The sequence below is a fragment of the Mycobacterium sp. NGS40 genome (assembly GCF_059812735.1).
This window is the reverse complement of record NZ_JCALDG010000002.1, coordinates 344004-401674: the sequence shown is the minus strand read 5'-3', so window position 1 is coordinate 401674 and position 57671 is coordinate 344004. Positions and strand designations below refer to the sequence as shown.

Below are 57671 nucleotides of genomic sequence, written 5' to 3'. Positions count from 1 at the left end.
TCGAAACCGCCGAGTACGGCATCACCTGCAACGCAATCTGTCCCGGATGGGTCATGACCCCTCTGATCGAGCAGCAGATCGAAGCGTTCGCCACGTCAGCGGGAAAGTCCTTTGACGAGGCCAAGCAAGAGTTCGTCGCCGACAAGCAGCCGATGGCCCGCTTCACCCGACCGGAAGACGTTGGGGCACTTGCGGTTTTCCTGGCCGGCGAGGCGGCGGCCACCATCACCGGTGCCAGCTACTCGATCGACGGCGGCTGGACCGCCCAATGACGCCCTAGGTGGTTTGTGCCTGCGGCAGCGGGCGACTACGCACCAGCGTCGGCCACCAGAACCATGGTCCGAGAATGCGCATAATGCACGGCACCACGAACGACCGCACGATCAGCGTGTCGAGCAGCAATCCGATACACACGGTGGAACCCACCTGGCCGATGGTTCGCAGATCGCTGGTCAGCATTGCCAACATCGTGAACGCGAACACCAAGCCCGCGGACGTCACCACACCGCCGGTACTGCCGAGCGCGCGGATCAGGCCGGTGTGGATTCCGGCGTGCAGCTCCTCTTTGACGCGAAGGATCAACAGCAGGTTGTAGTCCGAACCGACCGCCACCAGGATGATGAACGTGAGCGGCAATATCAGCCAGTGCAGCGGCAGACCGATGAGATGCTGCCAAACGAGGATGGAAAGCCCGAACGCGCCGGCGTAGGAGAAGGCCACCGTCAGGGGAATTACCAAGGCCGCCATCAGACTTCGCGTCAGGAACAACATGATCAAGAAGATCAGCACGAAGGCGGCGATCGCCACGATCAGCAGATCGGACGCGGCGTATTGCTTGATGTCTTTATTGGTTGCTCCGGAACCGCCGATATAAACTTTGGAGCCGGCCAGCGAGGTCTCCTTGAGCGCCACGGTTATTGCGTTGGGGAACTGTTCGACGTGCTGCACACCCTCCGGGCCGTTGGCGTCCCCCTCGTGGGTCACGATGATCCTGGCGGCCTTGCCATCCGGCGACATCAGCAGCTGCATACCGGTTTTGACGTCGTCGTTGTCGAAACCCTCGTGGGGGATGTAGAAGAAGTCATCGCTGCGGGACTGGTCGAAGTCGAGCCCGACATTGATCTGGTCGTCGAAAGTCTGGTCGGTCTGCGTGGTCTGCAGAGACGACTGGCCGTAGGTGTTGACCAATAGATTGGCCAGCGCCTCCGAGTCGTCGGCCGTGAGTTTCAGCTGGGTGATGATTTGCGGCAAGGTCTTGTCGATGACCTCGAGCGAGGCTACGGCGTCCTTGATGTCGTCGGCCATCTTGTCGAGGCCGTCAATCGATTCGAACAGCGACCTGAATGCGTAACAAACGGGAATGTCGAAACAGTGTTTCTCCCAATAGAAATAGCTGCGCATCGGCCGGAAGAAGTCTTCGAGGTTGGCCAGGTTCGACCTCAACTCGTCGGTGACCTTTTGCATGTCCTCCATCGTGAGGACCGTCTTGTGCATCTCATCCGACATCGTCTGAAAGAAGCCGATCTCTTTGCGCAAGACCGCGACGGTGTGCTGCGTGATCTCGGCCTGCTCGCTGGTATTGGCGTTTTGCCGCTGGCTGAACGGGAGCTGTTGGCCCAGACCGCTGCCCTGAGTGGTGAACAGGTAGGGGATATGGGCATGTTCCAAAGCTCGACCCATGGGCCTGGTGATGCTCTGCACCATCGCGACGCCGGGAAGGCGTTCGAGAGCCTTGGCGGCGCGGTCCAACGAGATGAAGTCGGCCGAATTTCGCAGGTCGTGATCCGACTCGATCATCAACATCTCGGAAAAGAGCTTGCTCTTCGGGAAGTGCCGATCCGCCGCCTGGAAACCAAGATTGGCGGGGGAATTGTGCGGCTGGTACTGACGATCGTCGTAGTTCTGCCGGTACGTCGGCACGAAGATCGCCCCGAGCATGACGGCAGCGGTACTGGCCGCCAGGATTGGCACCGGCCATCGGACGACGCTCGTCCCGATCCGTCGGTAAAGATGCGCCTTGGCCTTGCTTTTCGGGTCGAAGAGCCCAAATAGGCTGCCCACCGTCAAGAAGGCCGGACCGAGCGTCAGCGCTGCCGCGATGGTGAACAGCATGCTGATCGCAACCGCCGGCCCCATGGTGTGGAAGTAGTTGAGTCGCGCGAAAGTCAAGCAATAGCAGGCCCCGGCGATCGTCAAACCGGACCCGAGGATGACCGGCGTGACGCTCTTATACGCGGTGTAGAAAGCCTGCTCCCTGCCCTCGCCGTCATGTCGCGCCTCGTGGTAGCGGCCCATCAGGAAGATGCCGTAGTCCGTGCCCGCTCCCAGGGTCAGCGCGACGACGATATTCACGGCGAATGACGAGAGTTCGATGTACCCGAGATGACCGAGGGTAGCGATAACCCCCTTCGCGACCAACATCTCGAACAGAACTCCGGCCAACGGGACAAACAGGGTGACGACGGAGCGGTACACCAGCAGCAGCATCCCGATGATCAGAAAGATCGTCACGATCGTGATGTCGTTCAGGCTCGAATTCGCAATAGCTACGGTGTCCGAGGCCAGCGGTGCGGCGCCGCTGACGTAAACCTTGAGCCCGGGTGGCGGCGTGTCCTTGGCGACGATATCCCGAACGGCCGCAACGGATTCGTTCGCCTGCATTTGGCCGATGTCGCCGGCGAGACGAAGGAGCACGTATGCGCACTTGCCGTCGAGGCTCTGCGCCCCCGCGGCGGTGATCGGCTTGCCCCACAGATCCATGGCGTACTGCACATGCTTGGGGTCTTGCTTGAACCGTCGCATCAGATCGTCGTAGTACTGATGATCCGCGTCGCCCAGCGGCCGGTTGGCTTCCAGCACAATCATGGCCAAGCTGGTCGAATTGGACTCGTGGAACTCCGCGCCGATGGACAACAACGCCCGCTGCGACGGCGCGTAGTGCGGGACCACCGGCCCCGCGAGTTCTTCTGCGACCCTCTCCACTTGCGGCATGAAGGTGTTCGTCGACACGGCCAGAAGCGCCCAGAAGGCGATGATCGGTATCGCGAAGATGCGGACCATTCTGGGGACGAATGGTCGCTTCGCCACGGGCTCCGACCGATGCTCGCTCATGCGGATTTCACCAGGCAAAAGACGTGTGCGTCCTGATGGGCATCGGACTGTTCGGCGCGGACAACGCCGTTCACCCGCAACCGGCAGCCGACTTGGCCGCCCTGAACCTGGGCCGAGATGCTGCCGGACACCACGGTCAGTGTGGTCGACTCGGTGTGCGACCACGGCAGCGTCGTGAGATCAACCCGATGCGGATGTCCGTTGACGTCCACCCAGACGAGCATCCCGCCTTGCCCGACGTTGCCGAACAACTCGTAGGTGAGCCGTTTGATACTGAACTCCGGCGGTGCCGCGGGCTCGTTGACGGTGATGACGGGCGGGGGATCGGAGAACTCGTGCACCTTCCACATGGCCACCCCTCCGACGGTGAGCGCAACGACGGCAACCAAAGGCATCCAGACTCGTGCCAGGACGGTCCTGCCGACTGAACGAGGGCTCACTCGATCACCTTTTCGGACGACGGTTCAGGCCTTGCGCTCGCATGTCATCCCCGCCTACGCGCCGCCCGAATAGTAGACGGTCATGTGCCCAATGCGGTGGACTGATGGTCAAGAGTAGCGGCTTTGCGCCAATACGAGAACATGACGACTACGGACGTTGCCACCCACCGGGGCTCACGGCAACGGGGATGCGCCCAGTCGCGCTGATTGCAGCGCGAACCGATGCGACCACGCCGGTTTGCTTAGGGCGCCGCCGGCGTGTGAAACGGCTTGTCAGAAAGGGTGCGAGCGGAACCCATCGTGTTGCTCACGACAATTTCCGCAAACGTCTTTTCAACCTCGCGCTGCGCAGGATCTGAGTCGTGAAGTTCAAGGAGGCGAGCATGGGGAACACCCCGAGGAAGGTCCGCTCCGACGGGGTCGCCCCGTGCAGGTGGTACAGGCTCCCGAACACGTAAAAGCAACCCACCGAGAACAAGGCGCCGGGGATGCTGAGCGTCAGCAAGGAGCTGCGGTCGGCCACGATCCGCTTTGCGTAGTCGAGCTCTTCTTGCGACATCGGTTCGCGTTTGCGCACCTTGGTGGTGACCGCTCTGGCGATGCCGATTTCGTCGGCTATCGGAGGGGACGGTCGTTCCCCCAGGCGTTTGACGTACCCGGCAGCAATGGTGGCGAACACCAGGGCCATTGCCAGGGCAACGACGGTGAGCAGCCCGTATAAACCTTGCTCCATTGCGCGCTCCTTGCCTGACGGTAGCCGTTGTGGACGCGACCGAGCACTAGCTTAGGCCCGAGCGTGCGGCGCGGGGAATCACTGCCAGCCTTTGGTCAGGCGGCGGTAACGGTTCGAGCTCGTTTCGGTCATGGCGCCGCACGTCGGGCGCTGCCGCGTATCCCGCGGTCTAACAATGCGGGCATGACGCAATCGCGGGAGTCCGACGGTGGCGCGTGAGATCTCGCGGCAGACGTTTCTGCGCGGTGCCGCCGGCGCGATAGCGGCCGGCGCGGTATTCGGCACGGGCCGATTCGGTTCCGCCCCGGCGACCGCCGCGCCGAACGCCACTGGCTGGGACGGTCTTTCGTCCGCGCTTGGTGGCAAGGTGCTGTTGCCGGACAGCCCGCAATTCGGCTCGGCCAAGCAGGTTTTCAACACCAACTACAACGGACTGACGCCGGCGGCGATAGTCACTCCGACGTCGGCGGCCGACGTGCAGAAGGCGATGGCCTTCGCCGCCGCCAATCACCTCAAGGTCGCTCCGCGCAGTGGCGGACACTCGTATATCGGCGCGTCGACGGCCAACGGCGCCATGGTTTTTGACCTGCGTCAGCTGCCCGGGGGAGTCAACTACGACGCGGCCACCGGGCAGGTCACGGTGACGCCGGCGACGAGTTTGTATTCAATGCACGAGACGCTGGCCGGTGCCGGCCGGGGTTTGCCGACGGGTACCTGCCCATCGGTGGGTGCCGCGGGACACGCGTTGGGCGGCGGAATGGGTGCCGACTCGCGGCATGCCGGTCTGCTCTGTGACCAACTGACCTCGGCCCAGGTGGTGCTTCCCGGCGGCCAGGCGGTCACCGCGTCGGCCAACAGCAACCCGGATCTGTTCTGGGCGTTGCGCGGGGGCGGGGGCGGCAACTTCGGGGTGACCACCTCGCTGACCTTCAACACCTTCCCCACCCACGACGTCGATGCCGTCAACCTGAACTTTCCGCCGCAGTCATTCGCCCAGGTGCTCGTCGGTTGGGCCAACTGGCTGCGCACCGCCGACCGCAACAGCTGGGCGCTGGCGGACAGCACCACCGACGGGATGGGCACGGCGTGCCGCATTCTCGCGACCTGCCCGGCCGGATCGGGACCCGGCGTGGCCAACGCCATCGTCTCAGCCGTCGGCCTGCAACCGACCGGCACCGAGAGCCACACCTTCAACCGGATGGACCTGGTCCGGTATCTGGCCGTCAACAATCTGAACCCGCAGCCGCTGGGTTACGTCGGCGGGTCGGATGTCTTCCAGAGCCTCACCCCGGCCGCCGCTCAGGGAATCGCGGCCGCGGTCAACGCTTTTCCGCGCGGCGCCGGCCGCATGCTCGCCATCATGCACGCTTTGGACGGCGCCCTGGCCACCGTCGCCCCGGGTGCCACCGCCTACCCGTGGCGCCGGCAGGCCGCCCTGGTGCAGTGGTACGTCGAAACCGGTGACCCGGCGGCCGCGACCAACTGGCTCAGCACGGCACACCAAGCGGTGCAACAGTATTCGGTCGGCGGCTATGTGAACTACATCGAAGCCAACCAGCCGCCGGCGCGTTATTTCGGGCAGAACCTGCCCCGGTTGTCGGCCGTGCGGCAGAAGTTCGATCCGGGCCGGGTCATGTTCTCCGGGTTGAACTACTAGCAGCTTCGTCGAGTGTGCGGTCGCGGCGTTGAGTCTGCGCCCGCGGTGCCCACCGTGCGCTCGGGGCGCCGACACGCCGGGACGGCCCGCCGTCAGCGCACCCTCGACGCCGCACGAGCCGAGACAGCGCCTCCGCAAACGGATGCCGGCCGGCGGCCAAACGCCGGATGCGCGGCGCTCGATGACACCCAAGCTTCCGCGGACCCTGCTGTGTCCGGGATCACCCGGGTGCCTTGGCGGGGGCTTAGTAGCAACAGCGCAGGGAGAGAGGATAGGGTAACCAAAAAAATTAGGGCAGCCTGTGCTAATTCAGGGAGGTTTGGTGGTGCGTGCCCCCGCGGGCTCGGAGAATATCCGTGCGGAGGTAGCCGAGTGGGTCGGCGTTGCTGTTGACGCTGTTCAGCAGGCCGGCAACCTGCGGTGTCGGGCCTTGGGCTCGCTGCGCGTGACGTCGCCGGCCGGCCGGTCGCGGCGAGTGGCGGCAGGGTCCCGGGCCGCTGCTACCCACTCGGCCGGCGCTCTGAGCCACAGCGCCCAGGCATCCGGTGAGCACCATGACATTCCGTGACCTGATCAGCATGCCATCCACCTTTCCGTCCTGGATCAAGCTGGTTCCCGGGCGCACGTCGGCTGACGGCGCCACCGTGGTGTTTCCACACGCCGGCGCGGCCGCCGCGAGCTACCGGCTGCTGGCCGCCGCACTGGCTGCCGGCGGCGACATCTACATCGTCCAGTACCCACAGCGCGCCGACCGGCTCGCCGAACCTGCCCACGAGACCGTGCACGACCTCGCCCTCGGGCTCTTCGAGGCCGGGCCTTGGCGCCGCGTCGCACCGTTGCGGTTGTTCGGGCACAGCATGGGCGCCGTGGTGGCGTTCGAGTTCGCCCGGGTGGCCGAAGAGCGCGATGTCGCCGTGCGGAAGCTCTGGGCTTCCGCGGGCCCGCCGCCGTGTGTCGTCGCCGACATGCCCGAACTGCCGACCAGCGACGACGGCGTGCTCGCCGAGCTCGCCGACCTCGGCGGTACCGATCCCGAACTGCTGGCCGACGAGGAATTCTCCGAACTGCTCACCACCGCGATGCGCGCCGACTATCAAGCCTTCAATCGCTACGACCCCAGTCCCGATATCCGCATCGGCACCGACATCCACGTCCTGGGCGGCCGCGACGATCACCGCATCGCGATCGACGTGCTGCGCCAGTGGGAACGGCATACCGCCGGGTCCTTCGAGCTGTCGTTGTATGACGGCGGCCATTTCTACGTCTACGACCATGTCGATGCGATCGCCGCACAGGTGAACGCCGATGTCTGACCACGGAGTCCAAGCCACCGAGATCGATCCGGTGGTGATCGTCGGGATGGCCGTCGAAGCACCCGGCGGTATCGACACCGCCGACAGCTACTGGGACCTATTGGCGCACGGCCGTGAGGCCTTGGGCCGGTTTCCGACCGACCGCGGCTGGTCGGTCGCCGAACTGCTCGCCGGGTCGCGCCGCAGCGGATTCAAACAGATCCACGACCGCGGTGGATTCCTCGGCGGGGCAGCAACATTCGATCCAGAGTTCTTCGGGATCTCGCCCCGCGAAGCGATCGCGATGGACCCACAGCAGCGGGTGACGCTGCGGGTGTCCTGGCGCGCGCTGGAGAACAGCGGCATCAATCCCGACGACCTGGCCGGCCACGATGTGGGCTGCTTTGTCGGCGCGTCCATGACCGGGTATGGGCCCGAAATGGCCGAGTTCTCCCGGCACAGTGGCCATCTGCTCGCCGGAACCGCGCTGAGCGTCATCTCGGGGCGGGTGGCGTACACGCTCGGGCTGACCGGCCCGGCGCTCACCCTCGACTCCTCGTGCGCGTCGGCGCTGGTGGCCTTCCACGTCGCGGTGCGCGCTCTGCGCGACGGCGATTGCGACTTGGCGCTGGCCGGTGGCGTCAACGTATTGGGCTCGCCCGGTTTCTTCGTCGAATTCTCCAAGCAACACGCCCTCTCCGACGACGGCTACTGCCGCCCGTACAGCGCGCAGGCCAGCGGAACGGTCTGGGCCGAGGGAGCGGCAATGTTTGTGTTGCAACGCAAATCGGCGGCGCTGAGGGCCGGCCGGCAGATCATCGCCGAAGTCCGCGCCACCGCGGTCAACCAGGACGGTCGCAGTGCCGGTCTGTCCGCCCCCAGCGAGGAGGCTCAGGTCCGGCTGTTCCGCCGCGCGATCACCCAAGCCGAAATCCAGCCCGGCGAAGTGGGCATGATCGAGGGGCATGGCACCGGTACCCGGCTCGGCGATCGCACCGAACTGCGTTCGCTGGCAAAGACTTACGGGAACACCGAACCCGGCGCCGGGGCACTGCTGGGTTCGGTCAAGTCCAACCTGGGTCACTCGTTGGCCGCTGCCGGTGCGCTCGGGTTGGCTAAGGTTCTGGTTTCGGCCGAGCACGGCGCGGTACCGGCCACTCTGCACGCCGACCAGGCAAGTCCTGAAATCGATTGGGATGCACAAGGGTTACGCCTGGCGCAGACCCTGACTCCGTGGCCGGCGGTTGCCGGACAACGCACGGCCGTGGCGTCGGCCTTCGGGATCGCGGGTACCAACGCGCATCTGATCGTTTCGATGCCAGAGGTGGCATAGTGCTCGATCACATGTTGCCCGACGGCCGTGTCCCGGTGCTGCTCACCTCGCACGACAAAGAGCTGATTCGCCGGGATGCCGCTGCGATCCTGGACTACCTGGACCGCAGCGGCAACGCCGCAGCGGATTTGGCGGCGTCGGTCGCGTCGACCCTGTTGCGGCTGCGGCGGCTGCGACGTCACCGCGCGGTGGTGCGGGCAGCCGACCGGGCCGAGCTCGTCGACGGCTTGTCGGCGCTGGCCCTCGACGACGAGCACCCCCTGACCAGCTGGTCGTCGAAGAGCTCGGCGCCGCGCATCGCTTTCGTGTTTCCGGGGCAGGGCAACCAATGGCAGGCGATGGGAGCCGACGCCTACCGGGTGCTGCCGGCCTATCGGGAGACCGCGGACGAGTGCGGGCGGGCGTTCGTCGCGGCCGGGTTGCCCTCGCCGCTGCCTTACCTGTTCGGGGAGCAGGAGCAGCACTGGTCGCGCACGCAGATCCAGGGCGCGCAGTTCGCGCACGCGGTCAGCCTGGCCGCGGTATGGCGAAACCACGGGGTGGTTGCGGAGGTCACCATCGGGCACAGTCTCGGTGAGGTGGCGGCGGCGTATGTGGCAGCGACGATCACCTTGCCGGACGCGGTCCGATTGGTCGGCGCGCGCGCGAGCGTCGTCGACCGGCTGACCGGCCGGTACGCGATGGCGGTGCTGGGCGTCGGCCTCGAAGAGGCGGAGTCCGTGCTGGCCGATGCGCCCGGCTGGCTGGAAGTGTCCGCGGTCAACGGCCCGTCATCGACCGTGGTCTCCGGTGAGCACGACGCGGTGGCCGCGGCGGTGCGACTGGCGGGGCGTCGCGGCATCTTCAATCATCAACTGTCCGTGGACTATCCGGGTCACACCAGCGCACTGCGGCCGTTGCGGACTCCGTTGATCGAGTCGATGCCCGATTCGGGCTTCCGGCGCGGCGAGGCGCGGTTCGTCGGCTCCACGTTCGGCAGCGAGGTGGACGACGACATCGACTTCTCCGAGTATTGGTACGAGAACCTCTGTGGCACAGTGCGATTCGACCGGGCCGTGCGACATGCGCAGAAGCTGGGCGTCGACACATTCGTGGAACTGTCCGCACACCCGTCGCTGCTCTATCCGCTCGCCGATATCGTCGACGAGGAGTCGGCGGTGGTCGTCGGGTCGGGGCATCGCGACAAACCCATCGTCGAGGCCCTTTCGGCGAACATCGCCGCCGTCGCGACCGCCGACCCCGGCAGCCCGTGGGCCAAAACCATCCCGGGCGGTATCCGGCCGCCGCTGCCGAGGTTCCCGAACGCGCCGATGCGGGCGGTGCACCTGTGGGCGACGCCGGAGCCGCTGACCGACCCGGTCGCGGTGCCCGCGCTGACCGCTGCCGTCGAGGATTGGCAGCAGGTGACGTCGACGACGGGTACAACCGGTTGCAGCATCGGGTTTTTCGGCGAGGCCGCTGCGGGCGCGTTGACGCGGCAACTGATCGACGCCGTCGCCACGCACGACGGCTGCCGGGCGGTGCCGCTCGGTGAGGCCGAAATCGTCGTGGTGATCGCCCCGGAACTCGACCGGCTGGATGCGCTCGCCGCGATCGAGCAGATCGCCGGACGATCCGACGCGGGCCTACCCGACTACGCCGCGATCACCGGCCCACGTTGCCGGGCCGTGTGGTTGCTGACCGTCGGTGCCGAGCAGGTCGAGCGAGAGGATCCGAATGTCTCGCCCGCACAGGCCGCCCTGGCGGCGATGCACCGCAGCGTCGGGTTCGAATTCCCGGACCAGATCTTCGGGCACCTGGACCTGCCCAGCCGCGATGTCGACGCCGCAACCGCGCTCGCGGTCGTCGAGGCGCTGATCGGCGAAGGGGCCGAGATCGCGGTGCGGGGGACCGAACCGCCCCGACGCTATGCTCGGACGTTCCGGGAGTGCCGAGACTCGGCAATCAGCCGGCCATTGGACGGCGCCGCCCTGGACAACGTGGTGATCACCGGTGGCAGCGGAGCGATCGGCCTGCGGTACGCGCGGTACTGCATCGAACACGGGGCGCGCACGGTTACCTTGTTGAGCCGCAACGGCGTTGACCCCGACACGTTGGCACGGCTCGCCGACAACCATGACGCGGTGGTGCAGGCCCCGCGCTGTGACATCACCGACCGTGTCGCGCTGTCCGCCGCCGCGCTCGAATACGCCGGCGCTGGTGCGTCGTTGCTGATACACACCGCCGGCATCGCCAAAGCGGTGGTGCGCGAGGATCTCACCGGCACGGATGTGGCCGAGGTATGTGAGGCGAAGGTTCGCGGATTGGCGCTGCTGGCCGAGGTTTGGCCGAGCAGGCCCGGCTGCCGGATTCTGGCCTGCTCGTCGGTGTTTGGCGTGTGGGGCGGCTACCACCATGCGGCGTATGCGGCGTCCAACCGGATGCTCGACGTGCTGGCCGCCCAGTTGCGGGCCGGGGGCCGGGACTGCACGGCGATTCGATGGGGACTATGGCAGGCCGCCGGTGTGGTGGCGGCCAACGAGATCACCCGCACCGAACGCTCGGGATTGATCGCCATGGACCCCGAATTGGCGATCGAAGCCAGCCTGTACCGTTACGACGGCGATCCACTGATTTTCGACGCGGACTTCGACCGGCTCGCGGTCTTCTTCGAAAGCCAGGGAATGCCAATGCCGTTCAGCGGCTCGCTCGGCGAGAGCTCTGAGCATGACAACGGCTCGGCTGTCAAACCGGTCGCCGACGTGGTGCGCGCCGAGCTGGCCGCGACATTGCACTTGGGTGATTCGTCGTCGATTGACTCGAGTGCCTCGCTGATCGACCTGGGTGTGGATTCGCTGCTCGCGCTGGATCTGCGCAAGCGGCTGCGCCGGACGGTGGGGAACTCGGTTCCGGTGGCCCGGATGCTCGGCGGCATCACCGTCCACGAATTGATCGATGCGTTGGGCGCCGGCTCGACCGGCGGGCCCAAAGCTGCGCCGACGTTGGGTGGCGGCGCCGCTGCGATCGGGGCGCACCATTCGACGCTCGCGATGCTAGAAAGGTTGGACACCTAGCGTGACTGAAATTAATGCCAGCGCCCGGCTCGACGAAAAGCGCTTGGAGTTGTTGCGCCGCAAGCTCGCTGAGCGCGGCCTGACCCGGCCCGATGCCGAGGCGCCGGTGGCGACCGTCGACGAGCCGCGCATGTCCGGTGGCCAGCACCGGATGTGGTTCGTACAGTCGGTCGACCCCGACAGCGCGCTGCTCAACGTCTGTGTCTCGTACCGGGTCAGTGGCACGGTCGACGTAGCGCGGCTGGGGGACGCCATCAATGCCGTGGCCGCGCGGCATCAAGTGCTGCACACGACCTACGAGACCGACGCCGACGGCTTTCCATATCCGGTGGTCCGCGAAGACCTTCGGCCGGATTGGGCCGAGCACGATCTGTCGGATCTGCCCGATCAGTCGCGGCGGTTGCGGCTGGACGTGCTGGCACAGCGGGACTTCTGCCGTCCCTTCGACCTGGCCAAGGATTCGCCGCTGCGGGTCACCGTGGCGCGCTTGTCGGCCGACGAGCTGATGCTGCTGTTCACCGCCCACCACATCGCGTGGGACGACGGGTCATGGGCGCCGTTCTTCGCCGATCTGACGCACGCCTACACCGACCCGGACGGATTCGCCGCCGCGCCGGCGGTGCCGACGCCCGCGGTCGAGGCGGCCTTCGCCGACGCCGCGAGAAATGACCAGGACGCGGACTACTGGCGTCCCCTGATCACGAACCTGCCGGAGCCACTTGAGCTTCCGGGGCCCAACGGTTCGGTGGTGCCCAGCACCTGGCGTGCGCAGCGCGCGACGACGCGGTTGCCGGCCGACCTGGTCGATCGGGTTGCGGAATTGGCCCGACAAACCGGCGCCACCCCGTACATGGTGTTGATGTCGGCCTTCGCGGCACTGGTCCAGCGCTACACGCAGTCGAGCGATTTTCTGGTCGCCGTCCCGGTGCTCAATCGCGGCGTCGGGACCGAGGATGCCATTGGCTACTACGGCAACACCGTGGTGATTCGGCTCCAACCGCACTCCCGTCAGACATTCCGCGAACTGCTTGCCCAGACGCGCGACAGCGCGGTGGGCGCCTTCGCACATTCACGCGCCGACCTCGATTGGCTGGTGCGCGAATCCAATCCCGATCGCCGCCACGGCGCCGACCGGATGACCCGGGTGAGCTTCGGACAGCGAGACGCCGACGGCGCCGGCTTCTGCCCGCCGGGGGTGCGGTGCGCGCGCGCCGAGTTGCGCGGTCACTTCAACCAGCTGCCACTGAGTTTCATGGTGGAGCTGCAGCGATCGGGCAACGGCGGCGGGCTCATCGAGGCCGAATACCTCGTGGAGGTGCTCGATCGCCCGTTGGTCGAACAGCTGTTGCGGCACTACGTCGTCCTGCTGGACAGCGCGCTGAGCAACCCCGACGCGACGCTGTCGGCATGCGCGCTGATGAGCGGCGAAGACGCCGAATGGCTGCGCCGAGTGTCGACGGGCGAAGAGTTCACCACTGCGGCGGCCACGTTGCCGGAGTTGGTCAGTCGGCGCGCGAGTTCGGCGCCCGACGCCATCGCGGTCGGCTACGAGGGCCGCGACTACAGCTACCGGGAGATCGACGAAGAGTCCAACCGGGTGGCGCACTGGCTCATCGACCAAGGGATCGGCACCGAGGACCGGGTCGCGCTGCTGCTGGACAAGTCGCCCGAACTCGTCATCACCGCGCTGGGCATCCTCAAAGCGGGTGGGGTCTACCTGCCGGTGGATCCCACCTACCCGCAGGATCGCATCACGTTCATCCTTGGTGATGCGGACGCCAAACTGGTGCTGCGCGAACCGGTTACCGGTCTGTCGAACTACCCGGTGAGCGCGCCCGAGCTGATTCGGCCACTGAGCCCGCACAACACGGCCTACCTGATCTACACCTCCGGCTCGACCGGGCTGCCCAAGGGTGTTCCGGTTCCACACGCGCCGATCGCCGAGTACTTCGTCTGGTTCGGCGACGAATACCAGGTCGACGCAACGGAATCGCTGTTGCAGGTCGCCTCGCCCAGCTTCGACGTGTCGATGGGCGAGATCTTCGGCACGCTGATCATGGGCGCACGGCTGGTCATTCCGAGGCCCGACGGGTTGCGCGACATCGGCTACCTGACCGAACTGCTGCGCCGCGAAGGCATCACCTCGATGCACTTCGTGCCTTCACTGCTCGGGCTGTTTCTCTCGCTGCCCGGCGTCAACCGATGGCGCACCCTGCGGCGGGTGCCGATCGGCGGCGAGGCCCTGCCGGGCGAGATCGCCGACAAGTTCCATGCCACCTTCGATGCGCTGCTGTACAACTTCTACGGACCGACCGAGACGGTCGTCAACTGCACCAGCTACCCCGTGCAGGGCACCCAAGGCACCCGCATCGTGCCGATCGGACGGCCGAAGATCAACACGCAGGTGTATCTGCTCGATGATGCGCTGCAGCCGGTCCCGGTCGGCGTGATCGGCGAAATCTACATCGCCGGAACACATGTCGCTCACGGATATCACCGTAGGCCGGCACTGACGGCCGAACGCTTCGTCGCCGACCCGAACACTGCGGGCGGGCGGATGTACCGCTCCGGTGACCTGGCCCGCCGCAACGCCGACGGAGACATCGAATTCGTCGGCCGCGCGGACGAGCAGGTGAAGATCCGCGGCTTCCGCATCGAGCTCGGTGAAATCGCCGCCGCCATCTCGGTGGACCCCAGCGTCGGGCAAGCGGTGGTGCTCGCCGTGGATCTGCCCCGATTGGGCAAGAGCCTGGTCGGCTATGTGACCCCGGCGCCGGACTGTGGCACCGAATCCGTTGACGTCGAACGTATCCGGGCCCGGGTGGCCGCCGCTCTGCCGGACTATATGACGCCGGCCGGCTACCTGGTGCTCGACGAGATCCCGATCACCGCACACGGCAAGATCGACCGCGTCGCGCTGCCGCAACCGGAGATCGCCGCCGCCGCCGAATATCGCGACCCGACGACGCCCACCGAACGCCGCATCGCCGCGCTGTTCGCCACGCTGCTCGGCCACGACCGAGTGGGTGTCGACGACTCGTTCTTCGATTTGGGCGGCCACTCGCTGGTGGCCACCAGACTGGTCACCGCGATCCGCTCGGATTGCGGTGTGGAGCTCGGTATCCGCGATGTCTTCGAGCTGGGGACGGTGGGCCGGCTGGCCGAGCGGGTCGACCAACTCGGGTCCGGCGAGCTCGTCGAGACCCGACCCAAGCTGATCGCGACCGCGCACGACGAACCGTTGCCGCTGTCGGCGTCGCAGCTGCGCAGCTGGTTCGCCTACCGTATCGACGGGCCCAGCTGGGTCAACAACATTCCGTTCGCCGCGAAACTGAGCGGTCCGTGGGATATCGAGGCGCTGATCGCCGCTATCGGCGACGTCGTCGCCCGTCACGAAATCCTGCGCACCAGCTACGTCGAAATCGACGGCGTGCCTTACCAAGTGGTCAATCCGGCCGGTGATGTGGCGATCCGCCGCGCGTCCTTCGATGGTGCCGAGCAGGACAGCGAGGCCTGGCTGCAAAAACAGCTGGACCAAGAGCGCCAGCACTGCTTCGAGCTCGACGCCGAACGGCCGATTCGGATTGCGTTGCTGCGCAACGGCATCCAGGACGAATATGTGATGTCGTTCGTGGTCCACCACATCGCCTCCGACCACTGGTCGGCGGGCGTGCTGTTCACCGATGTGCTCACCGCGTACCGGGCCCGCCGGACCGGGGAGGCTCCGTCCTGGGCACCGCTTCCGGTGCAGTATGCCGACTACGCGGCATGGCAGAGCACGTTCCTGGGTGACTCCGGCGGCCAGGAGTCCGCCATCGCCGCCGAGCAGCGCGAGTACTGGACCCGCCAGTTGGCCGGGATGCCCGAGGACACCGGGTTGCGGCCGGACTTCGCTCGCCAGCCGGTGCCCAGCGGGGCGGGTGAATCCGTCGCCTTCCGCATCGACTCGGCCACCCGCGCCAAGCTCGCCGAGGTGTGCCGCGAGTTGGGCATCACCGAATTCATGCTGCTGCAAACGGCCGTCGCCGTGGTGCTGCACAAGGCCGGTGGCGGCGTGGACATTCCGTTGGGCACCCCGGTCGCCGGGCGTACCGAGGCCGAATTAGACCAGCTGATCGGTTTTTTCGTCAACATCCTGGTGCTGCGCAACGACCTGGACGGCAACCCGACGCTGCGTGCGGCGCTGACCCGGGCGCGCGAGACGGCGCTGGCCGCCTACGCCCACCAGGATCTGCCCTTCGACCGGGTGGTCGACAGCGTGAGCCCGGTGCGCTCGCTGTCGCGCAACCCGCTGTTCCAGGTCGTCGTGCACGTGCGCGATCACCTGCCGGCCACCCGGGTCATCGAGTCGGGACCCGCCACCGGTGACGGCGGGGACACGGTGTGCACCTCGCTGGACCCGATCTTCGACATGGCGCACGCCGACCTCAGCGTCAACTTCCTGGGCACCGACGGTGGTGACGGCGCCGGATACGACTGCGACGTCATCTACCGCACCGAGCTGTACAGCCGGTCGACGATCGAGCGACTGGCCGGCTGGCTGGCCCGGATCATCACCGAGTTCGCCGAGAACGTCGACCAAACCCTGCGCGACGTTGCGGTGATCGACGACGACGAGCAGCACCGCATCCTCGACGAGTGGAGCCGCGGTGCCCCGCCGCCACCCGACCGGCCCCGTACCATTCCGGAGCTGCTCGCTCCCAGCCGCAATTGGGGGTCCGACCGGATCGCGGTGCGCTGTGGCAGCGAGCAGCTCGATTATCCCGCGCTGCACCGCCGTTCGGACAACCTGGCGGCGCTGCTCGCCGAACATGGCGTGGCACCGGGCTCGCTGGTCGGGCTCTCGACACGGCGGGGCATCGACATGGTGGTGGCGCTGGTGGCCATCATGAAGGCCGGTGCCGGATACTTCCCGATCGATCCCGGCTATCCGTTGGCACGCAAGCAATTCATGCTCGACGACGTGGTGCCGCCGGTGGTACTGGCGACGGCCGAGGCTGTGGCCAGCACGCCAGAAGTGCCTGGGGTAGAGGTCATTTCGCTGGACGATCCGCAGGTGCGCACGGTGGTGGAGAACGGCACGGCTCGTCTGGACCTACCGGTGCCGCATCCTGACGACCCGATGTATTTGGTGTTCACGTCCGGCTCGACCGGCAAGCCGAAGGGTGCGGTGGGCACGCATCGATCGATGTCGGCGCGGCTGGATTGGCAGTTGCGGCATTACCCGCCCTGCGCCAACGACATTCGGTTGGCTCAGGCCTCGATCACCTTCCTCGAGGGCGGCATGGAGATGCTGGCCGGCCTGGCGGCCGGGGCGACGATGATTCTCGCCGACGACGCCGAGCACCGGGACGCCGAAGCACTGGCGGCGCTGATGGATCGGCACTCGGTGGCGCAGGTGACCGCGGTGCCCAGCCTGGTCCGGGCGCTGGTGGACATCCGGCCCGATGTGGTGCGGTCCCTGTCGAGGCTGGTGTGCGGTGGCGAGCCGGTGAGCACGTCGCTGCTGCAGCGCCTGGTGGCCGCGTGTGCGGGCAATACGGGCATCCAGCTGTTGAACAACATCGGCTCCACCGAGACCTCCGGTGCGGTGTCGCGCGGGCCGCTCAATTCGCCGAATCCGCTGGTGGGCAAGCCGGTCCCGGGTAGTGATGCCTACCTCCTCGACAACGGCCTGCGCCCGGTGCCGGTCGGTGTGGTCGGCGAACTGTATTACGCCGGTGACCAGCTGGCCCGTGGCTATTGGAAGCGGCCCGGGCTGACCGCGACGCGGTTCATTGCCAATCCCTATGCGGCCGAACCCGGTTCGCGGCTGTACCGAAGCGGCGACCTGGCCCGGTGGACCGAGGACGGCCAGCTGGAGTTCGCCGGCCGGGCCGACCATCAGGTTCACGTGCGCGGTTTCCGGGTCGAGCTGGCCGAGGTCGAATCCGCATTGGCGGCCGCCGAAGGCGTCGCCGCGGCGGCGGCCCGTACCTGGGAGGTGCACGGAGGTCTCTCGCTGGCCGGATACGTGGTGCCGCAACGGCCGATCGTCGACGATGCCGGGAAGGCCGGCTTCGCGGCCGCGGTGCGCGCCGCGATCGCGATGACGCTGCCCGGCTACATGATGCCCTCGTCGCTGACCGTGCTGGACGCGATGCCGAAGACCGACTCGGGCAAGCTGAACCGGCCCGGGCTGCCGAAGCCGGCGGTCAGCACCGGCGGCCGGATCGAACCGTCGCGCACCGACACCGAACGGGCGCTGGCCAAGGTATTCGCCGAACTGCTCGCCACGCCGGAGGTCGGCCGCTCCGACGACTTCTTCGCCCTCGGCGGCGACAGCATCCTGTCGGTTCAGCTGTCCTCGCGGGCCCGCGCGGCCGGCCTGGCGGTCAGCCCGCGCATGGTTTTCGAGCATCCGACCGTGGCGCAGTTGGCCGCCGCCCTGGACGCTGTGGGCGAAGGCGAGGCCGGCACCGGCCAGGCCGATGCGCCGGCCGATGCCCGCTTCGAGCCGATGGCCGCGTCCGGACTGTCGGCCGACGACCTGGCCGCCGTGTCGCAGCTGTGGGCGTCGTCGCGCGACGGGACGTCATGACCGCGACCAAAACCGATGTCGCACCCGACATCGAGGACGTGATGGCGTTGAGTCCCCTGCAAGAGGGCCTGTATTCGCTGAGCGCGCTCACCGAGTTCGTCGAAGGCGACGCGGCCGACGACCCCTACATGATCGGCATGGCCGCGGACATCACCGGCGTACTCGACGTGGAGCTGTTACGCGACTGTGCGACAAAGATGTTGGCCCGGCACCCGAACCTGCGGGCCAGTTTTTTCAGTCGGGGCATTGCGCGCCCGGTGCAGATCGTGCCGTCCCGAGTCGAGTTGCCGTGGCGACGTGTCACGGCCACACCCGGCGAACTACCGGCGCTGGAGGTCGGCGAACGTCGGCGCCCGTTCGATTTGGAACGCGGGCCGGCCATCCGTTTCCTATTGATCGAATTGCCTGGGCCACAATGGCGGTTGGTGATCACCGCCCACCACATCGTGATCGACGGATGGTCGTTGCCGGTGTTCGTCAACGAGATGATGATCCTGTACGCGGCCGGGGGAGATCCCGCGGCGCTGCCCGTCGCGCCGCGGCCGTACCGGGACTACATCGGGTGGCTTGCGAGCCGCGATCCGCAGGCCAGCCAACAAGTTTGGCGCCAACACCTGGCCGGGCTTTCCGGCCCCACCCTGCTGGCCGCCGCGCTCGGCTCCGCCGAGGCGGCCGAGGGCCAGTCGGCGGGCCTGCCGCGCACCACCGAACTGCGGCTGGCGCCCGACGTCGCCGAGCGGCTCGTCGAGGGCGCCCGGTCGCGCGGCATCACCGTCAACACCCTGATGCAAATGGCGTGGGCCCTGGTTTTGTCGCGGCTGACCGACACCCACGACGTGGTCTTCGGCGTCACGGTCTCCGGCCGGCCGGCCGAGCTTGCCGGCGTCGAGACGATGATCGGCCTGTTCATCAACACCGTGCCAATGCGGGTACAAGTCGACCCGGCCGCCGGCGTGGGCGACCAATGCCGCGCCGTGCAACGCGATGCCGCACTGCTGCGCGAACACGGCTATCTCGGGCACGCACAGCTGCGCGCGCTGGGCGGGGTGGGCGAGATGTTCGACACCCTGCTGGTTTACGAGAATTTCCCGATGGACGGGCTGGTCGCCGGCGGTGAATTGACCGCGGGCAGTGCGACATTCCGGCCATCCGCGCTGGAGAGCTTGTCACACTTCCCGATCGCGATCGCCGCCCACATGGCGGGCCGCGAATTGGTGGTGCTGGTCGAGGTGTTGGACGGCGCGCTGGGTGTCACCTCCGCCGAGCGGCTCGGCCGACGGGTGATGGCCACCGCCGAGCGACTGCTGCAGGGCTGGGATCGGCCGTTGCGTGAGGTCAGCGTGCTCTTCGACGACGAGGCCGTCGCGGCCGCCGGCGCAGCGGCTCCGCCCGCGGCCGGCATCCACACCCGGTTCGCCGCGATCGCGGCGACACTGCCCGATCACGTCGCGGTCAGCTGGGCGGGCGGCACGCTGAGCTATCGCGAGCTCGACGGTCGCGCCAACGGGCTGGCCGCCCGGCTCGCCGAGCGCGGGGTGAGGTCCGAAACACCAGTGGCCATAAGGCTTTTCCGCGGCCCGGAGTACATCATCGCGATGCTCGCGGTACTCAAGGCCGGCGGGATGTGCGTGCCGATGGAGCCGGGGCTGCCGCCCGAGCGGGTGGAGTCGATTTTGCGCCAAACCGGGGCGTCGATCGTCGTCGACGAAGACCTGATGCGGACCGGCGAGGCCCGCGACTTCCGGGCCGTCGAGGTAACCCCCGGGCAGGCCGCGTACGTCGTCTTCACCTCGGGGACGACGGGAGAACCCAAGGGCGTCATCGGAACTCACGCGGCCGTCGGCGCGTACGCCGACGATCATCTGGACAGCGTGTTGCGGCCCGCGGCCGCCCGGCTGGGCCGCCCGTTGCGGATCGCACACGCGTGGTCGTTCGCGTTCGATGCGGCGTGGCAGCCCCTGGTCGCGCTGCTCGACGGCCACGGCGTGCACGTCGTCGACGAGCGGACCCAGACCGACGCCGAGGCTCTGGTCGCCGCGATCGCCGAGCACGGCGTCGACATGATCGACACCACGCCGTCGATGTTCGCCCAACTCACCGCTTGCGGATTGCTGACGACGGTTCCGCTGGCGGTACTGGCGCTGGGCGGGGAAGCGCTGGGTAAGTCCGCGTGGACCCTGATCCGCAGCGAGTGTGCACGAACCCGGTTGCGCGCGTACAACTGTTACGGCCCGACCGAGACCACGGTCGAGGCGGTGGTGGCCGCGATCGCCGAGTATGACGAGCCGTCGATCGGACGGCCGACGCACCACACCCGCGGGTACGTGCTCGACTCCGGGCTGCGCCCGGTGCCCGTCGGGGCGACCGGCGAGCTCTACCTGGCCGGCGCGCAGTTGGCCCGCGGCTATCTGGGCCGCCCGGGAGAGACCAGCCACCGCTTCATTGCCGATCCATTCGTCGCCGGCGAGCGGATGTACCGCACCGGCGACGTGGTGCGCCGGGGCATCGACGGCTCGCTGCAGTACGTGGGGCGCGCCGACGCGCAGGTGAAGATCCGCGGCTATCGGGTCGAGCCGGGTGAGATCGCCGCCGCACTCGAGTCGCACCCCGCGGTCCGGCACGCCGGTGTTCTGGTGCGGCGCCTGCAGACCGGAGCGCGGCTGACCGCCTACGTGGTGAGCTCGGACGGGCACACACCGCCGACCGCGCAGTTGCGCGCCATGCTCGCTACCCGGTTGCCGCGCTACATGATTCCGCAACGCATCATCGGGGTCGACGAAATCCCGTTGACCGCAAACGGCAAACTCGACGAAACCGCGCTGAGCGCATTCGATGCGGCCGACGCCGCGAGCACCGCCTGGGCCGAACCCGAAACGCCGACGGAAACCGCACTGGCAGAAGTGCTTTCGGAGCTGCTGCAGCTACCTCGGGTCGACGTCACCGCGGACTTCTTGCAGCTGGGCCTGGACAGCATCATGGCGTTGTCGGTGGTGCAGGCGGCGCGGGCGCGCGGTCTGGCGTTGCGAGCCAGGCTGATCCTCGACTGCGTCAACATCCGGGAATTATCGGAGGCCATCGATTCCGAGAGTTACGCTGCCGCAAGCGATATCGACGAATCGGCCGGGCCGATGCCGGTGCTGGCCAACGGCCGCTGGCTCTACGAATACGGCGAACCCCGCCGGCTGGCGCAGACCGAAGCCATCCGGCTGCCCGCCGACGTCAGCCCCGAACACCTGGCTGCCGCGCTGGCCCGCATCTTCGCCGGGCACGAAGTGCTGCGCACGCGACTGGACCGCGACACGATGACTCTGGTTCCGACCGGGGCAACCGCGACCCTTGTCGACGAGGTGGCCGTGTCCGGCGATCTGCCGGCCGCCGTCCCCGGGCACGTCGCGGCGGCCGTCGAACGTCTCGATCCCGAGCGCGGAGTGCTGCTGGCCGGGGTCTGGCTTCGCCCCCCGACCGGACCGAGCGTTCTGCTGCTGGCCGCCCACGTGTTGGCAATGGATCCGGCGTCGTGGCGGGTCGTTCTCGGCGAATTGGACACCGCGCTGCGGGCTTTGGCCACCGGGCACTCGCCCGCGCCGATCCGGGAGCACACCAGTTACCGGCGCTGGGCCGAGGCGCTAACCCAGCGCGCCGAGAAGTTGGACACCACGCGATTCTGGGCGGCGCAGCTCGAAGGGGACGATCCCCATCTCGGTGCCCGACGGGTGGATCCGAATCGCGACCGGGCCGGCGATCTGATCGTCCGGATGGTCGCCGCCGATGCGGACACCACCCACCGGCTGCTGGATTCCGGGCTGCCGCTGCCGCATCTATTGGTGGCCGCCACCGCGGCGATGGTGACACGCTGGCGCCAGCAGCGAAACCAGGCCACGCCGCCGCCGCTGCTGGCACTGGAAACCCACGGCCGCGCAGACAGTTTGGTGGACGACACCACCGACACCGGCGACACGATCGGACTGCTCAGTTCGATCTATCCGGTGCGGGTGTCCTCGGCCGACCCGCGGCAGGTCGGGAAGCAGTTGGCGGCCATCCCGGGCGACGGACTCGATTACGGCCTGCTGCGCTACCTGCGCAAAGACACCGCTGCACAGCTGGCCCCGCTGCCCGGCCCGCAGGTGCTGCTGAACTACCTGGGCGCGGCCCACACCGGCGGCGGCACCGTGGTCAAGCTGGAGCGCGAACTGCTGGCCGGGGTGTCGCCGCAGCCGGAGCCGGATGTGGCGGTGCGCCACGAACTCACGATTATGGCCACCGTGCTGCCGTTCGATTCCCAGCGTGTTCTGGCCGCGCAGTGGCGCGCGCTGCCCGGCATTCTCGATGACGCGGATATCTCTGCGTTGCAACAACTTTGGATTGAATCACTGCGGGAGGTGGTGAAATGAGCACCCTGGCGATCCTCGGCGCCGGCGCCAAGGCGGTGGCGGTGGCCGCCAAGGCCAAGGCATTGCGCGACATGGGCCCCGATATCCAAGACGTTCCCGACGTGATCGCCGTCGAACGCACCGGAGTCGGAGCGAACTGGCAGGCGAGCGGCGGCTGGACCGACGGGGCACACCGGCTCGGAACCAGCCCGGAAAAAGATGTCGGCTTTCCGTATCGGTCGGCGTTGGTGCCGCGCCGCAACGGCGAGCTCGACGAGCTGATGACCCGGTACAGCTGGCAGTCCTATCTGATCGCGACCGCGTCGTTCGCCGAGTGGATCGACCGCGGCAGACCCGCTCCGCCGCATCGCAAATGGAGCCAATACCTGGGCTGGGTCGCCGACCAGGTCGGCATGCACGTGGTGCACGGCGAGGTCGACGGGCTCGGCATCGCGGGCGACCGCTGGGCGCTGCACACCCGCGAGACCACCGTGCACGCGGACGCGTTGATGATCACCGGCCCGGGTCAGGCCGAGAAGTCGCTGCTGCCCGGCAACCCGCGCATGATGTCGATCGCGCAGTTCTGGGATCGCGCCGCCGGACACGACCGCATCAACGCCGAGCGGGTCGCGGTGATCGGCGGTGGTGAGACGGCCGCCTCGATGCTCAACGAGCTTTTCCGGCACCGGGTTTCGACGATCACGGTCATCTCGCCGCAGGTGACGTTGTTCACCCGGGGCGAAAGCTTCTTTGAGAACTCGTTGTTCTCCGACCCCACCGACTGGACCGCCCTGACGCTGGATGAGCGCCGCGACGCGCTGGCCCGCACCGACCGCGGTGTCTTCTCGGCGAATGTGCAGGAAGCGCTGCTGGCCGACGACCGCATCCACCACCTGCGCGGCCGGGTCGCCCACGCGGTGGGCCGCGACGGGCAGATCCGGCTGACGCTGTCCACCAACCGGTTCAGCGAGAACCTGGAGACGGTGCACGGATTCGATCTCGTCATCGACGGCTCGGGCGCGGACGCGCTCTGGTTCACCTCACTGTTCAGCCAGGACGCGCTCGATCTGCTCGAGCTGGGTCTGGGTGGACCGCTGGCGTCCGATCGCCTGCAGGAGGGGATCGGCTACGACCTGTCGGTCAGCGACGTCGCCCCGAAGCTGTTTCTGCCTAACCTTTCCGGCCTCACCCAGGGGCCCGGTTTCCCGAACCTGAGCTGTCTGGGCCTGTTGTCGGACCGGGTTTTGGGGTCCTGGGTCGGTCCGGCGGCTGGTCTGTCCCGATTCCCGACGATGGTGGAGAAGCGATGAGTACTAACCCGTTCGACGACGACAACGGCACCTTCTTCGTGCTGGTCAACGATGAACAACAGCACAGCCTGTGGCCGGTGTTCAGCGACGTCCCAACGGGCTGGCGGGTGGTCTTCGGCGAAGCGACCCGCGCCGAATGCCTGGACTATGTCGAACAAAACTGGCCCGACATCCGTCCGAAGAGCCTGCGTGACTCCCTCTCCGCGAGCCGTTCGGCGGGTTAGCCGGCGAACCCAAATTCTGGGCTGCTACACAGGTTGCGCACAGATTAGTCCGTGCGATCCCGCGTAGCATCTGTCACAAGGTGCACAACCACACCATCTACACCAGGTGGGGGGTGTGGGTGACATTCCGTCACGTCGCTGCACGTCGAAGGGGGAATCATGAAATCTCTGAAAGCTATCGTCACGGGTGTGGCAGCCCTGGGCGCCGTCGGCGCCGCCGCCATCGGCGTCACCTCGGTCGCATCCATTCCAGCGGTTAGCGCGGTCCAGCTGGCCGCCTTCGGCGCCCCGTTGCCGCAGGACCCACCGCCGTTGCCGGCTCCCGCCGTCGACGTTCCGACCGCCGACCAGCTGACCGGACTGCTCAACACCCTCGCCGACCCCAGCGTGTCGTTCACGAACAAGGGCAACCTGGTCGAAGGCGGCGTCAGCGGGACCGTGGCGCACATCGCGGACAAGAAGCTGCAGAAGGCGGCCAAGAACGGCGACTTGCCGTTGTCGTTCACCATCACCAACATTGCGCCGGCCGCCGCGGGATCGGTTACGGCGGACGTCGCGGTTTCCGGCCCCAAGCTGACGAACCCGGTGATGCAGAACGTCACGTTCGTCAACCAGGGCAGCTGGATGTTGTCGCGCTCGTCGGCGATGGAGCTGCTGCAAGCCGCCGGGCAGTGAGTAGCATCCGTCAGGTTGGCCTGGACCGGGCCTCTAAAGGGGGAAATGTGAAATCCATAGCTATGAGCGCGGCTGCGCTGGCCGTCATCGGCGGCGCGGCCGTCGGCATCGCTGCTGTGGCAGCGCCCATGACTGAGGTGCAGTTGGCCGCGGTGGGTGCGCCGTTGGCGCCACTGCCCCAGGAACCCCCGCCTCCTCCCGCGCCTGCGCCGGTGGTGCCGGGCCAGCAGCTGCCGACGGCCGAGCAGTTGACCAACCTGTGCATCCAGGCCACCGATCCTGGCGTGGGCTACTCCGTGAAGGTCGGTCTGGTCGAAAACGGCATCGCGCCCGACGAGGGCCACGTTGCCGACCACGACCTGCGTAAGGCCTACCGGAACGGCAACTTCCCGGAGACCTTCACCGTGACGAACATCGTCCCGGCCGGACCGAACATGGCCGCCGCCCAGGTGGCCATCGCGGGTCCGAAGTTCGCCGGGCCGGTCAACAAGCAACTGGTGTTCGTCCAGCAGGGTGGCAACTGGGTGCTACAACACGACGCCGCACTGGCGTTGTTGCAGGCTGCGACCGCCGTCAACTAGTCGGGCACGGCTTTCGCGACGCGCTCCGGGTCGGCCAGCACGTCGATGGCGGCGACCAGGCCGTCGCGGACCACGAAAGCCATGATCGCGGTGGGCCGGCCGGTCACGAACACGACCGCGCCGGCCGCACCGTTGACGGTGGCCGCACGGACCTCGCGCTCGGGGGATGCGTAGCCGCGGGCCAGCCGGGCCACCGATGACGCTCCCTCGGCGCGGAAAAGCCCTGCGCCGGAACCGAAGTCACCCCGCAGCACGACGTCGGGATGCAGCACCGACACCAGCCGGGCGAAGTCACCGGAGCGCCCGGCCGCGAAGAAGGCGTCGACGGCCTCGCGCTGCGCGGTGATGCCGACGTCGGGAAGCGGGTCCGCGTCCCGGATTCGACGGCGTGCGCGGCTCGCCAGCTTGCGGGTCGCCTCCGGGGTGCGCTCGACGATGGGTGCGATCTGCTCGAACGGGACGGTGAAGACGTCGTGCAGGACGAACGCCAACCGCTCCGCCGGCGCCAGGGTGTCCAGCACGACGAACAACGCCAGCCCTACCGCGTCGGCCAGCATCGCGCGATGTTCGGGGTCGAACTCGCCTTGGGGGTCCACGATCGGATCGGGCAGCCGGGCGAGGAGTTCCTCGCGATGCCGACCGTGGCGGTCGCGCAAGGTGTTCAAGCAGATGCGGGCCACCACGGTGGTCAGCCACGCGTCCAGATTGGCGATGTCCTCGGCGGAGCTGCGGTTCAGCCGTAACCAGGCTTCCTGCACGGCGTCCTGCGCATCGTCGATCGAACCCAGCATCCGGTAGGCGATGGCGCCAAGCTGTGGCCGGGCCGCCTCGAAACGTGCCGCCAGTGCAGCCGTCACGCGCGGCCGGATTCGGGCAGGGCGCACACCCGGTTGCCGGAGAAGCCGGACGAGCCGATGCCGAGCGCGACATTGAACCGGGCACGCAGATTGCCCAGATTGATGACGTGGGTCAGGGCGACCAGCTGCGGGGTGTCGAAGTGGGCGCGCAACGCGTCGAACAGCTCGTCGGTCACCTCGACCGGGGTCCGGCTCATCGCGGTGGCGTACTCCAGGATCAGCTTGTCGACGTCGTCGAAGCACGCGGCGTCGCGGTAATCGGCCATGCCCACCAGTTCGTCGTCGGTGATGCCCCACCGGCGGGCGATCTGCGAACCGAGGTCGATGCAGTACTCGCAGCGCACCGTCGTCGCCGCCTTCAGCTCGGCCAGTGCGCGGTGGCGCGGGCACAGGATGTCCAGCTTCGATTCGGCCATTTCCAGCTTGCCGATGGCGCTGAGCAACGCGGGGATGTGGGCATACATCCGCAGCGGCTCGAGCATGCCGGCCGTTTCCAGGCCGGCCATCCGCCCGAGCTTGCGCCTGGTGAAGAAGAAGGCGATCTTGGCGCCCAGGCTGGCGTCGTGGTCCGAGACTCCCTGAAGCCGGGACATGGCGAACCTCCCGAATAGTCCTAGTGCGGACCCGTTTTGGGCCTCATTAGGTCGACACCCGGCGACGCACGAACGTGACCGGGCTAGTGCCCGAACGTGGAACCCGATCCCTGGGTCTGCTGGCTCAGCGGCACATCCATGTCGTATACCCGGGCATGGAACACGGTGCGATTCCGCAGCGCGGCTTGGACCGCGCGATGCAGGCCGTCCTCGAGGTAGATGATGCCTTTCCACCGCACCGCGTGCGGGAACAGATCGCCGTAAAAGGTGGAGTCTTCGGAGAGCAGCCGGTCCAGCGCCAGGACCGTCGTCGTGGTCACCAATTCGTCGAGCCGGATCTGCTGCGGGGGTATCTGGGACCAGTCCCGGTAGGAGAGCCCGTGTTCCGGGTAGGGCTTGCCTTCTCGTACGCCCTTGAAAATCATTGGTAGATCTTCTCCGATGCGTCGTCGAGGCCCTAGAAAAACCTGCGGATACCTGCTGAACAGGCTAGCCGCAAAGTTGCCGGACGTGCGCGGCAGATGCTCGCGCAGCGAGGTCAGCGCGTCGTATGAGACCGTAAAATGGACGCGATCAAGGAGGTAGCAACCGATGGGCAGTGCTGACGAGCGTCGCTTCGAGGTACTGCGCGCCATCGTCGCCGACTTCGTCGCGACCAAGGAGCCCATCGGATCGAAGTCGCTCGTCGAGCGCCACAATCTCGGCGTGTCCAGCGCCACCATCCGCAACGATATGGCGGTGCTGGAGGCCGAGGGCTACATCACCCAGCCGCACACCAGTTCCGGGCGGGTGCCCACCGAGAAGGGCTATCGCGAGTTCGTCGACCGGATCGATGACGTCAAGCCGTTGTCGTCGGCGGAGCGAAAGGCGATCCAGAGCTTCCTGGAATCCGGCGTCGACCTGGACGACGTATTGCGCCGGGCGGTGCGGCTGTTGGCTCAGCTGACCCGTCAGGTGGCCGTGGTGCAGTACCCGACGCTGTCGACGTCGACGGTTCGGCATCTGGAAGTGATCGCGTTGACCCCGGCCCGGCTGTTGATGGTGGTCATCACCGAATCCGGCCGGGTGGATCAGCGCATCGTCGAGCTCGGCGACGTCATCGACGACCATCAGCTCTCGCAGCTGCGCGAGATCCTGGGCCAGGCGCTGGAAGGCAAGAAGCTCTCCGCGGCCTCGGTCGCGGTGGCAGACCTGGCACAGCAGCTGGGTGGCGCCGGCGGCCTGGGCGACGCGATCGGCCGGTCGGCGACGGTGTTGCTGGAGTCGCTGGTGGAGCACACCGAAGAGCGCCTGCTGATGGGCGGCACCGCGAACCTGACCCGCAACTCGGCGGATTTCGGCGGTTCGTTGCGCTCCATCCTGGAGGCACTCGAGGAGCAGGTGGTGGTGCTGCGGTTGCTGGCGGCTCAGCAGGAGGCGGGCAAGGTGACGGTGCGCATCGGCCACGAGACCGCGGTCGAGCAGATGGCGGGCACTTCGATGGTGTCGACCGCGTACGGCACCATGGACACCGTGTACGGCGGGATGGGTGTGCTGGGGCCCACCCGAATGGACTATCCGGGAACTATCGCCAGCGTGGCCGCGGTTGCTCTTTATATTGGCGAAGTCCTGGGTGCTCGATGATCGCGCACCATCAGGTTTGTGGACACACGTGGTAAATCGGCCTTAAAAAGGCCCAGAAAGGTCAGGCGTGGCACGCGACTATTACGGGCTGCTGGGCGTGAGCAAAAACGCCGGCGACGCGGAGATTAAACGCGCATACCGAAAGCTGGCGCGCGAACTGCATCCGGACGTCAACCCTGACGAGGCTGCGCAGGCCAAGTTCAAGGAGATCAGCGCCGCCTACGAAGTGCTGAGCGATCCCGAGAAACGCCGGATCGTCGACCTCGGCGGCGATCCGCTGGAGAACGCTGCCGCCGGCGGCGGGTTCGGCGGGTTCGGCGGCCTGGGTGATGTGTTCGAGGCGTTCTTCGGCGGCGGCTTCAGCGGGGGCGGGACGTCGCGCGGTCCGATCGGCCGGGTCCGGCCTGGCTCGGACTCGCTGCTGCGGATGCGGCTGGACCTCGAGGAGTGCGCGACCGGCGTGACCAAACAGGTCACCGTCGACACCGCGGTGCTGTGCGACCGCTGCCAGGGCAAGGGCACCAACGGCGACTCCGCGCCGATCCCCTGCGACACCTGCGGTGGCCGCGGCGAGGTGCAATCGGTGCAGCGCTCGCTGCTGGGTCAGATGGTGACGGCGCGACCGTGCCCCACCTGTCGCGGCGTCGGCGTGGTCATCCCCGACCCGTGCCATCAGTGCATGGGCGACGGCCGGGTGCGGGCCCGCCGCGAGATCAGCGTCAAGATTCCCGCCGGTGTCGGCGACGGCATGCGGGTCAGGCTCGCCGCCCAGGGTGAGGTCGGGCCCGGGGGAGGGCCGGCCGGCGACCTCTACGTCGAGGTGCACGAGCAGACCCACGACATCTTCGTCCGTGACGGCGACGACCTGCACTGCACGGTTTCGGTGCCGATGGTCGACGCCGCGCTCGGCGCCACCCTCAGCGTCAACGCCATCCTCGATGGCACCAGCGAGATCACCATTCCGCCTGGCACACAACCGGGTTCGGTCATCACGCTGCGCGGCCACGGGATGCCGCAGCTGCGCTCGGCGACCCGGGGCGATCTGCACGTCCACGTCGAGGTGGTGGTTCCCACCCGGCTCGACGGCCACGACAGCGAACTGTTGCGCGAGCTGAAGAACCGCCGCAGCCGCGACGTGCCCGAGGTTCGCTCGACGCACGCCGGCGGTGGGCTGTTCAGCCGGCTGCGCGAGACCTTCACCGGGCGCTAGCCAGATCTGAGGGGTCCCCGCAGATGGTGGCTAGAATTTCTCAGCTGTTCTACGTCGAAGCACTGCCCGACACCGGTGGGGTGGCCGTCGTCGACGGGGACGAGGGATTCCACGCCGCGACGGTGCGCCGGATCCGGTCCGGCGAGGAATTGGTGCTCGGCGACGGCGCCGGAAGCCTGGCCCGCTGCGTGGTCGACCAATCGGGGCGCGACGGCTTACGGGCCCGGGTGCTGGACCGCTGGACCGTCGACCCCGGCAAGCCGCCGGTGACGGTGGTGCAGGCGCTGCCCAAATCCGAGCGTTCGGAGTTGGCGATCGAATTGGCCACCGAGGCCGGCGCGGATGCGTTCCTGGCCTGGCAGGCGGCCCGCTGCGTGGCCAGCTGGCAGGGCGCCCGCGTCGAGAAGGGGCTGCGCCGCTGGCGTGCGGTAGCCCGGTCGGCGGCCCGGCAATCGCGACGGGCCTACATCCCACCGGTCGACGGGGTGTTGTCGACGGCGGCACTGGTCCAGCGGATTCGCGACGAGGTGGCCGCCGGCGCGGCCGTCGCGGTACTGCACGAGTCGGCGACCGATGGCATCGCGGACGTCGCGGTGGCGGGGGCGAACTCGCTGTTCGTGGTGGTCGGTCCCGAAGGAGGTATCGCGCCGGATGAGCTCGCGTTGCTGACCGGCGCCGGCGCCGTCGCGATACGGCTGGGCCCGCAGGTGCTGCGGACTTCGACGGCCGCCGCGGTGGCCCTGGGCGCACTCGGCGTGCTCACCGCGCGATGGGAGCAAACCGCCGAGGTCGAGTCGGCGGAGCCGCTCGGAGCTGACCAGACGGAGCCCTCGGCGTAGACTGAGACATCCGATCAAACCCTGACGAGCCGAGAAGGCAGGCACCGGAAACCACGTGACGCCACGCGAGACCAACGCTGCTGACGCAGCTAGGGCCCTGCAGGCCGACGCTCAGGTTCGCAGCAGCATCGACATCCCTCCTGATCTCGTCGTGGGCTTGCTGGGTTCGTCGGACGAGAATCTGCGCGCCCTCGAACGCATCCTGGCCGCCGACCTGCATGTTCGCGGCAACGCCGTCACCATCTCGGGTGAACCGGCCGACGTCGCGCTGGCCGAGCGCGCCCTCTCCGAGCTGATCGCGATCGTGGCCGGCGGCCAATCGCTGACCCCGGAGGTGGTGCGCCACAGTGTCGCGATGCTGGTCGGCACCGGCGACGCGTCACCCGCCGAGGTGCTCACCCTCGACATCCTGGCGCGCCGCGGCAAGACCATCCGGCCCAAGACGCTGAACCAGAAGCGGTATGTCGACGCCATCGATGCCCACACGATCGTGTTCGGGGTCGGCCCGGCCGGTACCGGCAAGACCTACCTGGCCATGGCCAAGGCGGTCCACGCGCTGCAGTCGAAGCAGGTCAGCCGGATCATATTGACCCGGCCCGCGGTGGAAGCCGGTGAGCGTCTGGGTTTTTTGCCGGGCACGCTGAGCGAGAAGATCGATCCGTACCTGCGACCGTTGTATGACGCGCTGTACGACATGATGGACCCCGAGCTGATTCCGAAGCTGATGTCGGCCGGGGTCATCGAGGTGGCGCCGCTGGCCTACATGCGTGGACGGACGCTCAACTCCGCGTTCATCGTTCTGGACGAGGCGCAGAACACCACCGCCGAACAGATGAAGATGTTCCTCACGCGGCTTGGCTTCGGGTCCAAGATCGTCGTGACCGGGGACATGACCCAGGTCGACCTGCCGGGCGGCGCCCGGTCCGGCCTGCGGTCGGCCGTCGACATCCTCGATGATGTCGACGACATCTACATCGCCGAGCTGACCAGCGTGGATGTGGTGCGTCATCGGCTCGTTTCGGAGATCGTCGACGCCTACGCCAGGTTTGAGGAACCCGACTCGGGCATGAATCGGGCGGCTCGGCGGGCATCCGGAACCCGAAATCGCCGATGATGGTTCGGTGAGCAGGCCATGACGATCGAAGTGTCCAACGAGTCCGGCATCGACATCTCCGAAGCGGAGTTGGTCAGCGTCGCGCGCTTCGTCATCGCCAAAATGGATGTCAATCCGGGCGCTGAACTGTCGATGGTGCTGCTGGACACCGCGGCGATGGCCGACCTGCACATGCGCTGGATGGACCTGCCCGGCCCGACCGACGTGATGAGTTTCCCGATGGACGAGCTCGAGCCTGGTGGCCGTCCGGACGCGCCCGAGCCGGGGCCGTCGATGCTGGGCGACATCGTGCTGTGCCCGGAATTCGCCGCCGAGCAGGCAGCGGCGGCGGGCCATAGCCTCGGACAAGAGTTGGCGCTGTTGACGATTCACGGCGTGCTGCACCTGCTCGGCTACGACCACGCCGAGCACGACGAAGAGAAGGAGATGTTCGCCCTGCAGGGGCGGCTTCTCGAAGAGTGGGTAGCCGACCAGGTCGAGGCGTACCACTACGACCGGCAGGACGAGCGCGACCGCCGGTTGCTGGACAAGTCAAGGTATTTCGACAATTGAGCCTTTTGAAGCGAGCACTCTGGATCGCGGTTTCGGCCGCGATAGCCTTCGCACCCTCGGTGGTGCTGGTGAGCATGCCCGGCGTGGCGGCGGCGTCGCCGTGCGCCGGCGAGGGGGCAAACCCCGTGTCCTGCCAGCACTGCATGTTCTATGTCGAGGCCTATCACACCGCGAACGTGTGTAACGCCCCGGCGCCGCGGCCGGCCCCGGCACCGACGAGCACCCCGGTGTACATCCCGGAGCCGCCGCCGTTGCCCCTGCCGCCGAGTCCCACGCGTCCGGCGGCGACGCCGGTGCAGACCCCGAAGATCAATCCGCCGGCCCCGGGTGCGCCCCGCAACGTCGGGGTGGTGGCACCGCCGAAGAAGCTGGATGCACCGCCGCAGGCGATCGCGGCGGCCAAGGCCGCACCGGTGGCGCGCCTTAATCCCGCCGACCCGCCGAAACCGCCGACCTCGACGGACTTCAATCAGCAGGTACAGAACGTCATCACCAACCACAGCGAAAACATCGAGCAGATCAGGGCCGACAACAAGGTGCTGGTCCGGCCCCGGCACTGGGACTTCGTCGACTACGACGAGGATCACCGCCCGACCCTGTACAACCCGCTCAGCCAGGCGATGACCTTCCGCTACACCTACGACGGCGCGTCCCGGGACGCGTACCTGCCGGCCGGTGGCCGGATCGTGCTGGATGCCGGCATCGCGGGCCTGGTCCCGTTCACCGCGGTCGGCGAAAGCTATCTGGTCGCGGGCAGCTTCTACGGCGGAGCCTTCGTGCCGCCGCCCAACTCGCAGGGTCCGCCGCCGCCGGAGTACGCCGCGCCGGCGCCCCCGACGCTGTACCAGAACGTCCTGGCCGAAGTCCCCGCCGACAACCAGATCGTGCAGGTCGGCCAGGTGGCGGTGCTGGGTCGCGACGAAAGTCAGCCCGCGGGCAGCCAGGACAGCTTCCTGCTCGACGACACCACCGTGGCCTGGGGCCAGGTGACCGATCCCAGCAGCGGCGTGCAGATCAGGGTCAGCAAGACCCAGTCACTGCCGGGCTTCGGGCCGACCGACAACGGCGACTTCCTGGTGACGCTGGCCGTGCACGGGGACCAGACCCAACCCGCCATGCCCGCTGCGCCGTCCCAACCCTGGTGGCCGTGGGCGGTGCGGTACGGGCTGCTGGTGCTGGCGGTCGTGCTGATCGCCGGTTTGCTCAACCGTCGAGCCAAGAGTGACGAGGCCAAGAAAGAGTCCGCGACCGAGCCAAGGCATTAGCACCGTTGACCGGGATATCTCAGCTCCTCGGTGCGCTCGCGTTGATAATTCTTGGTGCGGTCTTCGCGGCGATCGACGGGGCCATCAGCACGGTGTCGGTGGCCCGGGTGGCCGAGCTGGTGCGCGACGAGCGGCCCGGCGCACGATCGTTGTCGAAGGTGATGGCCGACCGGCCGCGCTACATCAACCTGGTGGTGCTGCTACGCATCACGTGCGAGGTCACCGCGACCGTACTGCTGGTGGTCTTTCTGTACGACAACTTCGGCCTGAACTGGGCGGTGTCCGGCGCCGCCACCATCATGGTGCTGACCAGCTTCATCGTGATCGGAGTGGGCCCGCGCACGCTCGGGCGTCAGCACGCGTACACGATCTCACTGGCGTTGGCCATTCCGCTGCAGGTCATTTCGTCGCTGCTGATGCCGGTCAGCCGCCTGCTGGTGGTCATCGGTAACGCGCTCACCCCCGGCCGCGGCCTGCGAAACGGGCCGTTCGCGTCCGAGATCGAGTTGCGCGAAGTCGTCGACCTGGCTCAGCAGCGCGGCGTCGTCGCCGCCGACGAGCGCCGGATGATCGAGTCGGTGTTCGAACTCGGCGACACCCCGGCGCGTGAGGTGATGGTGCCCCGCACCGAGATGATCTGGATCGAGAGTGACAAATTCGCCAGCCAGGCGACCAATTTGGCGGTGCGCAGCGGACATTCGCGGATTCCGGTGATCGGCGAGAACGTCGATGACATCGTCGGCGTGGTCTATCTGAAAGACCTTGTCGAGCAGACGTTCTTGGCTCCTGACGGTGGTCGCGACATCAAGGTGGCGCAGGTGATGCGCCCGGCCGTCTTCGTGCCCGACTCCAAGCCGCTGGATGCGCTGTTGCGCGAAATGCAGCGCGACCGCAACCACATGGCGCTGCTCGTCGACGAGTACGGCGCGATCGCCGGTCTGGTCAGCATCGAAGACGTGCTGGAGGAGATCGTCGGTGAGATCGCCGACGAATACGACGAGGCCGAGGTCGCGCCGATAGAAGACTTGGGTGACAAGCACTTTCGGGTGTCTTCGCGGCTGCCGATCGAAGATGTCGGCGAACTCTACGACATCGAATTCGACGACGATCTCGACGTCGACACGGTGGGCGGGCTGCTGGCACTGGAGCTGGGCCGGGTTCCGCTGCCCGGAGCCGAGGTGGTCTCGCACGGCCTGCGGCTGCGGGCCGAGGGTGGGCCCGACCATCGCGGGCGGGTGCGGATCGGCACCGTGCTGCTGAGCCCGGCCGAGTCGGAGGACCACGAGCTCGAGGGCGCGCATCATGGCTGAGCAACTCGACTCCGAGGACGTCGAGCTGGTAGTGCTGGCCCGGTCGGCGATGGCCCGGGCGCAGGCCGGCAGCGCGGCCTCGGTGCGCGACGTCGACGGCCGCACGTATGCGGCTGCGCCCGTGGAGTTGTCGGCGCTGCGGCTCACCGGACTGCAGGCCGCGGTGGCCGCGGCCGTATCCAGCGGGGCGACGGGCCTGCAGGCCGCCGTGCTGGTGGCGGGGTCGGCCGACGACGCCGGCATCGCCGCGGTGCGCGAGCTCAGCCCGACCGCGGCGATCATCCTCACCGATCGCGCCGGCGACCCGCTATGAGCGAATTCCGTTCGGGCTTCGTATGTTTGGTGGGCCGGCCGAACACCGGCAAGTCGACGCTGACGAACGCTCTGGTCGGCACCAAGGTGGCGATCACCTCGAAGCGCCCGCAGACCACCCGCCACACGATCCGCGGCATTGTGCACCGGGAGAACTTTCAGATCATCCTGGTCGACACCCCGGGCCTGCACCGGCCGCGCACGCTGCTGGGCAAGCGGCTCAACGAATTGGTGCGGGACACCTACACCGAAGTCGACGTGATCGGATTGTGCATCCCGGCCGACGAGGCCATCGGACCCGGAGACCGCTGGATCCTCGACCAGATTCGTTCGGTCGCTCCGAAGACCACCCTCGTCGTGATCGTCACCAAAATCGACAAGGTGCCCAAGGACCGGGTGGCGGCCCAGCTCCTCGCGGTCAGTGAACTCGTCGACGGTGCGGCCGAAATCGTTCCGGTGTCAGCGGTGGCCGGCACCCAGGTCGACGTGCTGATCGATGTGCTGGCCGCCGCGTTGCCCCCCGGCCCGGCGTACTACCCCGACGGCGAGCTGACCGACGAGCCCGAAGAGATCCTGATGGCCGAGCTGATTCGCGAGGCCGCGCTCGAAGGTGTCCGCGACGAGCTTCCGCATTCGCTGGCCGTGGTAATCGACGAGGTCAACCCGCGCGAGGACCGCGACGACCTGATCGACGTGCACGCGCTGCTCTATGTCGAGCGGGACAGCCAGAAGGGCATCATCATCGGCAAAGGCGGGGCCCGGCTGCGCGAAGTGGGCACGGCGGCGCGCGGGCAAATCGAGAAGCTGCTGGGCACCAAGGTATATCTCGACCTGCGGGTGAAGGTTGCCAAGAACTGGCAGAGCGACCCCAAACAGCTTGGGCGACTGGGCTTCTAGCTAAATCGCGTCGTGGTCACAGACGACGCTGAGTGATGGCTGCATCCGTTCCAAGAATCCTTTGAGGGCTTTCCCAGAAGGTTTCTCTAACGGTCGACGCGGACCGGCGAATTCGGAACGCACCGAAGCCGATCACGGTAGAAGGAGGGTCGCTGGCGATGACGCAACCGTTGGCGGTCAACGTCGAGAAGCAAGAACTTCTGGCCCGGGCCGCCGAGCTGGAGCAGCCGATCCCGGGTCTGCCGTCGGAATTGCAAGCGCTGCAGGCGCCGTGCAACCTTGCGCCGATCGTCGCGGCCGCCGAACAACTTGTCTTGTCCGCCAACAACATGCGGATCTATTTGGCGGTGGGCGAAAAAGAGCGGGCAAATCTGGCGGAGTCACTGCGCAACGCGGCCGAGGCGTACGAGGACGCGGACGAGGGCGCCGCGCAGGCTCTGCACAACGGAACCTCCGTGTCGAACCGGCCGGTGCAGCACGCCGCTCAGGTGGTGGACCGGGCCTCGCTGAAGGACACGCGCCTGGCGGCCGACCCGTTGCCGAACGAGTTTCAGACGGTCAAACAACGGGCGTTCGACTTGGAGCAACCCGACCAAGGTGCCGCATTTCTCGCCTTCGCGGATGCGTGGGCGGCCCATCGTGTTGCGCTGCTGCAGGCCGTCGTTCGCTTCCGGCCGTTCACCGAATGGTCGGGCACGGCGTGCGCGGCCGTCGAGGCGAACTTCGATCAACAGCGATCGTGGCTGACCGGGATGGCGGAATTGTGCAACCAGTTGGTCACTCAGGCCCACACCGTCGTGGCCGCGCATCGCTGGATGCGCGGTGCGCACATCGTATTTCCCGATCTCAATCCTGCCGGCGGAGACTACGTCCTCGACTACGCGGAAATTCTGCGTTGCGAACAAACCTGGGAACGGATTTGGGACGACCCCACCCAGGCCGCATACAAGCAGTCCTACATCGAGTTTTTCCAGAAAGCCCAGGAAAAGTCGGACGAACTCATCGCGCAATACCAGCAGAAGGCGAACCTGCCGCTGGCTCCGATCAACCCTGCGACACCGCCGGCGGCCACCGGAATCCAGCCGCCGTCGGACGACGACCTGCCCGACGGCGGCGGGTCACTGTATCCGGACGGCTCACCCGGCGATGCGCCGGCCGGGGTACCCAGCGTCCCCAGCATCCCGAGTCTGCCGATGGGCAGCACCCCAAAGGCGCCGCCGCAGCCCAGCCCCGCCTTGGCGGGGATCAACAACACCAAGGTTGCGGGCCTGCCGAAAGCGGGTGCGCCGGGGCTCAAGCCGGCGTCGATCGGCCTCGGCGGGCTCGGAATGCCGTCGACCCCGTTGCAGGATCCGCACTACGGCACGGCGTCGCCGGGTGCCGCGGCGAAGGGTACCGAGGGCGCCGGCTTCGCGGCTCCCGGCCGCAGCGGGGGCGGTGCGACGGGCGGCGGCATGGGCGCGGCGCCACTGGGCGCCCCGGGCGATCGGGGTGCCGGCAAGGGCAAGCGCGTGCAACGCGACGACGACGCGATCTACACCGAGAACCGCGCGTGGACCGAGGGGATCATCGGGCGACTCCCGGCGCCGAAGAGCGCTACCGACCAGAAAGGTCAGAAGCCGTGAGCATCGTGCGGCCGACGGGTCAGTACGCCGAGCAGATGCTGGCACCCAACGGGTGGCCCCAGGTCGATGAGGACGCCTTGTATGACCGGGCTCGGCAGTACACGCGGGTAATGTCGGACATCACCGGAGTCCTGGAAGCCTGCCGGCACGAGCAGATTTCGATCTTCGAAACCGGTGTCTGGAAGGGCGCGTCGGCCGGCACCGCCGGCGACGAGCTGGCAATACGTATCGACGAGCTGGCCACGCTGCAGCGTCATTTGGCGAGAGTGATTGCCTGGCATCGGGATATCGCGGGGTCGGTCGTCCGGGCCAAGGCCGAAATCGGCGACAACGTGGAGCTCGCTCACCGGAGGATCAACGAACTGGAGAACGACGTCCGCCTCGAGGCCGCCGAGCGAAGTGGCGCGATCGGGGCGCTGGTGAGTGCGACGCTGGCCGGCAATGTCAGCGTGGTGAGCGACACCGCCGAGCAGATTCGGGCAATCAAGCAGGGAGCGCTCCCGGCTAGTGCACCGCGGAACCTGCTCAGCCAGCAGGCATTAGCGCCCGCCGACCACGATTCCCCGGCGGACGCTCCCGATCGGCCGGCTTCGTGCGCGCCCGCCGGCCTTACGCCGGCAACGCTGTCGCCGTCGGTGCCAGAAGTGGGCCAGCGACCGACCCCTCAGCTGCCTTCGTTGCCGGGACTGACATCGGTTTCGTCGCCGGCCCCGGCCCCGGTAACGCCGGCGGCTGCTGGACGCCCCGTGGCCGCGATGCCGTGGACTTCGGGTGGGGGACCGGCCGTCGCGAAAAGCTCGGCAACACCGCTGCTTTCGCATGGGGGTGTCCGGAGCAAGGGCGTGGTATCGGTTCGACCGTCGTCGGGCGACCGGTCAACGACGCAGGCCGAAGAGGCTGCCGCTCTGCCGGGCATGCCCATGACATCGGCCACGGCCGGCGCCGGTCAGGGCTCGGGTTCGCGTCCTCTAATCGGACAGACCCGCGCGGACAAGTCCGCGGTACGCCCGGCCGCGGCTGGCACGACGGCACCTCGGCACCGGGCCGCTTCGCGCCGGGAATCAGCCGAGCCTCGTAGGGCGCCGGATACCGTTGCAGCGCAACTTGTTCCGATCTCTTTGGCGCGGGCCTCTCGTGATGCCATTGCCGATGCGACGGTGGGCAACGCGGCCCGTGGCGTGGGGTCTGGCCGGCTGCGGTTGGCGCGTCAGGTCGCGGCCGCTTTGAACGCGCCGGTCGCCGGCAGCACGGGGGATATCGGCTTCTTCTGGCTGACCGCGCTGACCACTGACGGCGAAATCGTGGTGGCCAACAGCTACGGCCTGGCCTACATCCCCGACGGCGTGCAGCTGCCCGAAAACGTGCACATGGCAAGCGCCGACGAGGCGATACCGACCGGCGAGCGGGCGCGCTGGGCCACCTATCCGGTGCTGGCCGTGCAGGCCTGGGCGAGACATCGCGGCAGTGAGCTGAGGGCGGTTATCGGAACCGAGAAGCAGTTGGCCGATTGCGATCCCGGCGCGGCCAAGGTCGTCCTGAGCGCCGATGACATCCCGGACAGCGGCGCGATGGTGGGGCGCACCCGGCTCGAAGTAGTGGACCCGCAAGCGGCTCATCGATTGGCGGCGACCCCGGATCGGGACCTGCTCGAATTGGTATCGCCGGCACCGGCCGGCGACCGGCCGGCCGATCGACGAGCCACGCTGTGGATCGCGGTGATGCAGCCCCTGGCCAGCCAGCTTGCCGGCCGCCAAGCCGCACATCTGCGGGCCATGCGAGCTTACGCCGTGCACACCCGGGAGGTACTCCTGAACCGGGCGCACACCACGGTGGATCCGGTCGCCCAGCGCAACACCGTCGCCGACTGGCTCTACTGGAATCACCTCGCCGCGCGCCTAGACGACACCCTCGTCGAGGCGGCGTAATTCTGGAATTCCTTCCAAGAATCTGTCAAGGGCCATCGCCGAGAATTCAATCAACGGTCGGAAAGCAACCGGCCCGGTTCATCGCCGAACCGCACCAAACGCATCGAGAGCAAGGAAACGCAGATGAACGTATTCGTAGATGCCGCAAGGCTGATCGCCAATCTGGGCGGCATAGGCGCCCAATTCAATGGCTCAGGTAGCGCGAGTTACGGCGGCGAATACATTGCGTCGAGTGTGACCAGCATGAGCGCCGACGCACTGTCGGGCGGCCTCGTCGGCTACAAGATGGTTCAGCAATATCGACTGTCCCGGAACATGTCTCCCGAAGAGCTGGAAGAGATGAACAAGGGGATGAAGGACAGCACCAGTCTCATCCTCAAGACGCTCACCGTCGTCGACGTCGTGGAGCTGATGACCGGATTCGGGCCGCCCTGCGACGGCGGGGATTTCGCGGCAGGATCTCAACAGCTCATCGAAATCTCGGACCAGCTGATGTCTGCGCTCCCGGATGACGACTGGCAGGGCGATGCATCCCAGGCCTATGCCCAACAGGTGACGGCACTGAGGACTGTTGCGCAAGGGATGGCCGAGCTGGACCGCCAGCTTGCCGACATCACCCAGAATCAGGCCGAGTGGGTCACCCATATGCGGTTGGCCTTCGGCATATTGAAGGATCTGTTGATGGCGGCATTTGGCATTGAGGTGGCCCTGAAGATAGCGGTGCCTGCGCCGGCCGGCCTCGCCCTCGCCGAAACATTCGCGACCACCGTTGCCGTCTTGGGGATCGGTGCTGCCAGCTCCTTCGTTTTCACGCTGTTCCGCTACTCGCAAGACAACGCGGACAAGGCCAACGAAATAATCTCCAAATACCAAAAGCTGGCTCCGGTTCCAACGGGTACCACGTCTGCCGAGTCGCACGTGGCCACCGCGCTGAAGTCCACCACGCCCGACTTCGGCGAGGTCTCGAGGCAGATGACTGATGTGTTCAGCACGGTCGAACTCGCCACGCCGGCACGCCCGGATGCTTCGACGAAGCAAAGCACCCCCGCCGGCGCGGGTGAAACCTCGCAGCGACGGGGCGTGTTGGACGCGCGCGATGAGGCGGCTGCGGCCACGTCATCATCGGGCGCGCCTACCTTGGCGCCAATCGCCCAAATGCCTGGCAAAGCCGCACAACTCAGTCAGACTGCGCGGCCGCGGCCGATTTACCCCGTGCCCCGAACGGGCCAGAAGGCGGGTCTTGCCGAGGACGACGGGTTTGCCGACGACGTCGACGACGGCGTAGCGGCACCGGGTGCCCAGGGCACCGAGCGCGCACCCATCGCGTTCGCCGCACCCGAGGCCACCGTACGACGTGCCGGGTAAAGTCCACGTGCAGTCAAAGTTCTTGTCAAACAACCCAATACATGCTTGAAAAGGAGAACGACCCATGTCCGATTTAGTCGTCACGCCGAACTACCTCGACCAGCTGGCCACCATTGAGAACCAAACATCCGCGAAGATCGGATCGGCGGCCGAGGTGACCAATGGGATCAGCTCCGCCGTCTGGCTTACCCACGGGGTGGGCAGCGAGCCCTCCAATATTGCGCTGACTCGTGTCGAGGCCGCCCGCCGTTGCGCGGTCGAGGCGATGCAAAGTGTCTGTCAGGACCTCGCCGCCAAGCTGGGCACCGCCGCCGCCGCCTACGCCAGCACCGACGAGTTGGCGGCCGGCACCATCGACAAGCAACTCGTTGGCCGCTGAAAAACGATGCCCTCCCGCGCCCGGTGGGAGGGCATCGTCGACTGCGCAATCGTTTCAACATCCAGGCGCCGGGTACCACTGACCGACCGATACGGCCTCAATCGGAAGGCAAGACATGGATGCGTTAACCTTTCTCCGCCAAGACCACAAAAGCGTGCTCGGATTGTTCGAGACGCTCGATGGTGCCCCGTCGGGCTCCGGCGCCGAAGCCAGCGGCCTGGAAACGACGGTGAACAACCTGATCATCGCCGAGTCGCAGCACGAAGCGATCGAAGAGCAGTTCTTCTGGCCCGCGGTACGCGAGGCGCTCGGTGATGCGTTCGCCGACAAGGCGATCGAACAGGAGCAGACCGGCAAGAAACTGCTCCAGCGGCTAGAAGACGGCAAGCCCGGCGAGCCGGATTACCACGAAGCATTGCAGCAATTCGTCGAAGCGGGCCGCGAACACATCGCCTACGAGCAAGAGGTGGTGTGGCCCCAGGTCGAACAGGTAATGAGTCGCGAGGAGCTGGAGAAGATCGGCGAAAAGCTGGAAGCGGCAAAGAAAATCGCCCCCACCAGGCCGCACCCCGACACTCCGCCGAACGCTGCGGTGCAGATGACGATGGGAGTGGGCGCGGCGGTGATAGACCACGTGCGCGATGCGGTCACCGGCCGCAGCCAAGACAACCCGCCGGACCCACAAGCCCACTAGGCAATACGAAGACTGGGCATCGGAGCATCCGATGCCCAGTCTTCGCTGTTACCCGATCAGGTTGTGGGCGAGTGCTGTTCGTGCGTGAACGGCTTTTCGGCCTCGACCGCCGGCGAGCCCTCAGGGTTCTGTTCGGCTCCCTTGTTTTGTCGCGCCTGTCCGCCCAGCCATTGCTTTTCCGGCTTTTCCACGTAGTCCCATTCCATGCCTTGCGGCCACGGACCCTGCCCCTCGTTCCACGGCCCACGGATCGATTCGCCGCCGCCGTCGGACATGTTGAACGCCACATTTTGGAAACGGGGATCGCCCGCCAACTGCCCCGGCGGGAAGTTGACCGGAAGTTCGTTGAGCGCAGCGGTGAATTGCTGATAATGCGCCACTTCACGCGTCATCAAGAACGTCAGGGTCTCCTGCACGCCCGGATCATCGGTGAACTGCTTGAGGTACTCGTAGACGACTTTGGCCCGGGACTCGGCGGCGACGTTGTTGCGCAGGTCGACGGTGGGATCGCCGTTGGCATCGATGAATGCCCCGGTCCAGTTGTTGCCCCCGGAGTCTTTGACGTCGGGTCCACCGCCGCTGAGCACGAGGAACATCGGGTTGACGGCGACCTGATGAATGATGTTGTCGCGCCCGTTCGTACTGGCGACGGCCGGCATCCAGTCGCACCGTTGATTCGCGATCTTGAGATCGTCGCTGAGTCCGTCGAGCAACATGGTGATCATCGATCCGACCATCTCGAGATGGCTGAGCTCCTCGGTGGCGATGTCCATGAAAAGGTCGTACATCTTGGGATTCTTTTGGCGCAGCACGAACGCCTGGGTGAAGTACTGCAGCGCGGCGGTGAGTTCGCCGTTGGCGCCGCCGAATTGCTCCATGAGCAGCGATGCGAACCGCGGGTCGGGTTCGGTGACCCGTACTTCGAACTGAAGATCTTTGTTGTGCATGAACATTGATTGCCTCCTGGAGTGTCGGCACGGCTGGTGTGCGCAGCCGGGTACCCGGGGCATTGGCCGCCAAACGCGGTTATCCAGGTACCCATAGAGACCGTTTGCGCATGCCGGCCGCGGGTAGCCGGTGCGCATGACGCAAGCAAAGTTGGCACGGGTGACCGGGCGTCTATGACTTGGTCGTCGCTGCGAAGGAAAGTCGATACCGATCAGCCGCTAGAAACTGGAAATCCGTTGGGCGCCTGAGCTTTAACGGTATGGCTTTAATCGTGTGGACGGAAGTGGTCGTGCTCCCACCACACCTTCGGCTGCTTGGCGGCCCAGCCGCAGACAGCCTCCAACTCGGCGGCCAGCGAGATCAGCACGCCCTCGCTGTTCGCCGGGCCCATCAACTGCACACCGATCGGCAAGCCGTCCGAGGTGAACCCGGCCGGCACGTTGATCGACGGCCAGCCCAACACATTCCACGGCCAGGTCGCCGGGCACGCCTTGATCATGGCCCGGTCGGTGCCCAAGCCACTGAGCCGGTCAAAGGATCGGGCCAGGGGCGGTGGCTGCGCGGTCGTCGGGGCCACCACCACGTCGACGATGTCGAAAATCGAGCCCACCCGCCGTTGCAGCGCGGCTTCGTGCACCCGCGCGTTGCGCAGGATCGCCTGTCCCAACACATGGCCCATCCGCAGGTTGGACAGGGTGCGAGGGTCCAGCACGACGCCGTCGCCCAACCGCTCCTCCCATTCCCTCAGTCCCGCAGTCGATCTGGCCAGAAAATCCCATCCCAACCGCACGCCGTAGTCCGGGTTACCGTTCACAACCGTGTGGCCGAGCAATTGCAGCTGCTTGCCCACTACTCGGGTCGCGGCCAGTATCTCCGGATGCAGCTTGGCCCGAAAGAAGGTGTACGCGAACCGGGTTGACAGCGCGATGTTCAGCGGACCCGGGGCGATGCTGACATAGTCGGACGCCCGCAGCGGCGGCGGCTTGTGCCGGTCACCCTCGACATTGCCCGACGCCGCGTCGAGAACCAGTGCCGCGTCGGCGACCGTGCGGGCAAGCACGCCGTTGACCGTGATCCCGTTGAACGACTCCGGTAGCGGCCAGGTCGAGATGCGGCCGCGCTGCGGTTTGATGCCGACCAGATGCGTCCACGCTGCCGGGATGCGGATGCTGCCGGCACCGTCGGAGCCGATCGCCGCGGTGACCAGGCCGGCGGCCACCGCGGCGGCGCTACCGCCGGACGAGCCGCCCGGGGTGTGCCGCCGTGACCACGGATTGCGGGTGTGCCCGAATCCCGGCCCGCTGGTGAACGGCCACTGCCCCAGCTCGCAGGTGTTGGTCTTGCCGACGATCACCGCTCCGGCGGCCTTGAGGCGGCGCACCACCTCGGAGTCCTGGGTGGCGGGGCGCACATGGCCGTCGGTGCCGAAGGCGGTGGGCACGCCGGCAACATCGACGTCGTCCTTCACCGCGATCGGGACGCCCAGCAACGGCGCCGTTTCGCCGGCGGCTCGTCGCCGGTCGGCCTCGGCCGCGTCGGCCAGCGCGGACTCCGTCAGGACCACCCGGAACGCGTTCAGCGTGGACTGGCTGACATCGATCGCATGCAGCGAACGCCGCACCAATGTGTCGGAGGTCACCGCACGGCTGTTCAGCTGATACAGCAGGTCAGTGAGTGTGGGCAGGCGCGTGCCGCGGGACCCGGAAACGGACCCAGAACCGGGTCCAGGAGCGCCAATCACGGGGTACGAGACTATCGGCGCGGATCCCCGCGATGTCGCGGCGGGGTGCAAAACTATTGATATGCGGCTGTATCGAGACCGAGCGGTAGTGCTGCGCCAGCACAAGCTCGGCGAAGCAGACCGAATCGTGACCCTGCTGACCCATGATCACGGGTTGGTCCGTGCGGTGGCTAAGGGGGTGCGCCGCACCCGCAGCAAATTCGGCGCGCGGCTGGAGCCGTTCGCGCACATCGACGTGCAGTTGCATCCCGGCCGCAATCTGGACATCGTCACCCAGGTCGTTTCCATCGACGCGTTCGCCACCGACATCGTCAGCGACTACGGCCGGTACACCTGCGGGTGCGCGATGCTGGAAACCGCCGAGCGCCTCGCCGGCGAGGAGCGCGCGCCCGCCCCGGCGCTGCACCGGCTCACCGTGGGCGCGCTGCGGGCGGTGGCCGACGGACGCCGCCCCCGTGACCTGCTCCTGGACGCCTACCTGCTGCGGGCCATGGGCATCGCCGGCTGGGCGCCGGCGCTGACCGAGTGTGCCCGCTGCGCCACACCCGGTCCGCATCGGGCATTCCACATCGCCGCTGGGGGCAGCGTCTGCCCACACTGCCGTCCCGCGGGCTCGACGACACCGCCGCTGGGCGTGCTGGAACTGATGTCCGCGCTGCACGATGGCCATTGGGAGGCCGCCGAGGCGACGCCGCAATCCCACCGCAGCCATGTCAGCGGATTGGTGGCCGCCCACCTGCAATGGCATCTGGAACGCCAGCTCAAGACGTTGCCGCTGGTGGAGCGCAATTATCGGGCAGACCGTCCCCCGCAAGCCGGGGGTACCGGCACCATCGCCGAGCAGCGCGCCGCGCTGCTCGGGCAGGATGAGGCCTGTGGCTAATCGGATGGCTAACCGGGCCGTGAACACATCCGTCACATCCGTCACATCCGCCCCTCCGCCGGTCGACATGTGCTTTGCCCGCCTCCGAGCGACAACCGCCGGACGCCGATTTTTGTCGCGCGGAGGCGGGCAAAGGACCGTCCAGCCCCAGCCGAGGCCAGTGGGGCGGACGTGACAAACCGGGCCTTCCCGCAACTGCCCGCCGCACCCGAGGACTATCCGACTTTTCCCGACAGGTCGACGTGGCCGGTGGTGTTCCCCGAGTTGCCGCCGTCTCCCGACGGCGGACCGAGCCGGCCGCCGCAGCACATTTCGAAGGCGGTCGCTCCGCGGATCCCGGCGGATCGACTGCCCAACCACGTGGCGATCGTGATGGACGGCAACGGCCGCTGGGCCACCCAACAAGGCCTGAGCCGCACCGACGGCCACAAGGCGGGGGAGGCCGTCGTCATCGACGTCGTCTGCGGCGCAATCGAAATCGGGATCAAGTGGCTCAGCCTGTACGCCTTCTCCACCGAGAACTGGAAGCGTTCTCCCGAGGAGGTCCGCTTCCTGATGGGCTTCAACCGCGACGTGGTGCGCATGCGCCGGGTGAGCCTGCAGGCGATCGGGGTCAAGATCCGCTGGGTGGGCTCGCGGCCCCGCTTGTGGCGCAGCGTGATCAATGAATTGGCGGTCGCCGAGGAGATGACGAAAGGCAACGACGTCATCACCGTCAATTACTGCGTCAACTATGGCGGCCGCGCCGAAATCGCGGCGTCCGCAAAGGAAATCGCACGCTTGGCGGCTGCCGGCCGGCTGAACCCCGAGCGCATCACCGAGGCGACGGTGGCCCATCACCTGCAGCGGCCCGACATCCCCGACGTGGATCTGTTTTTGCGGACCTCCGGGGAGCAACGGTCCAGCAACTTCATGCTGTGGCAGGCGGCCTACGCCGAATACATTTTTCAGGACAAGCTGTGGCCCGATTACGACCGTCGCGACCTGTGGGCGGCCTGCGAGGAATACGCGGACCGCAATCGACGGTTTGGGAGCGCCTGATGCCATCTCTACAAGAGCGGCTCGGATCGATTCTGCGCGACGTGCTGACGGTCGAGAACGAACCCGACGGCGGGCTGACGGTGCACCATGACGGCACCTTCGCGTCGCTGCGGGTGGTGAACATCGCCGAGGGGCTCGACCTGGTGTCGCTGACCCAGGTGGTGGCGTGGGATCTGCCGCTGACCAAGAAACTCGGCGATCAGGTCGCCAAGCAGGCGCACAACAGCAACTTCGGCAATGTGACCGTGGTCGAGAAGGTCAGCGACAAGGCCGCGCAGCGCAATTCCGGCAAGGGCGCGGCCAAGACCGCGGACGTGATGCTGCGCTACAACTTTCCCGGCGCGGGCCTGGCCGACGACGCCCTGCGCACCCTGATCCTGTTGGTGCTCGACTCGGGCGCGCAGATGCGGCGCGTCCTGACGGCCTGAGTTCTCGCCGAGTGTGCGGCCAGCCGCACATTCGGCAGGGCTAGCGGGCCCTAGCGGCCGCAGTCCGAGCAGGTCCCGAAGATCTCGATGGTGTGGCTGACCTCGGAGTAGCCATGCTTGGCGGCAACCTGTGACGCCCATTCCTCGACCTCGTGGTCGCCCACCTCGATGGTGGACCCGCAGTGGCGGCACACCAGATGGTGGTGATGGTGCTCCGAGCAGCGCCGGTAGACGGACTCGCCGGTGTCGGTGCGCAGCGTGTCGACCATTCCCGCCGACGCCATCGACTGCAGCGTCCGGTAGACCGTGGTCAGCCCGATGTTCTCGCCGCGGCGGCGCAGCTCGTCGTGCAGCTCCTGGGCCGAGCGGAATTCGTCCAGCGTTTCCAGCAGCGTGGAGATCGCCGCCCGCTGACGGGTGGAACGGACGCTCGGCCCGGTCATGGCGTGTCCTCGCTGGCGTGGGCGACGGCGTCGACGACGATGTGCGCCAAGTGGTGGTCGGCCAGTCGGTACAGCACCTCGCGGCCGGACCGCTCCCCGGCAACCACTCCCGCCGCCTTGAGAATCTTCAAATGCTGGCTGACCAGCGGTTGTGGCACGCTCAGCGCGTCGACCAGCTCGTGCACGCAGCGCTGGGATTCGCGGAGTTGCAGCACGATGGCGATCCGCACCGGTGCGGCCAGGGCCCGCAGCAGCTCACCGGCGGCATCCAGGATTTCTCGCGACGGCGGCTCGGGATATTCGGCGAAGGGAGCATGCTCGCCGGCGCTCGCCTCGCCGTGCCGGTGGGCGACCAGATCCGACGATGAGCCGTTGGCGGCGGTCGGCGATGAGGAGGGCATCACCATGCGAGCGTCATCTCCTCGAAAGTGCCGGGTATGTGGAGTGCCCACTATAGAGAACGACTTCCACTGTCACATGCATGATGACGCATGTCAAAGACCGCGGCCCGGTCGATACGATTGCTGGTGTTTCGCGGGCGACGATTCGTCGCCTCGCCTCCTCAGTTATCCGAAAGGGAGTGGACCACCCCGTGGCGTCCGTCATCGACACCGTCGTCAACCTGGCCAAACGGCGTGGATTCGTCTATCCCTCGGGGGAGATCTACGGCGGCACCAAGTCGGCGTGGGACTACGGGCCGCTGGGTGTGGAGCTCAAGGAGAACATCAAGCGGCAGTGGTGGCGCGCCGTGGTCACCGGCCGCGACGACGTCGTGGGACTCGACTCGTCGATCATCCTGCCGCGCCAGGTCTGGGTGGCCTCCGGCCACGTCGAGGTGTTCCACGACCCGCTGGTGGAGTCGCTGATCACGCACAAGCGCTACCGCGCCGACCATCTGATCGAGGCCTACGAGGCCAAACACGGGCATCCGCCGCCCAACGGACTGGCAGACATCCGCGACCCCGAGACCGGCGAGCCGGGTCAATGGACCGAGCCGCGCGAATTCAACATGATGCTCAAGACCTACCTCGGCCCGATCGAGACCGAGGAAGGGCTGCACTACCTGCGGCCCGAGACCGCGCAGGGGATCTTCATCAACTTCGCCAACGTGGTGACGACGGCGCGGCGCAAGCCGCCGTTCGGCATCGGGCAGATCGGCAAGAGTTTTCGCAACGAGATCACCCCGGGAAACTTCATCTTCCGCACCCGCGAGTTCGAGCAGATGGAGATGGAGTTCTTCGTCGAGCCGTCGACCGCAAAGGAGTGGCACCAGTACTGGATCGACACCCGGCACCAGTGGTACACCGACCTCGGCATCAACCCCGAGAACCTGCGCTTGTACGAACACCCCAAAGACAAGCTGTCGCACTATTCCGACCGCACCGTCGACATCGAGTACAAGTTCGGATTCCAGGGCAACCCGTGGGGTGAGCTGGAGGGCGTCGCCAACCGGACTGATTTCGACTTGTCAACGCACGCAAAGCATTCCGGTGCCGACCTGTCCTTCTATGATCAGGCCAGCGACACCCGGTACACGCCGTACGTGATTGAACCCGCGGCCGGCCTGACCCGGTCGTTCATGGCGTTTTTGATCGATGCCTATGCCGAGGACGAGGCCCCCAACGCCAAGGGCGGCGTGGACAAGCGCACCGTGCTTCGCCTGGACCACCGGCTGGCCCCGGTCAAGGCGGCGGTGCTGCCGCTGTCCCGGCACGCCGACCTGAGCCCCAAGGCGCGGGACCTGGCCGCCGAATTGCGGAAGTCTTGGAACATCGACTTCGACGATGCGGGTGCGATCGGGCGCCGCTACCGGCGCCAGGACGAGGTCGGCACGCCGTTCTGTGTGACAGTGGATTTCGACTCCTTGGAGGACAACGCCGTCACCGTGCGCGAACGCGACGCCATGACGCAGGAGCGGGTGTCACTGGATGCTGTCGCCGACTACCTGGCGGTTCGACTCAAGGGCGCCTAGCGGGCCGTTGATCGGCTATTTCGGCAAACCGGGCCATTTGGGTGTAGTGCTGCCCTACGATCCGGCCTTAGTCTTATACGCAGTGTCTTATACGCAGTGTCCAGTCGCTGGTGACTGTCGGGGTGCAGTTGAAAGGCCGTTGAAACGGCTGGTCGTGTCGAGGTAGTAGATGGTTCTGAATTTCGCGTTTTTGCCGCCGGAGATCAACTCGGCCCTGATGTACGGAGGTGCAGGCTCAGGGCCGCTGTTGGCTGCGGCCGCTGCCTGGGATGGCCTGGCCGCCGACATGTGGGCGTCGGCGTCGTCCTTCGACTCCGTCGTCTCGGGCCTGGCGTCCAATGGGCAGTGGACGGGTCCCTCGTCGGAATCGATGACGCAGGCGGCAGCACCGTATCTGCAGTGGTTGCACACCGCGGCGGCGCACGCCTCGATGTCGGCCGTGCAGGCCCGGGTGGCGGCGACGTCGTACGAGTCGGCATTCGCCGCGACGGTGCCTCCCGCGGCGATCGCAGCGAACCGCATCCAGCTGATGGTGTTGATCGCGACGAACATCCTGGGCCAGAACACGGCGGCGATCGCGGCCACCGAGTTCGAATACATGGAGATGTGGCTTCAGGACGTGATGGCGATGTTCGGGTATCACGCCGGGGCGCAATCCGTCATGGCGGCGTTGCCGTCGATCACGTCGGCACCGTCGAGCCTGGCCGGCCTGTTCACGACGCCGCTGAGCACGCTGGCGTCGCAATTCGCCGGGGCGTTGTCGTCGGTGGGCGGTCAGATATTCGGTCCGGGTTTCTCGTCGGCGGTGACCGCGATTCAGTCCGCGTTGACCCAGGTGGGGTCGATCGTCACCTCGACGCCGGTTTCGTCGTTGATGTCGGCAGCCCAAATCGGGATGTATCCCGCGACCACGTTGCCTCCGATGATGGCGCTGGCGCAGGGCACCGCGCCGGTGACGTCGCTGGCCGGTGCGACGAACATGGCGGCCACGGGTGCGTCGCAGACCGTCGGTTCGACCGCACCGGCGATGAGAATGATGAGCGGCGACGGGAGCTGGGGCTCGTCCATCTCGGCCAGTCTGGGCAGGGCGCGGCTGGTGGGCGCGATATCGGTGCCCCCGGTCTGGCAGGGTTCGACGCCCGCCCCGATCGCCACCTCCGCGATGGCGGGTGCGGGAGCGTCCGGCACCGTGGCAGAGCCGGTCGGATCGACCAGCGGCATGCCGATGCCGGCGCGGGTGGCCGCGGATCGTGACAAACCGGCCGAAATGGTGGGCAAGGCCGGAACCAGCGCGACCCACGTGGTGCAGTCCCGGCCGAAGGTGGTGCCTAGAAAGGGCGCGTGAAGGGGGGCCGGAGCGTGGCCGGGCGCAATTGCCGGGGCGGTCATACGAATGAATCGTGTGTGTCGCAAATTTCTCGAGATGCAGCCAACTTCTATTCATCGGTTACCCGCTTAATCAAACTATTAGGTACGGTTTGCGACGGCGAATGATTCCGGCCCACGCAATGTTCGCCAGAAGACACGTACCGCAAGCACCCTCCCCGTCGGGCGCTGGTCCGGTGCCCGAGTCCGGCGGGCCCGGACAAGTGGTTGCCGCGCCGGGGTCCTGCGGCGGCCGTTGCCACGAACGGGCGGGTCGCCTCCCCGCAAAATCCCTGTCGAGCAACGGTTTTCGCGCTCGGGCCGGCCGGCCTGCCGGGTGTGGCGTGCTACCCCGCACGGTCGCATCCGGCGATGCCGCGACCGAGCGGCTCGAGCCGACCGCGCTCCCAGGTTGGCGGGTGGCTGAATTTTGATGATTAACGTCGACAAGAACCGTAAATTTCCGACAATTGTCCTTAGCTTTGCTTTAGTATGAAAAATACTTGCGGCGATTTGTGCGCCGTTGGGGTCTGTGTTAACAGAGTTTCGGGTGTGGAAGGGGGCATCATGCTTTTGCCTCTTGGTTCACCTCTGCCGGACGATTCGGTCGCGGCAGTTCGGGGTGAGTCAGGCATGCTCGGTCGCTTGACGGTTCCGCTCAGCTGGGGCGTGGCCGTTCCGCCGGACGACTATGACCATTGGGCACCGGAGCGCGCGGAGCGCTCCGATGCCGCTGGCAAGGCGACCGACGGGCCCGATACAGAGGCGGCGGCCGACGGCATGAGTGAAAAGAAGGAATGGGGGCATTGGAACGAATGGGGCGGCGACGCCGAACCTCGTTTCGAAGCGCCACGAAGCGGCCGCGTTGTACCGCATTCTCCGTGGGCCGGTTGAGCGCCGGTTCGGTGGCGTGCCAGGAGTTCATCACCCAGTTGGGTCGCAACTTCCAGGTCATCTACGAGCAAGCCAACCGGCACGGGCAGAAGGTGCAGACCGCGGGCAACAACATGGCCAGCACCGACAGCGCCGTCGGGTCCAGCTGGGCCTGACAGATTTCGAGTAGTAGGGGCGTACCGAGCAATCGGTGCGCCCCTACTACTGTGCAGGGCTCAGAACCGCCCGCCGCCGCCCATGAAGCCCCCGTCAAAGCCGCCCGGCGACGAGTTCGACGAGCCGCCGAACGACGTCGAGCTCCAGCCGCCGAATCCGCCCCGCATTCCTCCGCTGAGCAGGTCGCCGATGATGATCCCGCCCAGCATCGCGCCGGCGTCGCCCCCGCTGCTGCGGGTGTAAGCACGCTGGGCGGAAGCCACATCGGAGTTGGCCAGCGACTGCGCAGTGGCCGCCAGTGTGGACGCCGCATTGGCATGCGAAATCGCCTCGGCCGGGTTGGTCGACCGCTGGGCGTGCGCGGCGTCGAGATGCCGCTGGGCCTCGGCGAGGCGGGTGCGAGCGTCGGGTCCGACGCTGCCCCGGCGGGTGTCGATGTACTCCGAGACTCCGCGCACCCGCGATTCCGCGGTGAACAACGCCTGTTCGAGTGAACGGTTGAGCCGATCGGCGTCCGCCTGTTCCTTGGCCACCGTGGCCAGCAGCCGGTTGAGGTCGGAGTCTGCCTTGGCCAGTTGCGCGAAACTGCTCAGTGGATCGGCCGATCCACCGCCGGCGGCGTCGACGGCTCGAATAGCGGCATCACGGGCCGCCGCGAGCTCGCCGGCATGCGGGGCTTTCGCGTTCTGCCCTTGCAGCTGCGCGGTGGCGTGCTGGATGCCGGCCTGGATGTCGCTCATCACCGTGGGCAGCCGCTCGACGGCACGCCGGATGTCGCCGGCCGCGTTGTCCACCGCATCCAGCAGCGCGCGAGCTTGCCCGAGCGCCGACTCGGCCGCCCGCACCGCATCGACCAAACCGCTCTGCTGTCCACTGACCGCATTGCCGGCCAGCGCGCGCGCCGCGCTGATGTTGCGGTCGGCGAACGCCAGCCGCTCCTTGGTGGTGGCGACGTTGCCCGACACCGAAGTCAGTGCCACAGGGCCGAACTCCTTGTTCAACTCGGCCAGCCGCCGTTCGGCCGGCTCGACGCGGCTGGTGAGTTCAACGACCTGCTGGGTGAGCGCATCAAGGCGGGTGGCGGCGTTGACCACCAAATCGCGGAGCTGCTCGAACGCCGCGGTCTGTGCGTCCAGCTCGCGGTCGGCGGTGGCCGCCGACACGATTACCTGGGTGAGCAGGTTGCGCTGCTGCTCGGGCGTCTCGGGCATGGCGTCGTCGAGTTGCTGACGGACCGTAAAAGCTTGGGATAGAGCGGCTTTGGCGTTGTTGACGGCCCGGGTGAAGGGTTCGGTGCGCTCGGCGCCGAACTCGTCGACGGCCAGGGCGAGCTCATTGGAGCTGGTGCGTACCGCGTTGTCGACCTCCACCACCATCGAGCGCGACAGGTCGTCGAGGGCGGTCAGTGGCACGGCCGCCAGCGCGGTCGGATTGGTGGGGTCCACCCGGCGTGCGGCGGCCAGATCGGCGCGGCGGCGTCGGCGGCGGCGATAACGCATCACCAACACCAGGGCCACGACCGCGACGATAACCAAACCGAGGGTGGCTAACAGCCAGAAGCGGCTTGTCGGATTCGGCTGTGCATCAAGGCCATTGGCTGCCGAGACCGCAGCGCCCCGCCAGTCCCCTTGGCGCAGAGCGGGTTCGATTTTGTTGCGGCGCAGCTCGTCCACCTGAGTTTGGGTCACGCCTTTCACCCCGGACGGCACCAGGAAGGCATACGCGCGTCCGGTGGTGGCCACCGCGAGCAGCGCGTCGTAGGTACCGAGATCGCTTTCGCGGATGGTGCGCTGTGCCCAGGCCACCGAGTTCTCTCCGGAGAAGTCGTCGACATAGACCACCCACAGCCGAATGTGGCGGTTGTTGTACAGCTTGTCGATGGCTTCGCTTACATCGGTGCGGCCCGACGGCGACAACGCGCCGGCGTTGTCGGTGACATACCCCGGCAGCCGGAACGGGGGCTGTGCGTCGGCGGCCGGTGCCACCAGCAGCCCGGTGACGAGCATCGTCAGGATCACGCCGAGGAAGCGGGCAATGGGCATAGGTCAATTTAGCGCCGGGGGAGACCGGGGCCATGTCCCGGCATTCCCTGGCAGACTGTGCTGCGGTGACTAAGAAGGTGATCACGAACGTGCCAGACCCATACGACGACTTCGACCGTCAACGGCGGGTAGCCGAAGCGCCGAAGACCGCGGGTCTGCCGGGCACGGAAGGTCAGCACCGCACCGACTTCGCCCGGGACCGGGCGCGCGTGTTGCACAGTGCCGCGCTGCGCCGGCTGGCCGACAAGACGCAAGTCGTCGGGCCCCGCGAAGGCGACACCCCGCGCACCCGGCTGACGCACTCGCTCGAGGTCGCGCAGATCGGGCGCGGCATGGCGATCGGGCTGGGTTGCGATCTCGACCTCGTCGAGCTCGCCGGGCTGGCGCACGACATCGGTCACCCGCCCTACGGACACAACGGCGAGCGCGCGCTCAACGAGATCGCCGACGAGTACGGCGGATTCGAAGGCAATGCCCAGAACTTTCGCATCCTCAACAGCCTTGAGCCCAAAGTGCTTGACGAGCAAGGCAATAGTGCCGGACTGAACCTGACTCGCGCTTCGCTGGATGCGGTCACGAAATATCCGTGGACACGTCGGGACGGTGTCCACAAATTCGGGTTCTACGAGGAGGACCGCGAGGTTGCGAACTGGATGCGCGCGGGGGCGCCGCGCGACCGAGTGTGTCTGGAAGCGCAGGTGATGGACTGGGCCGACGACGTCGCCTACTCGGTGCACGACGTCGAGGACGGTGTCGTCTCACAGCGCATCGATTTGCGGGTACTCGCCGACGATGACGAGGCCGTGGCGCTGGCCAAGCTGGGGGAGAGCGAGTTCTCCCGGGTGAGCGCCGACGACTTCATGGCGGCCGCGCGCCGGCTGTCGGGGCTGCCGGTGGTCGCTGCGGTCGGCAAGTTCGACGCGACGCTGGCCGCGTCGGTCGCCCTCAAGCAGTTGACCAGTGAACTGGTGGGCAGATTCGCCTCGGCGGCGATCGCGACCACGCGCGCGGCGGCGGGTGCCGGGCCGCTGGTGCGTTTCCAAGCCGACTTGCAGGTGCCCGACTTGGTGCGGGCCGAGGTCGCGCTGCTGAAGATTCTGGCGCTGCAGTTCATCATGTCCGACCCGCGGCATCTGGAGACTCAGGCTCGCCAGCGCGACCGCATTCATCAAGTGGCGCAGTGGTTGTACGCCGGAGCTCCGCGCACGCTTGACCCCTTCTTCGCCTCGGCATTCACCACCGCCGCTGACGACGGCGCCCGGCTGCGGGTGATCATCGATCAGATCGCCTCGTTCACCGAAGGCCGGCTGGAGCGAATCGATGCCAGTCCGGCGAGCCCGTAACGGGCTTGTGGCACCCGTTAGGCTGCGGGCATGAGCAGAAACACCGTTGTTGCCGCCGCCCTGTTCTCGATGCCGGTCGTGGTCATGACCGCGTGCAGTTCGCCTCAGCACGCGAGCACTCAGCCGGGCACGACGCCGCCGGTGCTCAGCGGGTCCCCGGGCTCGTCGACGACATCGGGTCCGGCGCCCAGCGGCCAGGCCCTTTCGGCTCAACTCAAATCGCCCGACGGCAAGCAGGTCGCCACGGCCACCTTCGACTTCACCGACGGATACGTCACGATCACCGTCAAGACGGACACTCCGGGGATCCTGGCGCCCGGTCTGCACGGCATGCACGTGCACGAGTTCGGCAAGTGCGAGCCGAACTCGGTGGCCCCGACGGGCGGTGCGCCCGGGAACTTCTTGTCGGCGGGTGGCCACTACCAGGCGCCGGGACACACCGCAAAGCCGGAAAGCGGCGACCTGTCGTCGCTGGATGTGCGCAAGGACGGCTCGGCCTACCTGGTGACCACGACCGACGCGTTCACCAGGGACGAGCTGCTGGCGGGCAACAGGACGGCCCTGATGCTGCACGGCGTGCAGGACAGCGACATGGCGATGGAGCGGGTGGCGTGCGGCGTGATCGGTCCGGCCAGCTGAGCTGGTCGTCACGGGTTTGATGGGGCAGTCGTATCCGGCGTCCTAGACTGAGCCGATGGCTGGCCGGATCTCCGATCGTGATATCGCGGCCATTCGTGAACGCGCCCGCATCGAGGAAGTCGTCGGCGATTACGTCCAGCTGCGCCGGGCGGGAGCCGACTCGCTGAAGGGGTTGTGCCCCTTCCACAACGAGAAGTCCCCGTCGTTTCACGTCCGCCCCAACCACGGCCACTTCCACTGCTTCGGTTGCGGTGAGGGCGGCGACGTGTATGCGTTCATCCAGAAGATCGAGCACGTCAGCTTTGTCGAAGCCGTCGAACTGCTCGCCGACCGGATCGGCCACACGATCACCTACACCGGCGCCGCGGCCACCAACGTGCAGCGCGATCGCGGCAGTCGCAGCAGGCTGATCGCGGCCAACGCCGCCGCGGCCGAGTTCTATGCGGCGGAGCTGGAGTCCGACGAGGCGGCGCCGGCGCGTCAGTATCTGAAGGAGCGCAACTTCGACGCCGAGGCCGCCCGTCGCTTCGGCTGCGGATTCGCGCCGTCGGGCTGGGAGAAGCTGACAAAGCATTTGCAGCGCAAAGGTTTCGAGTTCAAGGAGCTGGAAGCCGCGGGCCTGTCCCGGGAGGGGCGCCGTGGGCCGATGGACCGCTTCCACCGCAGGCTGCTGTGGCCGATTCGCAGCTCGGCCGGTGAGGTGATCGGGTTCGGGGCCCGGCGGCTGTTCGACGACGACCCGATGGAAGCCAAGTACGTCAACACGCCCGAGACGCTGCTGTACAAGAAGTCGTCGGTGATGTTCGGCATCGATCTGGCCAAGCGCGACATCGCCCGGGGACACCAGGCCGTCGTCGTCGAGGGCTACACCGACGTGATGGCGATGCATCTGGCCGGGGTCACCACCGCGGTCGCGTCGTGCGGCACCGCTTTCGGCGACGAGCATCTGTCCATGCTGCGCCGGCTGATGATGGACGACAGTTTCTTCCGCGGCGAATTGATCTACGTATTCGACGGCGACGCGGCCGGCCGCGCGGCCGCGCTCAAGGCCTTCGGCGGCGAGCAGAATCTCGCGGGGCAGTCGTTCGTCGCGGTCGCCCCGGACGGAATGGATCCCTGCGATCTACGCCTGGCCTCCGGTGACGGCGCGCTGCGTGACCTGGTGGCGCGACGAACTCCGTTGTTCGAGTTCGCGATTCGCACCGCGATTGCCGAGTTCGACCTGGACAACGCCGAAGGCAGAGTCGCCGCGCTGCGTCGCTGTGTGCCGATGGTGGGCCAGATCAAGGACTCCACGCTGCGCGACGAATACGCCCGCCAGCTCGCCGGCTGGGTGGGTTGGGACGATGTCGCGCAGATCATCGACCGGGTGCGGACCGAGGCCAAGAAATCCAAGGTCCCGACGGCCCGGCCCGGGTCGGCACCGAGTCCGCGCCGCGGCGCCGACGCGCCGGCCCCGAGCGCTCCGGTCGACCGTGCCGCCGGACGCCCCGACCCGCGCGACCCGACGTTATGGCCACAGCGCGAGGCGCTCAAGTCGGCGTTGCAGTACCCGGCGTTCGCCGGCCCGGTGTTCGACACGCTGACTGTCGAGAGCTTCACCCACCCCGGGTATGCGGCCGTGCGCGCGGCCATCGACGCGGCCGGCGGCACGTCGACCGGCATCACCGGCGCGCAGTGGATCGACACGGTGCGCCGCCAGACCACCTCGACCCTGACAGCCGGACTGATCAACGAGCTCGGCGTGGAGGCCGTCACCGTCGATGACGAGAAGCTGCCCCGCTACATCGCCGGGGTCCTGGCGCGCCTGCAGGAAGTCTGGATGGGCCGCCAGATCGCCGAGGTCAAGTCCAAGCT

The 57671-nt window shown here is 67.2% G+C and carries 45 protein-coding genes and 1 pseudogene (2 of these 46 cut by a window edge); 35 read left to right on the top strand and 11 right to left on the bottom strand.

Annotated elements, in window-relative coordinates; all coding sequences use genetic code 11:
• On the top strand, positions 1–272 hold the 3' portion of the coding sequence (locus AC5Y5O_RS05290) for a 3-hydroxybutyrate dehydrogenase (protein WP_279304518.1). The gene continues 547 nt to the left of window position 1, outside the view; 272 of the gene's 819 nt are visible here — the last part of the coding sequence; its start codon lies off the left edge, out of view; it ends in the stop codon at positions 270–272.
• 4 nt (positions 273–276) lie between these two features.
• On the opposite strand, the gene AC5Y5O_RS05285 is transcribed toward AC5Y5O_RS05290, so the two are convergent.
• The 3 genes from AC5Y5O_RS05285 to AC5Y5O_RS05275 form a co-directional block, all read right to left on the bottom strand.
• Entirely contained in the window at positions 277–3111 is a 2835-nt protein-coding gene (locus AC5Y5O_RS05285; protein WP_096289164.1) for an MMPL/RND family transporter, read from the bottom strand.
• Positions 3108–3506, bottom strand: coding sequence for an MmpS family transport accessory protein (locus AC5Y5O_RS05280; protein ID WP_165796434.1), 399 nt, complete (start codon positions 3504–3506; stop codon positions 3108–3110). The genes AC5Y5O_RS05285 and AC5Y5O_RS05280 overlap by 4 nt, the downstream gene beginning before the upstream one ends.
• Before the next feature lie 352 nt (positions 3507–3858).
• Entirely contained in the window at positions 3859–4284 is a 426-nt protein-coding gene (locus AC5Y5O_RS05275; protein ID WP_096289160.1) for a hypothetical protein, read from the bottom strand.
• Between the two features lie 208 nt (positions 4285–4492).
• Between AC5Y5O_RS05275 and AC5Y5O_RS05270 the strand changes: the two genes are divergently transcribed.
• The 10 genes from AC5Y5O_RS05270 (at position 4493) to AC5Y5O_RS05225 (ending at position 25359) form a co-directional block, all read left to right on the top strand.
• The gene (locus AC5Y5O_RS05270) at positions 4493–5941 is read left to right on the top strand and encodes an FAD-binding oxidoreductase (RefSeq protein ID WP_096289158.1); all 1449 of its coding nucleotides are present in this window, start codon (positions 4493–4495) and stop codon (positions 5939–5941) included.
• A 554-nt stretch (positions 5942–6495) separates the two neighbouring features.
• The gene (locus AC5Y5O_RS05265) at positions 6496–7254 is read left to right on the top strand and encodes a thioesterase II family protein (RefSeq protein ID WP_096289156.1); all 759 of its coding nucleotides are present in this window, start codon (positions 6496–6498) and stop codon (positions 7252–7254) included.
• Positions 7247–8566 (top strand): beta-ketoacyl [acyl carrier protein] synthase domain-containing protein, encoded by a 1320-nt coding sequence (locus AC5Y5O_RS05260; RefSeq protein ID WP_096289154.1) that lies wholly within the window; start codon positions 7247–7249, stop codon positions 8564–8566. Before AC5Y5O_RS05265 ends, AC5Y5O_RS05260 begins: the two co-directional genes overlap by 8 nt.
• Complete coding sequence (mbtD, locus tag AC5Y5O_RS05255; RefSeq protein ID WP_500024070.1) at positions 8566–11619, top strand: mycobactin polyketide synthase MbtD; 3054 nt, start codon at positions 8566–8568, stop codon at positions 11617–11619. Before AC5Y5O_RS05260 ends, mbtD begins: the two co-directional genes overlap by 1 nt.
• 1 nt (position 11620) lies before the next feature.
• On the top strand, positions 11621–18199 hold the full coding sequence (locus AC5Y5O_RS05250; RefSeq protein WP_500024068.1) for an amino acid adenylation domain-containing protein: 6579 nt from the start codon (positions 11621–11623) through the stop codon (positions 18197–18199).
• Entirely contained in the window at positions 18196–22590 is a 4395-nt protein-coding gene (locus tag AC5Y5O_RS05245) for an amino acid adenylation domain-containing protein (RefSeq protein WP_500024066.1), read from the top strand. Before AC5Y5O_RS05250 ends, AC5Y5O_RS05245 begins: the two co-directional genes overlap by 4 nt.
• A complete protein-coding gene (gene mbtG, locus AC5Y5O_RS05240) occupies positions 22587–23879 on the top strand; it encodes an NADPH-dependent L-lysine N(6)-monooxygenase MbtG (RefSeq protein ID WP_096289148.1) in 1293 nt (430 codons plus the stop codon). The genes AC5Y5O_RS05245 and mbtG overlap by 4 nt, the downstream gene beginning before the upstream one ends.
• Positions 23876–24103, top strand: coding sequence for an MbtH family protein (locus tag AC5Y5O_RS05235; protein WP_096289146.1), 228 nt, complete (start codon positions 23876–23878; stop codon positions 24101–24103). The genes mbtG and AC5Y5O_RS05235 overlap by 4 nt, the downstream gene beginning before the upstream one ends.
• A gap of 159 nt (positions 24104–24262) precedes the next feature.
• Positions 24263–24778 carry an MTB12 family secreted protein gene (locus tag AC5Y5O_RS05230; RefSeq protein WP_096289144.1) on the top strand — a complete coding sequence of 172 codons (516 nt, stop codon included), beginning with the start codon at positions 24263–24265 and terminating at the stop codon, positions 24776–24778.
• 47 nt (positions 24779–24825) lie between these two features.
• Positions 24826–25359 (top strand): MTB12 family secreted protein, encoded by a 534-nt coding sequence (locus AC5Y5O_RS05225; RefSeq protein WP_480212828.1) that lies wholly within the window; start codon positions 24826–24828, stop codon positions 25357–25359.
• Here AC5Y5O_RS05225 and AC5Y5O_RS05220 read toward each other — a convergent pair.
• From AC5Y5O_RS05220 to AC5Y5O_RS05210, 3 genes are all read right to left on the bottom strand, one after another.
• Entirely contained in the window at positions 25356–26216 is an 861-nt protein-coding gene (locus AC5Y5O_RS05220; RefSeq protein WP_243394123.1) for a sigma-70 family RNA polymerase sigma factor, read from the bottom strand. The two genes, AC5Y5O_RS05225 and AC5Y5O_RS05220, sit on opposite strands and share 4 nt — an antisense overlap.
• Entirely contained in the window at positions 26213–26809 is a 597-nt protein-coding gene (locus AC5Y5O_RS05215) for a carboxymuconolactone decarboxylase family protein (protein ID WP_096289140.1), read from the bottom strand. Before AC5Y5O_RS05215 ends, AC5Y5O_RS05220 begins: the two co-directional genes overlap by 4 nt.
• Positions 26810–26892: 83 nt before the next feature.
• Positions 26893–27234, bottom strand: a complete 342-nt coding sequence (locus AC5Y5O_RS05210; RefSeq protein WP_096289138.1) for a type II toxin-antitoxin system VapB family antitoxin — start codon at positions 27232–27234, stop codon at positions 26893–26895.
• A gap of 166 nt (positions 27235–27400) precedes the next feature.
• On the opposite strand from AC5Y5O_RS05210, the gene hrcA reads away from it, so the two are divergent.
• The 14 genes from hrcA to AC5Y5O_RS05140 all read left to right on the top strand — a co-directional run bounded on the left by hrcA (position 27401) and on the right by AC5Y5O_RS05140 (position 41919).
• Complete coding sequence (gene hrcA / locus AC5Y5O_RS05205; RefSeq protein WP_096289136.1) at positions 27401–28432, top strand: heat-inducible transcriptional repressor HrcA; 1032 nt, start codon at positions 27401–27403, stop codon at positions 28430–28432.
• A gap of 67 nt (positions 28433–28499) precedes the next feature.
• Complete coding sequence (gene dnaJ / locus AC5Y5O_RS05200) at positions 28500–29642, top strand: molecular chaperone DnaJ (protein WP_342928085.1); 1143 nt, start codon at positions 28500–28502, stop codon at positions 29640–29642.
• A 23-nt stretch (positions 29643–29665) separates the two neighbouring features.
• Positions 29666–30481 carry a 16S rRNA (uracil(1498)-N(3))-methyltransferase gene (locus tag AC5Y5O_RS05195; protein WP_096289132.1) on the top strand — a complete coding sequence of 272 codons (816 nt, stop codon included), beginning with the start codon at positions 29666–29668 and terminating at the stop codon, positions 30479–30481.
• Positions 30482–30536: 55 nt separating this feature from the next.
• Positions 30537–31595, top strand: a complete 1059-nt coding sequence (locus AC5Y5O_RS05190; RefSeq protein WP_096289130.1) for a PhoH family protein — start codon at positions 30537–30539, stop codon at positions 31593–31595.
• An 18-nt stretch (positions 31596–31613) separates the two neighbouring features.
• Positions 31614–32147: an rRNA maturation RNase YbeY gene (gene ybeY / locus AC5Y5O_RS05185; RefSeq protein ID WP_096289128.1), complete on the top strand. Its 534-nt coding sequence runs from the start codon at positions 31614–31616 to the stop codon at positions 32145–32147.
• Positions 32148–32221: 74 nt separating this feature from the next.
• Entirely contained in the window at positions 32222–33412 is a 1191-nt protein-coding gene (locus AC5Y5O_RS05180; RefSeq protein WP_500024139.1) for a hypothetical protein, read from the top strand.
• A gap of 5 nt (positions 33413–33417) precedes the next feature.
• On the top strand, positions 33418–34722 hold the full coding sequence (locus AC5Y5O_RS05175) for a hemolysin family protein (protein ID WP_096289125.1): 1305 nt from the start codon (positions 33418–33420) through the stop codon (positions 34720–34722).
• A complete protein-coding gene (locus AC5Y5O_RS05170) occupies positions 34715–35035 on the top strand; it encodes a cytidine deaminase-like protein (RefSeq protein ID WP_096289123.1) in 321 nt (106 codons plus the stop codon). Before AC5Y5O_RS05175 ends, AC5Y5O_RS05170 begins: the two co-directional genes overlap by 8 nt.
• Positions 35032–35931 carry a GTPase Era gene (era, locus tag AC5Y5O_RS05165; protein ID WP_096289121.1) on the top strand — a complete coding sequence of 300 codons (900 nt, stop codon included), beginning with the start codon at positions 35032–35034 and terminating at the stop codon, positions 35929–35931. The genes AC5Y5O_RS05170 and era overlap by 4 nt, the downstream gene beginning before the upstream one ends.
• A 158-nt stretch (positions 35932–36089) precedes the next feature.
• On the top strand, positions 36090–37556 hold the full coding sequence (gene espB, locus AC5Y5O_RS05160) for an EspB family ESX-1 secretion system-associated protein (RefSeq protein WP_096289119.1): 1467 nt from the start codon (positions 36090–36092) through the stop codon (positions 37554–37556).
• A complete protein-coding gene (locus tag AC5Y5O_RS05155) occupies positions 37553–39481 on the top strand; it encodes an EspK C-terminal domain-containing protein (protein ID WP_500024058.1) in 1929 nt (642 codons plus the stop codon). Before espB ends, AC5Y5O_RS05155 begins: the two co-directional genes overlap by 4 nt.
• Positions 39482–39604: 123 nt before the next feature.
• Positions 39605–40846: an EspA/EspE family type VII secretion system effector gene (locus AC5Y5O_RS05150; RefSeq protein ID WP_500024056.1), complete on the top strand. Its 1242-nt coding sequence runs from the start codon at positions 39605–39607 to the stop codon at positions 40844–40846.
• A gap of 64 nt (positions 40847–40910) precedes the next feature.
• Positions 40911–41225 carry an ESX-1 secretion-associated protein gene (locus AC5Y5O_RS05145; protein WP_500024054.1) on the top strand — a complete coding sequence of 105 codons (315 nt, stop codon included), beginning with the start codon at positions 40911–40913 and terminating at the stop codon, positions 41223–41225.
• Positions 41226–41340: 115 nt separating this feature from the next.
• Positions 41341–41919, top strand: coding sequence for a hemerythrin domain-containing protein (locus AC5Y5O_RS05140; protein ID WP_096289111.1), 579 nt, complete (start codon positions 41341–41343; stop codon positions 41917–41919).
• 56 nt (positions 41920–41975) lie between these two features.
• Here the strand turns inward: AC5Y5O_RS05140 and AC5Y5O_RS05135 are convergent, their stop codons facing one another.
• Together AC5Y5O_RS05135 and AC5Y5O_RS05130 are read right to left on the bottom strand one after the other, a co-directional pair.
• Entirely contained in the window at positions 41976–42872 is an 897-nt protein-coding gene (locus AC5Y5O_RS05135; protein ID WP_096289109.1) for a manganese catalase family protein, read from the bottom strand.
• Positions 42873–43132: 260 nt separating this feature from the next.
• The gene (locus tag AC5Y5O_RS05130) at positions 43133–44608 is read right to left on the bottom strand and encodes an amidase (protein WP_096289107.1); all 1476 of its coding nucleotides are present in this window, start codon (positions 44606–44608) and stop codon (positions 43133–43135) included.
• Between the two features lie 61 nt (positions 44609–44669).
• Between AC5Y5O_RS05130 and recO the strand changes: the two genes are divergently transcribed.
• From recO to AC5Y5O_RS05115, 3 genes are all read left to right on the top strand, one after another.
• Positions 44670–45491 (top strand): DNA repair protein RecO, encoded by an 822-nt coding sequence (gene recO / locus AC5Y5O_RS05125; RefSeq protein ID WP_500024051.1) that lies wholly within the window; start codon positions 44670–44672, stop codon positions 45489–45491.
• Between the two features lie 171 nt (positions 45492–45662).
• A complete protein-coding gene (locus AC5Y5O_RS05120; protein WP_096289103.1) occupies positions 45663–46532 on the top strand; it encodes a decaprenyl diphosphate synthase in 870 nt (289 codons plus the stop codon).
• Positions 46532–46960, top strand: a complete 429-nt coding sequence (locus AC5Y5O_RS05115; RefSeq protein ID WP_500024049.1) for a hypothetical protein — start codon at positions 46532–46534, stop codon at positions 46958–46960. Before AC5Y5O_RS05120 ends, AC5Y5O_RS05115 begins: the two co-directional genes overlap by 1 nt.
• Positions 46961–47010: 50 nt before the next feature.
• Here the strand turns inward: AC5Y5O_RS05115 and AC5Y5O_RS05110 are convergent, their stop codons facing one another.
• Together AC5Y5O_RS05110 and AC5Y5O_RS05105 are read right to left on the bottom strand one after the other, a co-directional pair.
• Positions 47011–47403 carry a Fur family transcriptional regulator gene (locus AC5Y5O_RS05110; protein WP_090603893.1) on the bottom strand — a complete coding sequence of 131 codons (393 nt, stop codon included), beginning with the start codon at positions 47401–47403 and terminating at the stop codon, positions 47011–47013.
• On the bottom strand, positions 47400–47810 hold the full coding sequence (locus AC5Y5O_RS05105; RefSeq protein WP_096289099.1) for an ArsR/SmtB family transcription factor: 411 nt from the start codon (positions 47808–47810) through the stop codon (positions 47400–47402). Before AC5Y5O_RS05105 ends, AC5Y5O_RS05110 begins: the two co-directional genes overlap by 4 nt.
• A 173-nt stretch (positions 47811–47983) precedes the next feature.
• On the opposite strand from AC5Y5O_RS05105, the gene AC5Y5O_RS05100 reads away from it, so the two are divergent.
• From AC5Y5O_RS05100 to AC5Y5O_RS05085, 4 genes and pseudogenes are all read left to right on the top strand, one after another.
• Positions 47984–49375 carry a glycine--tRNA ligase gene (locus AC5Y5O_RS05100; RefSeq protein ID WP_096289097.1) on the top strand — a complete coding sequence of 464 codons (1392 nt, stop codon included), beginning with the start codon at positions 47984–47986 and terminating at the stop codon, positions 49373–49375.
• 169 nt (positions 49376–49544) lie between these two features.
• Positions 49545–50720 (top strand): PPE family protein, encoded by a 1176-nt coding sequence (locus tag AC5Y5O_RS05095; protein WP_096289095.1) that lies wholly within the window; start codon positions 49545–49547, stop codon positions 50718–50720.
• A 587-nt stretch (positions 50721–51307) separates the two neighbouring features.
• A complete protein-coding gene (locus AC5Y5O_RS05090; protein ID WP_423790923.1) occupies positions 51308–51634 on the top strand; it encodes a hypothetical protein in 327 nt (108 codons plus the stop codon).
• A 2-nt stretch (positions 51635–51636) separates the two neighbouring features.
• A pseudogene (locus AC5Y5O_RS05085) lies at positions 51637–51789 on the top strand (type VII secretion protein EsxI); the annotation flags it as partial.
• Between the two features lie 60 nt (positions 51790–51849).
• Here AC5Y5O_RS05085 and AC5Y5O_RS05080 read toward each other — a convergent pair.
• Positions 51850–53832 carry a TPM domain-containing protein gene (locus tag AC5Y5O_RS05080; protein ID WP_096289091.1) on the bottom strand — a complete coding sequence of 661 codons (1983 nt, stop codon included), beginning with the start codon at positions 53830–53832 and terminating at the stop codon, positions 51850–51852.
• 65 nt (positions 53833–53897) lie between these two features.
• On the opposite strand from AC5Y5O_RS05080, the gene AC5Y5O_RS05075 reads away from it, so the two are divergent.
• The 3 genes in view from AC5Y5O_RS05075 to dnaG are tightly spaced (at most 55 nt apart) and all read left to right on the top strand, a layout consistent with a single transcriptional unit that may run on beyond the window.
• Positions 53898–55175: a deoxyguanosinetriphosphate triphosphohydrolase gene (locus AC5Y5O_RS05075; RefSeq protein WP_500024045.1), complete on the top strand. Its 1278-nt coding sequence runs from the start codon at positions 53898–53900 to the stop codon at positions 55173–55175.
• A 30-nt stretch (positions 55176–55205) separates the two neighbouring features.
• A complete protein-coding gene (gene sodC, locus AC5Y5O_RS05070; protein ID WP_500024043.1) occupies positions 55206–55814 on the top strand; it encodes a superoxide dismutase[Cu-Zn] in 609 nt (202 codons plus the stop codon).
• 55 nt (positions 55815–55869) lie between these two features.
• On the top strand, positions 55870–57671 hold the 5' portion of the coding sequence (gene dnaG / locus AC5Y5O_RS05065; RefSeq protein ID WP_096289085.1) for a DNA primase. It continues 124 nt past the right edge of the window; the window shows 1802 of its 1926 coding nt (coding positions 1–1802); the start codon lies at positions 55870–55872; the stop codon falls past the right edge of the window.

What these genes read in the sequence shown, in the direction of transcription:
- hrcA (WP_096289136.1), top strand. Translation starts at nt 27,401, where the DNA reads ATGGGCAGTGCTGACGAGCGTCGCTTCGAGGTACTGCGCGCCATCGTC.
- ybeY (WP_096289128.1), top strand. Translation starts at nt 31,614, where the DNA reads ATGACGATCGAAGTGTCCAACGAGTCCGGCATCGACATCTCCGAAGCG.
- AC5Y5O_RS05285 (WP_096289164.1), bottom strand. Translation starts at nt 3,111, where the DNA reads ATGAGCGAGCATCGGTCGGAGCCCGTGGCGAAGCGACCATTCGTCCCC.
- AC5Y5O_RS05150 (WP_500024056.1), top strand. Translation starts at nt 39,605, where the DNA reads ATGAACGTATTCGTAGATGCCGCAAGGCTGATCGCCAATCTGGGCGGC.
- AC5Y5O_RS05135 (WP_096289109.1), bottom strand. Translation starts at nt 42,872, where the DNA reads ATGTTCATGCACAACAAAGATCTTCAGTTCGAAGTACGGGTCACCGAA.
- AC5Y5O_RS05210 (WP_096289138.1), bottom strand. Translation starts at nt 27,234, where the DNA reads ATGATTTTCAAGGGCGTACGAGAAGGCAAGCCCTACCCGGAACACGGG.
- recO (WP_500024051.1), top strand. Translation starts at nt 44,670, where the DNA reads ATGCGGCTGTATCGAGACCGAGCGGTAGTGCTGCGCCAGCACAAGCTC.
- AC5Y5O_RS05095 (WP_096289095.1), top strand. Translation starts at nt 49,545, where the DNA reads ATGGTTCTGAATTTCGCGTTTTTGCCGCCGGAGATCAACTCGGCCCTG.
- mbtG (WP_096289148.1), top strand. Translation starts at nt 22,587, where the DNA reads ATGAGCACCCTGGCGATCCTCGGCGCCGGCGCCAAGGCGGTGGCGGTG.
- espB (WP_096289119.1), top strand. Translation starts at nt 36,090, where the DNA reads ATGACGCAACCGTTGGCGGTCAACGTCGAGAAGCAAGAACTTCTGGCC.
- AC5Y5O_RS05235 (WP_096289146.1), top strand. Translation starts at nt 23,876, where the DNA reads ATGAGTACTAACCCGTTCGACGACGACAACGGCACCTTCTTCGTGCTG.
- AC5Y5O_RS05215 (WP_096289140.1), bottom strand. Translation starts at nt 26,809, where the DNA reads ATGTCCCGGCTTCAGGGAGTCTCGGACCACGACGCCAGCCTGGGCGCC.
- AC5Y5O_RS05260 (WP_096289154.1), top strand. Translation starts at nt 7,247, where the DNA reads ATGTCTGACCACGGAGTCCAAGCCACCGAGATCGATCCGGTGGTGATC.
- AC5Y5O_RS05275 (WP_096289160.1), bottom strand. Translation starts at nt 4,284, where the DNA reads ATGGAGCAAGGTTTATACGGGCTGCTCACCGTCGTTGCCCTGGCAATG.
- AC5Y5O_RS05265 (WP_096289156.1), top strand. Translation starts at nt 6,496, where the DNA reads ATGACATTCCGTGACCTGATCAGCATGCCATCCACCTTTCCGTCCTGG.
- AC5Y5O_RS05280 (WP_165796434.1), bottom strand. Translation starts at nt 3,506, where the DNA reads ATGCCTTTGGTTGCCGTCGTTGCGCTCACCGTCGGAGGGGTGGCCATG.
- AC5Y5O_RS05110 (WP_090603893.1), bottom strand. Translation starts at nt 47,403, where the DNA reads ATGACCGGGCCGAGCGTCCGTTCCACCCGTCAGCGGGCGGCGATCTCC.
- AC5Y5O_RS05105 (WP_096289099.1), bottom strand. Translation starts at nt 47,810, where the DNA reads ATGGTGATGCCCTCCTCATCGCCGACCGCCGCCAACGGCTCATCGTCG.
- AC5Y5O_RS05245 (WP_500024066.1), top strand. Translation starts at nt 18,196, where the DNA reads ATGACCGCGACCAAAACCGATGTCGCACCCGACATCGAGGACGTGATG.
- AC5Y5O_RS05145 (WP_500024054.1), top strand. Translation starts at nt 40,911, where the DNA reads ATGTCCGATTTAGTCGTCACGCCGAACTACCTCGACCAGCTGGCCACC.
- AC5Y5O_RS05180 (WP_500024139.1), top strand. Translation starts at nt 32,222, where the DNA reads ATGCCCGGCGTGGCGGCGGCGTCGCCGTGCGCCGGCGAGGGGGCAAAC.
- era (WP_096289121.1), top strand. Translation starts at nt 35,032, where the DNA reads ATGAGCGAATTCCGTTCGGGCTTCGTATGTTTGGTGGGCCGGCCGAAC.
- AC5Y5O_RS05080 (WP_096289091.1), bottom strand. Translation starts at nt 53,832, where the DNA reads ATGCCCATTGCCCGCTTCCTCGGCGTGATCCTGACGATGCTCGTCACC.
- AC5Y5O_RS05090 (WP_423790923.1), top strand. Translation starts at nt 51,308, where the DNA reads ATGCTTTTGCCTCTTGGTTCACCTCTGCCGGACGATTCGGTCGCGGCA.
- AC5Y5O_RS05195 (WP_096289132.1), top strand. Translation starts at nt 29,666, where the DNA reads ATGGTGGCTAGAATTTCTCAGCTGTTCTACGTCGAAGCACTGCCCGAC.
- AC5Y5O_RS05230 (WP_096289144.1), top strand. Translation starts at nt 24,263, where the DNA reads ATGAAATCTCTGAAAGCTATCGTCACGGGTGTGGCAGCCCTGGGCGCC.
- sodC (WP_500024043.1), top strand. Translation starts at nt 55,206, where the DNA reads ATGAGCAGAAACACCGTTGTTGCCGCCGCCCTGTTCTCGATGCCGGTC.
- AC5Y5O_RS05140 (WP_096289111.1), top strand. Translation starts at nt 41,341, where the DNA reads ATGGATGCGTTAACCTTTCTCCGCCAAGACCACAAAAGCGTGCTCGGA.
- AC5Y5O_RS05115 (WP_500024049.1), top strand. Translation starts at nt 46,532, where the DNA reads ATGCCATCTCTACAAGAGCGGCTCGGATCGATTCTGCGCGACGTGCTG.
- AC5Y5O_RS05170 (WP_096289123.1), top strand. Translation starts at nt 34,715, where the DNA reads ATGGCTGAGCAACTCGACTCCGAGGACGTCGAGCTGGTAGTGCTGGCC.